This is a genomic window from Parabacteroides sp. AF14-59 (assembly GCF_003479515.1).
Taxonomy (GTDB): domain Bacteria; phylum Bacteroidota; class Bacteroidia; order Bacteroidales; family Tannerellaceae; genus Parabacteroides; species Parabacteroides faecis.
Genome location: NZ_QUHH01000029.1, coordinates 1 through 57,671, shown reverse-complemented (window position 1 = coordinate 57,671; position 57,671 = coordinate 1). Strand labels below are relative to the sequence as shown.

Here is a 57,671-nt window from a genome sequence, read left to right as displayed (position 1 = left end):
TATATGCTTAGTATCTTCTCTTCGTATTTGATTTATGAGTTATAATCACTAATTATTTAAGTTATGAATTACACTAAGAAAGTCATTTTTGTACCTATGGCTTTATTTTGTCTGGGGTTGCCGTTGGCTGCCGAGAGTAATGTCTCTGCAAAACAGGCAATGACAGAATTAAGTGCAAATGGTAGCCATTCCGCAATTGCGGTGCATGAAGCAACATCAACGGCTCAGAATACCCGTAGAGTAACAGGGGTAGTGAAAGACGAAAACGGTGAACCGGTGATCGGCGCCAGTGTTGTTGAGGTAGGTACTACCAACGGTATCATGACAGATCTCGACGGTAAGTTCGAGTTATCTATCCCGTCAGGCAGTTCGCTGCAAATCTCTTATGTGGGTTATGTTACCCAGACTATCCGGCCGGGAAACCGGAACAATATCCAGATCGTATTACAGGAAGACAGCCAGGCACTGGATGAAGTTGTAGTGGTTGCTTTCGGTAAAAGTACAAAAGAAGCCTTTACCGGTTCTGCCGGTATAATGAAGGCGGACGATCTTTTGAAAGCACAGGTAAGTAACCCAGCCCAGGCATTAGCCGGACGTGTTGCCGGTGTTCAGTTGAGCAACGCTTCTTCACAGCCGGGTAGTTCGCCCTCTATAACTATCCGTGGTTTCGGTTCTATTTCTTCGGATACGGAACCGCTGATCGTAGTGGACGGTATGCCTTTCGACGGTGACCTGAACCTGATCAACTCCAACGATATCGAATCGATGACCGTCTTGAAAGATGCTGCTTCCAACGCGCTGTATGGTGCCCGTGGTGCCAACGGTGTGATCATGATCACGACAAAGAAAGGAAAGAGCGGAGAAGCCAAAGTGTCTGTCGATGCTAAATGGGGATCGAACTCTAATGGTCTCCGGAACTATAAGACGACGAATTCCCAGCAGTTCTACGAAACATATTACAAGATGTTGTATAATTATTATATAACAGAAGGCGGTGGAGGTATGTCGGCTACCGATGCCCATGCTCTGGCAAACCAGCATCTGACCAGTTCTTCCAGTGGGGTAGGCCCGGGTTATATGGTCTATACCGTTCCCGACGGACAGGATTTCATTCAACAGGGTGGAACCATGAACCCGGGAGCGACTATGGGGTCTCTTTATAACTATAATGGACAGAAATTCTGGTTGCAGGCCGACGACTGGCAGGATATCGGTTTGCAGAACGGTTTCCGCCAGGAATATAACGTGTCGGTTTCCGGTGCTTCCGAACGTGTTAATTATTATACCTCTGTCGGTTATCTGGATCAGGATGGTATCCAGGAAGGTTCCACGCAGAAACGTTTGACGGCGCGTGCAAAACTGGATTACCAGGCAAAGACATGGCTGAAAGTCGGTGCGAATTTCAACTACTCCAAATATGATTACAGCAAGACATCCGAAGGTACGATCGGTACCGGTACCATCTGGAGCACGATAAAGACCCAGGCTCCTGTCTATCCTGTTTATTTCCGTGATGAAAACAAGAACATCATGGTCGATAAATGGGGAGAGAATATGTATGACTTCGCTCAGGCCTACGACTTGAACCGTGCAGGCGGTGTGGGTGGCAACTGTATCTTCAATAACAAGTATAATGTGAATGAAACAACCGGTAACTCGTTTATCGCCAGTGGTTATGTAGATGTAAACCTGACCAAGGACCTGACATTCACGTTCAATGCCAATGCGTATGATTACGACCGGCGTTATACGGAGGCAAAAAGTCCTTTTGTCGACTATTACACCAGTTCGTCCGATAACGGTACCCTCTATAAGGCTTCTTACCGTACTTTTACTTATAATACGCAACAGTTGCTGAATTACGGCAAACAGTTCGGCAAGCATGATGTGAGCGCGATGGTCGGTCATGAATATTACAATTACAAATATGAGTCACTGAGCGCTTCCGGACGTAATTTCGGGATCGATAACTCATGGGAGCTGGCGACACTTCTGAATCTGAATAATACTCCGAATTCTTATTCCAATACGTATAATAACGAAGGGTATTTCTTCCGTGCGATGTACAACTACGATGCAAAATATTTCGGTTCGGTCTCTTACCGTCGTGATGCTTCTTCCCGTTTCGCGAAAGACCACCGCTGGGGTAACTTCTGGTCGGTCGGCGGTGCCTGGCTTATCTCGAAGGAATCGTTCTTCAATGTGCCTTGGGTGAATTCTTTGAAACTGAAGGCTTCTGTCGGCTCACAGGGTAACGACAATATCGGCGATTATTTGTATGCCGACTCTTATACGGTAGTGAACAACGATGACCAGCCTGCTTTCCAATGGCGTCAGAAAGGCTCCGGCGATATCACCTGGGAAACCAATACAAACTGGAACGTGGGTACCGAATTCGACCTGTTCAACGGACGCCTGAGTGGTAGCCTCGATTATTTCTACCGGAAAACCAGTGATATGCTCTTCTCGCTGAATACACCTCCTTCTATCGGTTACACCAGTTATTTCATTAACATGGGGGATATGCGTAATGCTGGTCTTGAGTTGGTATTGCAAGGCACTCTGATCCGGAATAAGGACTTCAAGTGGGATGTTAATTTCAATATCTCCCATGTGAAGAACAAAGTACTGACTTTACCGGATGAAATCAAGACAACCAAGGTGGACGGTCATGACGGTTACGTCAACCTGGATAAGTCGTTCGTATCCAAGTACAAATATTTCGTGGCTGAAGGTCTTTCTCTCTACACATGGTACTTACCTAAGTTTGCCGGTCTGGATCCTGAAACAGGAGAATCCTTGTTCCATAAAGATATCCTCGACGATGCAGGAAATGTGACGGGACAAGAAATGACCAAGGATGTCAACCAGGCTACCGATTACCTGATCGGCGATGCGCTTCCGGCTTTCTATGGTGGTTTGGGTACATCTTTGAGCTATCGCGGTTTCGACTTCTCCATCAACCTCAACTATCAGTTGGGAGGTAAGGCATACGATTATACCTACTCGACATTGATGCACACCAGTACAGCCACTTCTTCAACCTGGCATACAGACATGCTGAATGCCTGGTCGCCGGAGAATAGAGGTTCAAGTGTTCCACGTTTGCAGTTTGCAGAAACATATTCGCAGAATTCGCGTTCAGACCGTTTCATCACCAATGCAAGCTACCTGAACATCCAGAACATCAATCTGGGCTATACATTGCCATCCAGTTTGACACAACAGTATAAAATACAGAACATACGTGTTTACTTCTCGGGTGAAAACCTGTTCTACTTCTCGGCACGCCAGGGATTCGACCCTCGCTATACGTTGAAAGGGTATAGTAACCCGGAACTTTATTCTCCGATACGTACTATCTCGGGCGGTATTTCATTGACATTCTAAACACTAAAAAGAAAACATCATGAAGAAATATAAGATTTTATTGGCTGCAGCGGCTCTTCTGGGGTTAAGTAGCTGTATTGAAGAAACATTACCGACGCAATATGTGCTGAATGACCAGATACAGGCGTCGGAATCGGCTTTGCAGGGGATGGTCAACTCCATCTATACCTCGATGGGAGGATATATAAATGAAGACGGCGGTATAGAAATGATCTCCTACGCCAGTATGCGTGCCATGCTGGAGCATAGTACGGGCCAGTTTGTTTGTTCCGGCGGTAATGGTTATAACACGATGGGCGCCTATTGTTATGGGGCGATAAGTGCTACCGGATCTAACCGCGGACTGTACCCTTCTTACCTGTATTATTCTTACATAAAGAATGTAAACGACATCATCGGCATGATCGATGTGAACGATATGGATGATACGAAGAAGTCTTATCTGGGAATCAGTTATGCCTACCGTGCCCTTTATTATCTCGACCTGGTACAGATCATGGAATATAAGAAACCCACGGATAGCCGCTACAACTATGTGGCGCCTGAAAACGACCTGACCAACCTGGGTGTGCCTATCGTAACGGAAAAGACCACATCGGAAGAGGCTTCCAACAACCCACGTGCGACGGTGGATGCAGCCTATGATTTGATATTGAGTGACTTGCAGCAGGCTGAAACCTATCTCGAAGGATATACCCGCACCGATAAAACCCAGCCTAACCTGGCGGCTGTCTATGGTTTGTATGCCCGTACATATGCTAACCTGGCTTCCCGTGTGAAAACATCAGCTTCCTATAAGGATGAAGCCTCTTACTGGCAGAAATCCGGCGAATATGCGGACAGGGCTATTTCTGTAGCCGGTTGTACTCCGTTGACGGAAAGTGAATGGACGGATCCGGTGAACGGCTTCAACAACCGTAACTCGCAGAACTCATGGATGTGGGCAACTTCCATTTCGGAAGGTAACACCACTGCTGCTACCGGCAATAATCAGTCATTCTCTTTCGCCATGATCTTCGGGACAGAGACGACCTTCAGTGTGTATGGCTGGCGTGTCGGCCGTTCGCTCGACCGTAAATGGTACGAACGTCTTTCGGACAACGACTTCCGCAAGAAATCGTGGCTGGCTCCTAACTTCTTCTACGAGTCGAAGAACCAGAAAGAAGGTGAACCTTATCTGGTGGAAAGAAGTGCAGACGGCAAGTTCGTCAACAATAAATGGTCGGTCAACGACATAAGCACAAGTACGACCCAGAGTGACTGGAATGACGACTATTCCGGATTCGGACCTGATAAGTATCAATATAAGTATAACAGTTCTGCGTCGTGGATTCGTTCACGAATCAATTCATCCAACGGTTACCAGTCATGGCCATGGTTGTACGTCAATATGAAGTTCCGTCCGCACAACGGTGATTACCGGACACACTCGATCGGTGGTGCCGTCGATTGCCCGATCATGCGTATTGAAGAAATGTATTTCCTGAAAGCCGAAGCGGCACTTCATACATCGGGTGTACCGGCAGCAGCGGCCATTTTGGAGGATATCGTGAAGACCCGTAATCCGTCTTATACCTGTACGGCAACGACTGCCGATGCGCTTCTGGATGAGTATGTTTTCCAGAAAGGTGTCGAGTTCTGGGGTGAAGGCGTCAACTACTTTGACGCTAAGCGTCTGGAAGTGGGTATCCACCGTGCTTATAAAGGAACGAACTGCGAACGTTACCAGCATTGTCTCGACATGGACGGTGTATTTGTCGGTTGGACTCCGGGTTGGAATCAGGCAGAGCTGAATGCCAATCCTGCCATTTTCCATTACAATAATCCGTATACGAATCCGACGACTTATTACGTATATAAGTCAAACGATGATTTCAGACCGTATTATGGAACTGAGATAACCGAATAAGAAAAATGAATCTTGAATAAGAAAGGTATGCCGGTGCGCGGCATGCCTTTTTTTGTTTTCACGTTTCAGCCTTCAGGTCTTTTGAGACCAATAGAATCAACGCTTCCGGCTGAAGGGTGTGGCTTTTTGATTTGAAAACACACCCTTCAGCCGGAACTTTTGTTTTTCAATAGTCGAATAGGACTGAAGGCTGAAACGTCATGTTTGAAAACTTATATGAGGGGGGACCGGCACTATAGTCTCGCTATAACTGACACTGCTGTCATACAACCTTCAGCGCTACTGTGTTATTGTTGTAGCATAATAGTGTTAATAAACCGCTGTCCTTTTTAAGAAAAGACTTAAGCTTTTTCGTAAAAAGCTAGGCATCTGATTGTAAACGGGTCGGTGTCCTATAACAAACGGGTCGGCAGCCATTTTAAATGAGTGCCGACCCGTTTGAAAGTGATCAGGGAGTTATCTCCGGTTTTGTACTGAATTATCCTTGTTCTTTTGTCCGGAAAGCCAACGCATACATACGCATCTGTTTGACCATAGCCACCAAACCGTTTGAGCGAGTAGGGGAAAGATGTTCTTTCAAACCGATCTTCTCTATGAAATAGAGGTCGGTGTCCAGTATCTCCTGCGGTGTATGGTCCGACATGATATTGATCAGCAGCGAAACGATACCTTTCACGATCACTGCATCACTTTCACCTTTGAATATAATTTTACCGTCTTTATAGTCCGCCTGCAGCCATACACGGCTCTGGCAACCTTCGATCAGGTTACTTTCTGTTTTATACTTTTCTTCCAGCGGGGGAAGGGAGTTGCCTAAGTCGATCAGCAACGCATACTTGTCCATCCAGTCGTCGAAGGCTGAGAACTCTTCAATAACATTGTCCTGAAGTTCGTTGATAGTCATCGTTCGTATTATTTCTTTTGTCGGTTATATATTACTTCCAGAACCGTTTGCCCTACAGCTTTGAGGGTTTCGCGGTCGATATTGTCCATATTGTCTTTCTGTGTGTGCCAGTACCATCCGAAGCCATCCTCGCTGTAATTGATAATGTCGAGGCATGGAATATTACGCCCTTCGATTACAAATTCGTGGTCATCGGTGACACCTCCGCCGTTCGCATTGATGAAATACTTTCCGTATCCAAGGTTACGCGCAGTATTCCATACTTCATCGACATAGCGTGCTGCATAACGCATGGAGGTCATTTCTTTATAGAATACGGCATTCTTCGATCCTACCATATCCAGCAGGATACCGAATTCTGCTTTGTAATTGGGTATGTGCGGGTTCTTTGCCCAGAACTGAGAACCCAGGCACCAGGTCGTACTGGTCGGTTCATTGTATTTGTTTCTGCTGAATTCGGGTACGCCGTAATCTTCCGCATCAAAGAAAATGATATCGACACCGATACCGGGATTGGTTATACTGAGCTGGCGGGCGATTTCCAATAAAACACCGACACCACTGCCTCCGTCGTCGGCACCGTCTATCGGCTTATGATGGTTGGCGGGATCGGGATCTTCATCTGAATAAGGACGGGAATCCCAATGGGCGAACAACAGGATGCGCTTGTCGCTATCCGGGTTATAGGAGCCGATAATATTTTTAGCTTCCAGTCCCGTATTGTCATAAGCAGTGAGGGTTGCTTCCTGCTCATATACCTTTGCTCCGAAACGTCTCAGTTCGGAAGCCAGGTAATTGCCACAATCTTTATGGGCCTGGGTGTTAGGTACACGCGGACCGAATTTAACCTGGTTCTCTACGTATGTGTAGGCACTGTCGGCATCGAATGCCGGCGTATTTGTTTGAGGTACTGCCTGGCTCACCGTTGTATTCTCTTTTTGTTGGTTTTTGGCCTGACTGCATGCTGCTAATGAACATGCCAGCAGGGCGATATACAGAATGTGCATCATATCTGTTTTTGTTTTTTGTTTATCCATTATAGGCTGACTGCACACGTGACATGACACGCAGCAGATTGCCTCCCCATATCTTTGCTATATCATTTTCACTGTATCCGTCTTTCAGAAGGCGTACGGTGATGTTAATCAGATCATTACTAGCCCGGCATCCGATCAGTTCGCCGTCGCCGTCGAAATCGGAACCGATGCCTACATGATCGATGCCAATCAGGTCCACGATGTGATTGATGTGGCGTACGGCATCGGTGAGCGATGCTTTTTCAGCATCTTCATTGATAAATCCCTTATAAAGGCAGACCTGTACGACACCCTGTTTGGCGGCCAATGCTTTCAACTGGTCGTCGGTCAGGTTACGCGGATGGTCGCATAAAGCACGTGCCGAAGAATGCGAAGCAATGATCGGCTGTGTGCTTATTTCCAGTGCGTCATAGAATGTGCTTTCTGCAGCATGCGATACGTCTACCAGAATACCCAGCCGGTTCATTTCGGCAATCACTTCTTTTCCGAACGGGCTAAGGCCGCCCCATTCGGCTTCTCCGCGTGCAGAGTCGCAGATATTGTTGCTACCATTGTGGCAGAGCGTGATATAGCTGACACCCAGTTCTTTGAAACGGGCTATATTCCTGATATCTTTACCGATGGCATAACCGTTTTCCACACCCAGCATGATTGCTTTCTTGCCGGCAGCTTTCGTTACCCATACTTCCTGAGGGGTATGGGCGATGTTCATTCTGCCGCGGTTTATTTCCATCTGGCGATGTATCTCGTTCAATCGGTTCATGGCAAACGCCGTTGCCTGTTGCAATGATGCGTCATCCCGTTTCCCCTGAGGAATATAAGCAACCATGATGGCTGCATCTACCATGCCTTCCTCCATAAGCGGAAGATTCACTTTACCGCCCTCTTTCTGGCCGATATTGAACTGGCCGGGGAAGATCATCGGTGTGTCGGTGTGGGAATCGAGTATAACATTCCGGCTGTGGATACGTTTGGCTTCTTTGAACAGACGTGCCGCTTCTACATGATGCCTGAATAATTCGAGCATCAACTTGTCGCCATTGGAAGCCATTGCTTCGGGATGCCATTGAATACTGAATATCTCTTTTTCGGGATGCTCCATCGCCTCGTTGATACCATCGGGAGCAACGGCTGTTTCCTTGAATTCGGGAGCAATCTCTTTGACTGCCTGGTGGTGTACCGAGTTGACCAGTACATCCGGTTCCTTTTTCAGTATTTCAAAAAGACGGGAAGAGGTATCGGAGATACGGACGGAATGTGAAGCCTGTTCACGGGGCATTGCCTGACTGTGTTTGAATACGCCGCCTGTGTGTTGCGAATAAATATCCTGATAGACGGAGCCGCCGAATGCCACATTGATAAGCTGGTGCCCGCGACAGATACCCATGACAGGCAACTGGCGATTGGTAGCCAACCGGAGCAGGATCAGGTCGAACTCATCGCGGAAGGTATCCACATCCTGTAACTGCGGTATCGGTTCTTCTCCGATATAGAGCGGATTGATATCTCCACCGCCACTCATCAGTAATCCGTCCAGGCTGGAAACAATCGCTGTGAGAGCTTCCAGGTCGGTTATAACCGGGATCAGCACCGGAGCACCCCCAGCCATCAGAACAGACTGTACATAAGTCTCGGCTATACAGGAAAGTCCGTCTTTCCGGTTTGAAGATATTCCTATGCGGGGGGGCTGAAGTTTTTCTTTTTTCGGATTGAAATTGTCAACTTCCCTGAATAAGGCTTCTAAACTCGGACGGCGGACTTGATTATTCATAACAAAACTATTTTAGTTGATAGTTGACAAGTGACAGTTGACAGTTCTTTTTCTTTGTTATCTGTCCACTGTCATCTGTCACCTGTCCACTTATTAAGCGTCAATATTTGCGTATGTAGCATTTTCTTCGATGAACTCGCGGCGCGGACCTACGTCTTCACCCATCAACATGGAGAAGATCTGGTCAGCTTCTGCTGCGCTGTCGATCGTGATCTGCTTTAATGTACGGTTATCAGGATTCATGGTCGTATCCCACAGCTGGTGGTCGTTCATTTCTCCCAAACCTTTGTATCGTTGCGTGTGAATCTGGTTTTCATTACCTCCACCGAATCTGTCGATGAATGCCTGACGTTGTTGTTCTGTCCAGCAATATTCTTCCACTTTACCTTTCTTACAGAGGTAGAGAGGAGGGGTTGCCAGATAAACATATCCGTTTTCGATCAGTGCACGCATTCTGCGGAAGAAGAAAGTAAGAATCAAAGTGGCAATGTGGCTTCCGTCCACGTCGGCATCGGTCATGATGATCACCTTATGGTAGCGGAGCTTGCTCAGGTTCAATTCCTTCGGATCTTCTTCTGTACCGATAGTAACACCCATAGCACGGAAGATGTTCTGGATTTCTTCACTTTCGAATACTTTATGGTCCATTGCTTTCTCAACGTTCAGGATCTTACCGCGGAGCGGCAGGATTGCCTGGAACACACGGTCGCGGCCCTGTTTAGCCGTACCGCCTGCAGAGTCCCCTTCGACCAGGAACAACTCGCAGATAGAAGCATCTTTCGATGAACAGTCGGCCAGCTTGCCGGGAAGTCCTCCACCGGTCATCGGCGATTTACGCTGAACCAGTTCGCGTGCTTTGCGGGCAGCCTGACGTGCCTGGGCAGCCAGGATAACTTTTTCAACGATAATCTTCGCCTCTTTCGGATGCTCTTCCAGATAATAGGAGAGGGCTTCACCGATTGCCTGGTCTACAGCACCCGTCACTTCGCTGTTACCCAGCTTCGTCTTGGTCTGTCCTTCAAACTGCGGCTCGGCAACCTTGATAGAGATAACGGCTGTCAGACCTTCACGGAAGTCATCGCCCTGGATCTCTACTTTGGCCTTTTCCAGTAGTTTGGAATCTTCTGCATATTTTTTCAGTGTACGTGTCAGACCACGGCGGAAACCAGCCAGGTGCGTACCACCTTCAATTGTGTTGATGTCATTTACATACGAGAACACGCTTTCGTTGAAAGATGTGTTGTATGTCATAGCAACTTCTACAGGAATACCCTGTTTTTCCGTTACGATATGGATCACATCGGGGATTAGGGATTCTTTGGAACGGTCTACGTAACGAACGAACTCCTTCAGACCTTCTTCCGAATGGAATAGATCCGATTTGTAAGTTCCGTCTTCTTTCTGAACGCGTTTGTCTGTTAATGTCAGATTGATACCTGCATTCAGAAATGCCAGTTCACGTAAACGTGTTGCCAGTATTTCGTATTTATATTCCGTTACAGTAAAAATGGTTGCATCCGGCTTGAAAGAGATGGTTGTTCCGGTAGTAGTGGCCTCGCCGATCACTTCCACGCCATGGAGCGGTTTACCACAGGAATAATCCTGCATGTACAGTTTCCCGCCTTTGCGAACTTCAGCTTTCAGGTAAGTGGAAAGGGCGTTCACACAAGATACGCCGACTCCGTGTAATCCTCCGGATACTTTGTAGGTCCCTTTGTCGAATTTTCCTCCGGCATGTAAGATTGTTAAAACTACTTCCAGAGCTGATTTACCTTCTTTCTCATGAAAATCTACAGGGATACCACGACCATCGTCCGATACTGTGATCGAATTGTCTTCGTTAATTACCACATCGATCTGGGAACAAAATCCGGCTAACGCTTCATCGATCGAGTTGTCAACAACTTCGTATACGAGATGATGGAGACCTTTTTCACTGGTGTCGCCAATGTACATGGACGGCCTTTTACGTACTGCTTCTAACCCTTCAAGTACCTGAATACTGTCCGCAGAGTATTCTCCGGAAGTATTCTTCATTTCTTCACTCATGAGTTTCTATCCTTTAAAATCACTAAATTTCTATATATCTAAAAATGCTAACAAATGTAGTGAAAATAATCGACTTAGAAGGTAAAAGTGATGTGAAAATAGCAAAAAATACGGCTGGTGGGAGTATAAACGAAAAGAGGTCGGATTATCACTAATCCGACCTCTTGTAAAGTAGCCCATAGGGGAATCGAACCCCTCTTTCAAGAATGAAAATCTTGCGTCCTAACCGATAGACGAATGGGCCATCTGGGTTAAAAAAGCCGGGCTGTTGAGTCCGGCTTATACTATATATAGTATAACCTATTCCTTAAGCAAGTTTGTTGACGTGCTTTGTCAGTTTGGATTTCAGGTTGCCAGCTTTATTCTTATGAATAACGTTTTTCTTAGCAAGCTTATCCAGCATAGAGCACACCTTAGGTAACAGAACCTGAGCTTCATTCTTGTCTTCAGTTGCACGCAGTACACGCATTGCATTTCTTGCAGTTTTTGCATGATATCTGTTGCGCAGACGTTTTGTGTTTGTCTGTCTGATTCTTTTGATTGATGACTTGTGATTTGCCATTTCTTAGCTATTCTTTATTGAATTTTTAATCTTGTTTATTGTAGCCCATAGGGGAATCGAACCCCTCTTTCAAGAATGAAAATCTTGCGTCCTAACCGATAGACGAATGGGCCATCATGTCAAAGTTCTCACTTTCAGCGCTCTGGGATTGTTGATTTCCCGATTGCGAGTGCAAAGATAGATGTTCTCTCTGAACTACCAAAACATTTCATGGGAAAATTTAATAGTATTTCTTGTTTTAACTTCTATTTAGAACTTATATCCTGCAAATGTATTTCTAAAGCCTTGACGGAAATGTTTATTTCCCAGATACATACGCATAGCGAAGCTGCCAGGAGCAACAGGGCGATACCGAATATCCAGGCGGCGATGATTTGCCATGAAATATAAATGAAGAACATGGAAATCACGCAAAGCAACAGGCTGAGTATACCGAGTATCTGCATCGAGCGGGTCAGGTAAAGCCGTTTGCGGAGGTTGGCGATCTGGGCAATATCTTTCGGATCGTGTGTCTGCTGGTGCTTTTCCTTTAACGCGCGGACTACGCTGGCGTATGAAAGAAAACGGTTGGTGTAGGCCAATAGTATCAATGATATGGCTGAAAACAAAAGCGACGGGGTAGTAAGATCTAACATAACTCAAATGTATTTATACTATTATAACCTGCAAATATCGTAAATAGTTTGTTGTTTTGTATCTTTGTCTGCCATAAAGCGGTGAAGATATGTTATGTAAAACACGCGGGATCGTCCTGCATGCTATTCCATATAACGATAAGTACTCTATTATATATATGTATACGGAGGCGTTCGGACGCGCTTCTTACCTGGTTGCACGCAGCCGGGGAAAGAAGTCGACCGTATCCAGGGCCTTGTTCATGCCTCTGTCGGTGTTGGAAATGGAAGTGGAGCATCTGAATAAGCGCGACCTGCACCGGATACGTGAAACGAAACTGTGTTATCCGCTCACCGAAGTGTTCTGCAATCCGGTGAAGAATGTACTGGCACTGTTTCTGGCGGAGGTGTTGTTGCGAGTGGTGAAGGATACTGAACCGGACCAGCGGCTTTTCGATTATCTGTATGAATCGATCCATTTGCTGGAATATGCCGACAAAGGGGTGGCAAATTTTCATCTGGTGTTCCTGCTGCGCCTGCTTCATTACCTGGGTATCTATCCGAATGCCGATTCTTATTCGGCCGGTTGCTATTTTGATATGCAGAACGGGGTCTTTGTGGACCGTGTCCCTATGCACCGACATTACCTGACCCGTGAAGAGAGCCTCTTTTTTGCCCGCTTACTGAAAATTAGCTTTGAAAATATGTCATTATATTCATTTTCCCGGCAGGACAGGGTAGGGGTTATCAATCGTATTGTTGAATATTATCGGTTGCATTTGCCGGAATTTCCCGAAATAAAATCACTTTCGGTGATGCAAAGTCTTTTTGATTGATCAGATTACCGGCTGAATACTTGCCAGTTTGCGGAAAAGATTATACTTTTGCCGCACCTTATACAAAAGTTGGTCTTGTAGTTCAATGGATAGAATAGAAGTTTCCTAAACTTTAGATCCGGGTTCGATTCCCGGCGAGACTACCAGGTTAAAGTGTTGAAGGACTGTATCTAAGCATCTGCTTCAGATACGGTCCTTCTTGTTAACCGGAAATACTCCTTTTATAATATTCCATTTCTTATTGTAGATTCAGACGTTGTCCGGATAGTAGCTCCCTGACGGTGAATGTACCTGTATAGGAACTTGTTGTCAGTGAAACTGTGTCGGATAATTTGCATCCGGATTTGACGGAAATATTGTAATTGCTGGCATTATTGGCCCTGAATGAATCGAGTATACTTCTGTCGGACGATGAGACCGTATAGTTCGGTATTGTATATGTCCTTCCGTTTATAATAACGCGTATCTCTCCCGATGTTGAAGTGTTTTTATTCACCAGATTTTCGACATTTATTGTCGCATTACTGAATCCCGGTGCACTGACCGTTACCTGCTCGCCGCTATCATCCTGCGTAGAAGTGAACGCTACGGTTTGTTCTCCGGTAGGAGCCTGGTTATAGGTGTAACTGTAACCGCCACTCACGGCTGTCCATCCGGCTTGCGACGTCGTTAGTTTTGTTGTGGCGACGAAGACGGTAAGCGGATATTCCGGTGGATAATCAGCATATCCGGGAATGGTAAACCTGAGTGTAGCAGTATTTCCTTTACCGTAAACGATCATGTTATTGTTATTGACAGATACATTTTCAAACTGGCGTGATACCAGATTGATCTCTGCCGTCTTAAAATAGTCGTTCTCTATGGTGACAGTCTCATTGCTGTTATCCAGGCTTGTTTTGAAATTAAGTGTTTTGGTACCCGGACTTTCTGCCCAGTATACATATTTATATACTCCGTTGGTGAAGTTGATCTGTAGATCTTTATTCGGATCGGTCGGATATAAATATTGAGTTGTGATCTCACACTTCAGCGGATAGAGGTAATTAGGTATTCCATCCGGTATCCGGAAAGATAATGTGATATCCTGGTCCTTGCCTGTGTATAACTCCGGAGTGAAAGCTGCCGGGCTGAAACTGTACAACGTGCTCGATGTGACTGTGATCGTACGGGAGAGCTTGCCTGCTTTCACCGAGATTGTAGCTTCATTCTGTCCGGCATATACCCGGGCAATACGTGCTGTTATATTTCCATTCCCGTCGTACGACAGGCCGCTGATGATGTTGCCTCTGTCTTCCTGGATAGATACGCTGATCTCTTTGTCGTTCGGAACTTCATTTTCCGTATAATGGGCGGTCACGTTCAAGGTTCCTCCCTGCGTGTACAGGAAGTTCAGGTTGCTGACGGTAAGCCGGTTGTTATCGCTGTCGGAGATGGAGGGTGAATCTTTGAATATATCGGCATAGATATTGTTGGATACCTCTGCCTTCTTGGCATCCTCAAAAGAATTACTACCCTTTGCTTCTTCGCTGAAAGATTTGATGATCACTTTGTACTGAAAGTTCCTGACGATTGTATAAGGTCTTTTATTGTTGTCAAGGAATTGTATCTTATAATATAATTCCGAGCCGTCTTTCAGGCGTCCCTTGATAATAAGGAAAGATTGATTTTCGTAATAGTTCGGATTTTCGAACATATACTTATCTTCCAGATTACAATCGGTATCGCTTTGGTCTGTTCTTGACAGGGTTCCCAGAGGTAAAGTAGTGATATCATCCTGGATAGCGAACGGGTTCGGTTCCATATTCGGAATGAAAGGAGCTACTGTTCCTGTTGAAACTATATTCGCCAGGGCGTAGCCGGTGACAGTGAAATTGTCAGTTTCATTCTGAACCGTCACCTTTGCCTGGTTACGGAACAGGGTTACGCTCAAAGGCGAGGCCAGGGAAGAAACTTCACTTCTTCCCCAGAAAACCATCTTGCTGCCGTATAAAGCAGGCATAAGTTCTTTTTCATCTTTTTCGGCGAAAGCCTTGTCGTCGAATGAAGACCAGTTGTCGTAATTGGCAACTACATGGACGATCCTGGTTTCTTCGGATACTTCCGCTTTGAAAGAGCCGTTGCCGACACCATTCGTCTCCTGGCTGTCGAGGTCGGTCGCATGGACACGTCCGATGAAGAGTCCGTTCATGTCGAAGGTCAGCAACCATACGTCCGAAAGATTATTTTCGAAAGAGGCAGCACGTGTGGCAATCCTGTATTCCGGGATATTCACGGAAATCTTCAAGGTCGCTTTACCGGGAACACCGGGCTTCTCCACTTCATATTCGTCCTGGCAGGCGAATAAGGCGAACGAAGCAATTAAATATATGATAACATTTTTCATAACTTTCATCTTTTACTATTTAACATCTCTCACGCAACGTACGGAGGAACGTAGCGGATTGAAACCGTTACCGCCTCCGACCCTGGGGTCCATAAATTGTACGGTACTACTGGCTCTGGCACTCCAGTACCAGCTTCCTTCCAGAATCTTTTTTACTTCGGCAGCCTTGATGTTCTGGAGTACGTCGATCAGATATACTTCTGCCAGTGTAGGCATACGCCAGTCCGAATAAGTCTCACCGGTCGTTTCATCTCTTTCAACATAGGTAGAGCATTTATTTCTGGAATTCAGATAACTGTCCGATGTCGTTACTCCGAACTGTGAAGCCAGCATCACGCGGGGAGAGATACGCCGGTTATTTTCCTCCGTATCGATCGTCTCGTTGTTTGCATCTCTCAGCGGGTAACCCAGAACTGCATTATTCCTGATGTATTCGGCATACGATCGTCCCAGTGCAGGATTGGCGGCATAATGTGTATATCCGCTACCGAAATCTTCATCGAATTCATCCGGATCGGGCAACGAGGAGAAGTCGGCAACAAAAGAACCGATCACGTACATCTTTTTATTATTCTGTCCCTGGCTACCGCCTGGTGTTTCCGCTGAGATATCGGAACTAAGGTATAAGGCTGGATACTGTGTAACCGTGACCTTCTGTGTAAAACCGATCCCGTTCTTTACTGTGAATTCGATCTCTTTCGCAACAAAGTTTCCGGGAAGCGTACTGTTTATTACAATGTCTCCTGACTTAACTCCTTGCGAACAGGTTATATCGACTCCGTTAGCCCCGTTTGTGACAGTTGTTCCGTTGACGGTGATATCCGTTATTTCGACGTCCGGGGTGGATGATTGGAATGTCGTTGTATAACTCGTACGGTTCGGTAACGTGATCGTTGTCTGTTCCACGTAGAGAAAGTTGAATCCTTCTACCGAAACCAATACCTCTTTCGTTGTCCAGTCTTTGATCGTATAGTTGGCACTGATCTCTTTGGCAGATTCCGGTGTTTCAGACCCTGGTTTGTCTACCAGGATCGTGATATCGTATAAATGGTTACGTTCCAGTTTATAGATAGCATCCCGTTCGGCTTCCTGCTCTTCGGACGGATTAGCCGTATCATCGGACGGCAACCGGAAATTGACAGGCACCTTATAATAATTCTGCGTATATTCTTTTCCGTCCGGGCCGGTTATCGGAATATTCATGATCAGATATGTTTCGTTCTGTTGATTCTGGCTCCAATCGTTCGGATATGAATAGACGACCGTCTTATCCGAACCTGCACCGGAGGCGATATCCGTAAAACCAGCCATGCTCTGTAGCTGCGGGGTAGCCGGTGTTGCTGTTTCGAGTACGGATGCATTGGTTGCATACCGGTACAGCTTTTTGCTGATATTTTCGCTTTTCAAAGCTGAAAAACTATTTGTATAAGCTGTCGATACCCTTATTTTCGCGGCTGCCCTTTTCAATGGTACAGTAATTTCTTTGTTCATTATCACACCATCGTTCAGGATCTGGGCAGACGTACCGTCCATCAAAAAGCTATCCTGTGTTTTATCGGGGTCCAGGGATGAAACGGCTTGTGCTTTCAGTTCGGAAAGAGTAAGGCCATTTGCCGGAACGGTTTGTGAATAGTTTGCTACAACATATGTATTGTATGTCTTATCACGGTTGAACTGTTCTTGCATAGCGTTCAGAGTTACTGTGTATTCTCCGCTTACCGCCTTTCCTGAGGCTAAGTTTATATGTTGATAGAAAAAGCAGGCATCTTCTCCTTCCTCGTAAATGAACACATCCAGTGTCTTCACCAGGTTTTCATTCAGGTTGTCTTCACCGGTTTCCGTATCTGCTTTTGTGATGCCGGGTTGTGCCAATGATAACCGGATCGCTATTTTACCGGAATCGGCAAAAGGCTTATTCTCCAGCTCTTCCTGGCTACAGGAAGAAAGCAATAAAGTAAGCACCGATAAGCATAATATGATATAATTATTATTTCGTTTCATAACCCTTTTCTCCTTTTATTTATATTCTGTTTGTGTGATCAGAATATCTGTGTCATTGTCACCCGGGAATTTTCGTGATCCGTTACTTTGGAGCGGATTGATCTTGAGTTTTTCGCCTTCGACGGTGATATACAACCGTACTTCGCGTTGAGAACCTCCCCACGGCTTCGTTGCCCCGACTTTTATTTCGTAGGTATTATCTCCTGCGATCCCTTTTGAAATAGCCAGTTTCCCGGTAGTCGATCCTTCTTTCCCGAAAGTAAATTCGAGGCCGTTCGTTAATGTCGCTGTCCAGATAGCTCCTGCCGGACCTGTCAGGCGGAAGTTATAGCTGACATAGGACGTTTTATTTTGTGGCTCCCCATTCTGTACATAAGGATATTGTATGATCCCGTCAGTGGCACTCGTATTGTTTGCACTGAATTCATAATCTCCATCCTTTACAACGTGACCGATCTCTGAAACAGATTTGGTCCAGGGGAGAGTGATAGTTTTAAGCTCCAGTATATTGTCCGGATGATCGATGATTCCCATGACCGTATATACCGTATTCCGTTTCAGACTGTATTTATTATCCGTCTGCCCGTTGTCGGTTATGTAACCTTTGTATTTGTAAAGTTCTCCGTTTACTGTTACAGAAATACGCAAATAAGGTGTGATCAGCGAATCGGGCGCTCCCGGACCGGCTATGTTCTGATAACTGTAGAAAGAAGCCATCGCCTTATCCGGTGTGATAACGGAGAGGTCTTCAGGTACACGTCCCAGCGTATTATCAGAACTGATCGTCCGGCTTTCCAGTCTTTTTTCGACTGGCGAAACCATGACCTCGTTTTGATATTTGCCGAGCGTATTGGTAACCTGATTGACCAGTTCGATTGAGTTCACGACTACTTCACTGTCCGTATACTTACTGTTTTTGAACATATAAATGTCCAGTCGTGAAACCAGTCGTTCCATCGGTACGGTTACCTCTGTCAGAAAATCTTCTATGGGCGTCTCTTTCCTGCCGACCATCAGAATATTGGTATCGCTGAAACCGTTCCGGTTCGAAATGGTCAGATTTTCCAGTTCCTGTAAAGTCAGGTCACCTAATTCTTGTAAAGCGATTTCTCCTTTTGACGGAATTGAAAAGACCTTGTCCGGATCGTTATAATTCCCTATGGTATAGATAATCTTTGTCTGTGGTGAAACCTGGACCGACCGGATTAACTCATCCGTATATTGCGGAGTTATGACCGGAACCAGTTCGGTGTATTCACGACTGCCGTCGGCTTTGTTGAATACATAGAGAGCCAGGCTTGAAAACTTACCGTCGCCCCCTTTGCTCAGGTTGTCTGCTGTTGCGCGAGTGGAGATAGTCATGTTCAGTCGTGCATCCATTTTCGTCGCACTCTGATCTGTATCCTGGTCTTCGGTACAGGATGTAGCCAGCAGGGCGACAATGAAAACACCTATTGTCGCTATATATTTATTCTTGATTCTCATATCTTTATGGGGCTTATCCGAGGCCCGGTATTATCACCTCTTCATCCCAGGGTTTGACTGTGACCGAGGTTCCATTGAAACGGAAGCGGATCCCTACCGTCACTTCATTGATCCCGTTGACCGTGATCCGGTTATCTTGCATGAAATCCTTTAGCTTCAATGTATATATTGTTTTATTAGTCTCTTTTCTTATCAGATTGATATAGATACCATTTTCGTCGTTGAATCGCAAAACATTGAACTTTGTGTCGAAAGCGGGTAAATATTCCTCTTTACGGGCAACCGGCCTGTACGAAACATTCTCCGAAGAGAATGTTTTCGCAAAGTCGACTGTTGGACTCAGGTTACCGATCTCAATGTCGATCGGAGATGTGCCATCTGCCAGAGCGGCTTCTTCCAGTCCGGTTAGTTCAATGTACATTTTTATGTGTGAGCTACTAAAATAAACGGTATCTTCACTTGAGTTATCCTGAAATATTTCAATGTCCCTGCTTCCAATGTACAGGCTGTCATTAGTGGTGATCAATTCTTTTGTAAAATAGTGAGGGGCTGCAACCAAAGCAGTGTTTAAAGTTGAAGCCTGGTCGATCCGGGTGTCGTTCCGGGAATTTCCCCAGCAAATGATCCGGTATTTGCCTGCCGGGAGATTGAGGGGAGTTCCCTGAACGCGTCTTAAATCGCCCTGATCCAGTCCGATCGTTTGTACTAGTGCTCCGTTTTCGCCATATACATACAGATCCACTTTTTCTATTTTTTCAGGGAATATATCCTTTGTCCCATCTCCGAAGTATCTGAAGACCAGGTTGGTGTCGCAACTAGCCAAATCTTCTTTGATACAACCGGTCATCAGGACAACCCATAATATGATGCTGAAATATATAATTCGTTTCATTTGTTCTGTATGTTGAAATTATTTTGAAATTGGAAATTACTGATCCAGGTCGAATCCCGGAGTGATCGTTTCTTCTGCCCAAGGAGCAATCGTTACATGAACCAATACGTTAAACTGGATATTTTCCAGGTCATTATCGAGCATCGGTATCAGTTCGACCTCCATATTATAGATTGTACCCGGTTTGAAGTCGGCAGCCGTCATTTCAACATCCGGTGCTTTGAAATACTTCACGATGTTGGCGAAGCGTGCCTTGTTGGCCAGCGATGGGTTGAATGCTGTCGTATTGGTAGACTGCATACCTTCTACATTGATATTTGTCAGGTCGAGATGTATTGTCGGTACCACTGATCCCGGGAAGAAGTTGAATGCATAGCTCTTTCCTGTCGCAGGAACCATATTTATTGTTTGATAAGCTCCTCCTGAATAGTTGTTGTAGCTGGCATATGCTGCGGCATCGTTGGGAGTAGGCTGATTGAACAGCCATTTGCCTTCCACGATATTGTTCACGGCTGAAGCATTGCTGTACAGGTCTTCTACATTTGTCGAATCATGATAGGTGTTGAAGAATTTATTCAGGTAGATACCTTTCAGGTCCGCTGTAAAGTCTGTCCAGGTGACTTTGGCTTCTTCTGTTTTTCCTCCGACAAGACGTGTGAATGTAAATTCTTTCTTGTCAGTGAAATAGATCCTGTTAATCTGTATACGGGCAAGGATCGGTTTAATGGTCACATTGGCCGTATAAGTCTGTCCGGAAGTCGGGTCCGGTTCGACCGGTTCGGCGAAGATCGGTGTCAGGTCTTCATCGACGCCGGAATACAATACGCCTGATCCCTGTTGCTGGTCGAGTGTCGTTGTTACCTGGTTGTCTACCACCGCACTACCCGGGTTGCCATAGATGTATACTTTGGATACGGTTTGAGGTACATTGATGAATTTTAAACCAGATCCTTCTCCTGTGCCGGTCAGTTTGCTCCAATCGGAATCGGCTGCAACATCTTTATTTACTGTCTTTGATACAACGACACTGTTGCTGGCATCTGTCAGATTGATAAGTACGCTGTTGACATTTATAGTATCTTTAGTCAGGAAATTTCCGGCTTCTGAGGCTCTTGTTTGGATTCCCGGCATTCCTGCCAATGATACGGAAATGGATTTAGGACCACCCGCATCAGGAACTGGGGATTCATCGTCATTACTACATGCAAATAAAGTGGCTACAGCAAATAAAGCTGTAAATAAATTTCTGAAATTCATAACTCTCTGTTATTAATGATTAATACTCTGTGTGGAAGTCTTTCCCTCCTGTCTGTCATTAGTGGTTTCTTATGCGTTTATGAGGCATAAGAGTGGCTGTACATATAAAAATATATGTAAAATGTTTCTTAATTTATAATACTCTTTTTTGTTTATTTGAGAATATAGATGAGGCTCAGACCAGCTTTGGTGGGACCGAAATAATTCCTGTGGCCGTCTTTTATTTTACTACCACATTGGCCGCAGGGATATTTATCGTAATCCAGATAAGCATAACCAACTCCGATCGTCGCCTCTATGCTAAGGCGCTTATTGAGTATCCAATGATAACCATAGGAAACACCGGCTCCGTAGAGGTTGCCCTGATAACGGTGGTCTTTGAGTCCTAGCATCTTGATGCCGCCAACGTTGTACTCGGCATAATGTGCATGGAGTCCGAAGAAATGTCCGTTGAATCGTTCGCAGGTCCAGTAGCGTAGTTCGGGTTGAACCAGCCAGTGTTTGAGTTTCTTGCTGTCGGAAAATGTCCATGGATTATAATTCCCCGACAGGTCGAGTGTGAATTTATCGGATAGCCCTATTTCAAACCCCAGGTTCGGGGTTGTCGTTGCCCAATATAATGCATTTGTTTTGATTGCATAAGCCGGTAAATGGTTTCTATTATCTTTTACTTGTGCTGCTATGCCACTGACAAATGCATAAATAATGCATATTATCAATATTCCTCTTTTCATCGTACTTTTACTCACAAATTGTTAAACATCCAAGAAGAACCTCCCTTATTGTTTCAGACGCCTTACGCCCTGATTTTTACCCTATGAGATTCTTGCTCTCTTTATGAATGAAACAACTATAATTCAGATAAGTTTTAGAAAGTATGTAGAATAAGAAATTTTGGCATAATATTTACTTTTGATGATACTATTTAAGGTTAAAAGGGTTCGAAGACTACTTCTTCGCCATCCAGCAAACCGGATAATTCGTACGGACTTATAAATAACTGGTCGAAAAAAAGATAATCACCGTTCGGATATTCCATATAAATGGATCCGTAATAATCATCATCCCATTCCCAATAAAACGAGTTGCGAAGTTCTTCAAAGTCTCCCGGAAAATCGCTGAAAGAGCGTACGATCGTTTCTTTGCCGCTACCATCGGAATAGAAGATGAGGCGTTGCGTGCAGGGGTAACCGTTGGAGTCTATATATTCATCATACCATCCGGAACCATTACACAACAGATATTCAGGATTTTCATCAACAGGATCGAACGGTTTATCCTGGCAACTGTTGAATCCGCAAAGGATGGTAAGTAATAAAATAAGACTAAATATGCTTTTCTTTTTCATAACGATTCTCTTTTGTGAAGATACAAAGATAGTTTATGTTTTAATAAAATTAAAATGTAGGCAGATCAGTATAATATATGATAGGATAAATATGTCAAATTTAGAAAGATTTGAACCTACTTTTGGCTTGATCCAAAAGTAGGCAAAAGATCAAGGCTACACCTGCCTCGCTACTTCGCATCCTGCGTTCGCTGTCGCCTCCGAAACTCGCTTCGCTCAAACAGCGGATGCTCCGGGCGCTCTCTCCGGCTGCTGCGTTTAACGCTCGCCAGCTGAGGCCTTTCAAAGGAAGCGGAGCTTCCTCTTAGGATTGCCGATACCGTCTGTTAAAATCGAAAACACCTGTTGTGTTATAAAGGTGTCGGTATCGGCAATCTCCAAAGAACGCTTTGCGTTCTCTGACAGGCCTCAGCGGGTGAGCGTCCGCTCCGTCTTTCCCCGTAGCAGCGAAGCCGGTGCAGCCTTGAACTTTTGGTTACTTTTCTTTCAAGAGAAAAGTAACATTCAATTCTGATAAGTTTTGAACCTTACAACCTTTATTCCGGCAACTCATTTTCCACCGGTTCGCTCCATTCCCCATTGTTTCCAATGATCAGATTGAAGGTGTTTTCCGAGTCATCGGGTTTGGGTGGTGTATATAGAATGCCGGTATAACGGATTACTTTATTAGCGATGGGTAGAATATCAGTCACTGTCCTACAACGCATAACCTGTCCGTCTATGTCGGTTGAGGTAAGTGTGGCAGATATTCTTTTGCTGCCGGATGCTACGAATGTGTAGAAGGAATGAGTCTTTCCGGTTTGTCCTTTATCTTCTGATTTAAATAAATAAGTGAAACTTTGTTCTTCGGAGGAAGCGAGTCCTTCTTTGGTCAGTATATTCAGCTTGGCCGGATAATTTTTTACCGAAATATCGAATTGTTTTATTACATCCGGTACAGGATCAATAGCCTTAAACTCTATCCTGCTTACAATCCGCTCCAGGTCGATATCCATATTCGTTTCTTCTGTCTTTTCTACATTGAAGACTTTTGTGCCATAGAAAGTATCGGATAGCTTGTCGAACGAAAACGTATTTTTCACAAATGAAGACTTCTCCGATTGATGAGCTAAAAAGTAGACCTGATAGTTACCGGCAGGCAATGTGTCATATACAATACTGAAATCATTATCGGTCTCTACATTATATATATGGTGTTTTACCGGTTCCTCCAGGTCGTTTTTATCATAAACCAGATATTCGATTGTCGAGCAGAAGTCCTTTAGTTCTTTATCCGGGTTTTCTTTATCCGGGACTATCGGTTCAGGGAACGCGTTGGACGGCATACTGCGGGTAGAAGGGAACGGAAGTACCTCTTTTTGAAGTTGAACACTGAATTGTACGGGAAATAAATTCTTTACAATTTCAACCTCGTCCGAAGCCGGATCATTACAACCTGCGAGCCAAAACAGGCAGGCAACTGCACATAATTCTTTCTTTTTCATAGCAAAGGAGTTATTAATGATAAAATCTACACAAAGGAAATACTAATTTCGGAATTTAAAAAATATTAAGGAGAGAACTTGCCGGTTATGAGCAGAACTTTTTCTAGATTTGTAGAAAACAGACTCAATGTAATAACCTTAAAATTAAAAAGAAAATGGCACGTCCAGTAACTTTATGTACCCTTCAATGGGGAGATTTACCCCTTGAAACAGTTTGCGAAAAAGCGAAAGCGTTCGGATATGACGGATTGGAACTGGGATTACCCAACCATCTGGATGTTCGTCGTACGGATCAGGCCTATTATGACGGCATAAAAGAACTGCTGGGTAAATATGACCTGAAACTTTATTGTATATCGATCCATCTGATCAGCCAGGCTGTCTGCGATAATATCGACCAGCGGCATAAAGCAGTTCTGCCCGATTGTATCTGGGGAGATGGAGAACCTGAAGGCGTACGCCAGCGTGCAGCCGAATATATGGTACAAACGGCTCATGCCGCTAAAGCATTAGGCATTGATGTGGTTGCCGGATTTACAGGTAGTCCTATCTGGCACTGGCTTTACTCTTTTCCTCCTGTTACGGATCAGATGATTGAAGATGGCTATGCCGATTTTGCCCGCCGTTTCATACCAATTATGGACGAGTATCAGAAGTTGGGTATCCGTTATGGTCTGGAAGTTCATCCGACGGAAATTGCTTTCGATACGTATTCTGCCCGTAAAGCGCTCGAAGCATTGAACAATCATCCGGCCTTCGGTTTCAATTACGACCCGAGCCATATGGGTTATCAGGGCGTCGATTATGTCGATTTTATTTATCACTTCTCCGACCGTATCTTCCATGTACATATGAAAGATGTTTATTGGAGTGATACCCCGAAGCAGATCGGTGTGTTCGGAGGTCATTCCACTTTTGGCGATTCCCGCCGTTATTGGAATTTCCGCAGTATGGGACGCGGTCGGATCGGTTTCGAAGAGATTATCCGTGCTCTGAACGATATCGGTTATCAGGGACCGCTGTCGGTTGAATGGGAAGACAGTGCGATGGACCGCGAACATGGTGCGCGTGAATCCTGCGCCTTTGTTAAACAAGTGGATTTCCAGCCTTCGGGACATGCCTTTGATGCATTCTTCGATAAGAAATAAAAAGGTAACTGACTATTAAACTATGCCGTAGCTGGAGTAGTGACACTACTATGGCAGACCATTGCCATTACGATGACAAGGTAATGCCAATAGCATGGCACAACTGTGCCACTAGGGTGGCACTACCTCTTGTCTGCGGTAAAGCTTTCGTTCGTTACAGGTCATTTATCACCTCATAACTTTTCTTTATAAGCTTCGGATGGATTTTCGCCATAAATAATTAACTTTGCGGTTGGTTGAAAAGTAAAAACTAAAGTATGAAGAAAATTAGAGCCGCCATCGTTGGATATGGCAACATTGGAAAGTATGTGTTAGAGGCCCTGGAAGCTGCTCCCGATTTTGAAGTAGCAGGTGTTGTACGTCGTAATCCGAATGACGTACCAGACGAACTGAAAGCTTATACTGTGACTGACAGTATCACTAAGTTAGATAAAGTAGACGTTGCCGTTTTGGCAACTCCTACCCGTAGCGTAGAATCATTCGCTAAAGAAATTCTTTCATTAGGCATCAATACGGTAGATAGCTTCGATATCCACGGAGGTATCGTAGACCTGCGCCGTTCGCTGGATGCTGTAGCCAAAGCACATAATACGGTTGCCGTTATTTCTGCCGGATGGGATCCGGGAAGCGACTCTGTTGTTCGCGCCTTACTGGAGGCAATGGTTCCGAAAGGAATTACTTATACAAACTTCGGACCGGGTATGAGTATGGGACATACGGTTGCTGTAAAAGCGATCGAAGGTGTGAAAGCCGCTTTGTCAATGACGATCCCGATGGGTACAGGTGTTCACCGCCGCATGGTATATATCGAAGTGAAAGACGGTTATGATTTCAAGCAGGTAGCTGCTGCTATCAAAGCCGATGATTATTTTGCACACGATGAAACGCATGTGATGCAGGTGGAATGCGTAGATAACCTGCTGGATATGGGACACGGTGTGAATCTGGTGCGCAAAGGTGTATCAGGCAAGACACAGAACCAGTTGGTTGAATTTGACATGAAGATCAACAATCCGGCTCTTACTGCACAAATCCTGGTTGCCGTTGCCCGCGCAAGCTTCAAACAAAAGCCGGGTGCTTACACTATGATCGAATTACCGGTGATCGATATGATCTGCGGTGAAAGAGAAGACTTGATCAGACGACTAGTTTAATATAAAAAATATGCTTGATTTTATTACCTGGACGGCTGACCCCGCCATCTTTTCCATTGGTTCACGCGAAATTCGCTGGTATGGACTTGCTTTTGCCATCGGCTTCTGGATTGGTTACACCATCGTGAGCCGGATGTGGAAAAATGAAAAACTTCCTCCTGCATGGATCGATTCCTTGCTTATTTATACTATGGTAGGAACTGTGGTCGGCGCCCGGCTAGGACACTGCCTGTTTTATGATCCCGGATATTATCTGGCTAATCCGATAGAGATATTCAAGGTTTGGGAAGGCGGACTGGCAAGTCATGGCGGTACGTTAGGTATTGTGATCGCCATTTATTTCTATTCCAAACGTGTCTCACATAAAAGTATGCTGTGGACATTCGACAAGCTGGTGGTTCCGACCGGGCTGGTTGCGGCTATGATCCGTCTGGGTAACCTCATGAATCATGAAATATACGGACATCCAACCGATATGCCGTGGGGATTCCGTTTTATCGAGAACTTACATGCTTGGAAAATGGGAGCGGAGCCGATCTTTACGGTACCCAGCCATCCGACACAGTTGTATGAGGCACTGTGTTATCTGGTCACTTTCGGGATATGTATGTGGCTTTATTTTAAAAAGCAAGCCTGGAAACGCGAAGGACTTATTTTCGGGGTCTTTATGATCATCGTATTCGGATCGCGTATCTTCATCGAATTTTTGAAGAACAATCAGGAAGCTTTTGAAGATAATATGATGCTGAATATGGGCCAGTGGCTCAGTATTCCGTTTGTTTTGGCCGGTTGCTGGTTCGTTTGGAGAGCACTGACGAGAAAGCCGAACAATTACGAAGAATTAAAAAGACGAAATTAAAGAGATGTATAAGTTAAAAGAAATAGCAGATAAGGTATATTACGTAGGAGTTAACGACCGTCAGAAGGCCCTCTTCGAAAATATGTGGCCGCTTCCGTATGGTGTTTCCTATAATTCATATTTGATTGTAGACGAAAAGACTGTATTGGTGGATACGGTGGATGTTTGCTACTCTGATATCTTTTTGAAAAAAATAGCAGATGCACTGGACGGACGGACGCTCGACTATCTGGTTGTGAACCATATGGAACCCGATCATGCCGGAAGTATCCGCCTGTTGCGCCAGCAATATCCCGACGTGCAGATCATTGGTAATAAGCAGACATTCGGTATGCTGGACGGCTATCACAATATAACGACCGGACTTTACGAAGTGAAAGAAGGGGATACGCTGAATATCGGCCGTCATCAGCTTTCTTTCTATATGGCTCCGATGGTGCACTGGCCGGAGGTGATGGTGACATACGATTCGACGGACAAGTTGCTGTTCTCAGCTGATGCTTTCGGTACATACGGTACATTGGACGGCGGAGTGATCGATGAGGAAATGAATGTGGATCATTACTGGGAAGAAATGATCCGTTATTATTCCAATATTGTCGGTAAATACGGTAATCCGGTACAGCGTGCTTTACAGAAGCTTTCTGTATTGGGTATCGAAACGATCTGTTCGACTCATGGTCCTGTATGGCGTAAATATGCTAAGAAAGCGGTTGAGATATACGATCGTCTGAGCCGTTATGAAGGAGAAGACGGTGTTGTCGTTATCTATGGAAGCATGTATGGTAATACGGAACAGATGGCGGAAGCGATCGCTTCATCGCTGTCGGCACATGGCGTGAAGAACATTGTGTTGCATAATGTCAGCAAGAGTCCTGCATCCTATATATTGAAAGATGTATTCAAATATAAAGGTATCATCATCGGCAGTCCGACTTACTCGAACAGTTTGTTCCCGGAAGTGGAAGCTATTCTGAGCAAGATCGAAATGCGTGAGGTGAAGAACCGTTTGTATGGTTACTTCGGTTCATTTACCTGGGCCGGTGCTGCGGTAAAACGCCTGACGGCTTTCGGAGAAAAGATGAAATGGGAAACTGTTGGTACTCCTGTTGAACAAAAACAGGGCTTGAAAGCCGATAAGTATGAAGAATGCTGGGCTTTGGGCGAAGCGATGGCGAAACAGCTGACGGCTGACAAGTGATAGTTGACAGTTAAAAAAGGATCTAAAAAAACTATTAATAACCTATCAGTTCCGGTGCGCGGAGGAGGGTGACTATATCTGTCACTTGTCAACTGTCAACTGTCAACTGAAAAAAACGCAAACGTTATGAGACTGATTATTGAACCTGATTACGAGCAACTCTCAAAATGGGCTGCTAATTATGTTGCTGCAAAGATTAAGAAAGCGAATCCGACAGCAGAAAAACCGTTTGTACTGGGATTGCCTACCGGATCATCTCCGCTGGGAATGTACAAGAACCTGATCGAGCTGAATAAACAAGGTGTTATTTCCTTCCAGAATATCATCACTTTCAATATGGATGAATATGTAGGTCTGCCGAAAGATCATCCTGAAAGTTATCATTCTTTCATGTGGAATAACTTCTTCAGCCATGTGGATATCAAACCGGAAAACGTAAATATTCTGAATGGTAACGCTCCTGATCTGGAAGCTGAATGTGCTGCTTATGAAGCAAAAATGAAGGCTGTGGGTGGTGTAGACCTGTTCCTGGGCGGTATCGGTCCTGACGGTCATATCGCATTCAACGAACCGGGTTCTTCTTTGTCTTCACGTACTCGTGTAAAATCATTGACTACAGACACGATCATTGCTAACTCACGTTTCTTCGATAACGACGTGAACAAGGTACCGAAAACTTCTGTAACGGTTGGCGTAGGTACCGTACTGGATGCTAAAGAAGTATTGATCATGGTAAACGGTCATAACAAGGCTCGTGCTTTGCAGCAGGCTGTTGAAGGTTCCATCAACCAGATGTGGACAATCACTGCTTTACAGATGCACCCGAAAGGTATCATCGTGGCTGATGAAGCTGCTTGTGCTGATATCAAAGTAGGTACATACAACTACTTCAAAGATATCGAAAAAGATAATCTTTGTCCTTGTAGCTTGCTGAAGTAAGACCGGATTCTTGCTTTACTATAATAACAAAAAACCGGAAGGTCTTCCCTTCCGGTTTTTTGTTATGTATGTGTTAATTCTCTTTCGACCGGCAATAGTTTTTCCGGAAAAACGTTTATACATTTGTTCCATTCAGGGAACCCGCTAGTATTTATTCATTTAACTCAGAATTGTCTTATGAAGAGATTGTTGTATTTAATCGTTTGTTTGTTAATCTCCGTCCCTTTTATTTATGCCCAGAATCCGGTTGTGATCGGGGTAACGACGGAAGGAAAAGAGTTGACGGCTCGTGGTTTTGAATTTAACGGAAGGGTGCGCGATTATAAGATGGATACTACCGGCACTATTTTTATGGTGAAAATAGGGTATCTGACTAAAAACGAACAATCCTATAAGAACAAAGGTGAATTGGTTGTCTTTGATTTTCAGAAAGGGAGAGAGTTGTGGAGACGAAAAGTGAATTACATGAACGATCAGTTTGCATTGCTTCCCGAAGGTATTTTATTCAATTCGAAAGGAATCAAAAGTTCCTTACTGGATTTGCAGACAGGGACACCGAAATGGAATAAAAAAATTCTTCCTTATATATTGGATCGGGAGGATAATAAATTATGGGCTTATAAAAATGGGGTTTCGAAAAAACTGGAATGTTATGATACGAATACCGGCGAACTTTTGTGGACCCGGGAGGTTCCGCACACCTATGGCTGGAATTATCACGGACTGGTTGATGATTCGACAAGGCTGATTGTTTCTGACGGGTTGCACCTGGTCAATGTGAATAATGGGACAGGTGAAAGTTATCCGATGAAAACCGGAACAACGAACTATACGGGAGCTGTAGCTCTGGGGGCTTTAGGCATACTGACCGGCGCTTTGACCGGCTATGCAGGGATTCCGACCGGAGGTAATACTGTAGTGGAACTGACTTCAAATGTGTTGAGAGATGATTCTCTGTTTTATTTTGCTAACAGGACGCAATTGCTCTGCCTGGATGACGGATTGAAAATGAAATGGGGGTATCCCTTTTCGGAAGATCTGACCTCCCACTCACGGCTGTTTGATTATGGCGACAGGTTGTATATGATTAATTATGGTTCCGGCTACCGTGCGAACTTGCGGGACTTATCCTCTGTTTATGAAAAAAAAATGATGGAGGTCAATATCGGAAGACCTTTCATTGCCTGTTTCGATAAGAATACCGGGAAAAATATATATTTGAATCAACTGACAAAGAAAAAAGACAGGATTGAAGATGCCTGCTTGAAAGAGGAACGTAATACATTGTATTTATTGTTTGATGATGGAATCTCTTTTTGTCAGTTAACCGACAGTTCGGAGATTGAAGTTGCTCCCTGGGATGAGAAGGCCAACGGGAAGTTACAGGGATTTATGGCCAATTCTTTTTATATCGAAAATGCAGATAGTGCTTCTTTTGACCGGATTACGCCATCCGACTCGACGTCTTGTTTCGTTTATAATAACCGGTATGAGATATTTGAAATCAATGAGCGGATGGAGGTTATTCGTACTTATCTGCCCGGAAACCTCTTTTTTTCTGATTTGGAGTGGGATGGTTATTCGATCATTAGTCGGGGAAAAACTCAATATCTAATTGATTTCAACAAAAAGAAAATGGCGGAATTACATATTCCGTTCGATTTGTTTGTGGTAAAGGATAAAGTGTTTACACTGGATGAAGAGAGAACGAAAGTGCTGGAAATAAGCCTGAAAGAGTTATTCCCGGAAAGAAATATAGATTATCCGGTGATATAATAAATAAAAATAGTAGTATTTTAATTTTAGTGTTTATCTTTGGTCTGTCTGGTTTATAGTAATCGACAGGCTGGAAGGTCTGAATCGTTTTTATTCATTGAGATAGTATTTTGTGTTTAATATCTAAAACAATTTAGTAGTATGAAAAAGATCGCTTTATTATTGTTGCTTTTCGTCGCATTTCAGGCAAGTGCACAAGAATTTCATTTTATTCCGAAGATCGGTTTGAACTTTGCCAATATGACAAACTCCGAAGGGGCGAGTATGAAAGCTGGTTTAAATATAGGGGTTGCTGGTGAAGTGATGATGACTAATAATTTTGCTATTGAACCAGGTATTTATTATTCAATGCAGGGATTCAAGGTGAGTGGTACTACAGCAAAATTGAAAAATGATTATCTTAATATTCCTATTCTGCTAAAGGGGTACGTATATGAGGGATTTAATTTGTTTGCCGGACCACAACTGGGCTTTAAAGTATCTTCTAAAGTAAAAGCATCTGATTCAGGTACATCTGTGTCGACAGATGTTTTGAGTGATTGGTTTAGAACTTTTGATTTTTCGTTAGTAGTCGGAGCTGGATATCAAACTTCAATGGGTTTACTGTTTTCTTTGAGTTATAATGTCGGGTTGACAAATACTTTGAATAAAGATAATATTGCTTCTACAATACCGGGAGTATCCTCTTCTGATATTGATGGAAAAAGTCGTAACGGTGTCCTTCAGTTCAATGTAGGTTGGCGTTTCTAAGAGATGTAATATCGGATTCTGCAAACTATATAACGAAATCTGAATATATCCGAATAGAAAAGAATGATATTTTTGTGGTATAAAATTCTATTACCATGAAAAAGATAATAATTAATTTCTTGTTTCTGTTCTTGTCCATACCTTTCGTTTGTGGGCAGGAACAGATCTTACCAGTCCCTTCCCATCGACCCAGTCCGGCACAGCAAAAACAGATTGCCCGTAAATATGGAATGTTCATCCATTTCGGACTGAATACATTCCAGGATCAGGAATGGACGGATGGTTCCAAGCCGGCTTCTTCTTATCGGCCAACGACTGTCGATACCGATCAATGGATCAGGGCGGCAAAGGAGGCCGGCATGAAATATGTCATTCTTACGGCAAAACACCATGAAGGATTCTGTCTGTGGGATAGTAAATATACGGAATATGATGTAGCGAGTTCGGGTAATACCACAAATGTAATTGAATCGATAGCAAAATCCTGTAAGAAATATGATATCGGTCTGGGACTGTACTATTCTTTATGGGACCGTAAGGTGAATGCAGATGTGAAAGATCCTGGTAAAGACGCCGCCTATAATGAATACATGCTTCGCCAATTAGATGAATTGATCGATATTGTGCAGCCGCATACCAATATTGTAGAGTTCTGGTTTGACGGAGGTTGGGAAAAAGAGAATTACCGTTGGCCGGTGAAAGAGATTTATCAGACGATAAAATCGAGACAGCCGGATTGCCAGATCGGTATAAACTGGACGATCGGCTTGCCGGATAATCCCGATGCTCATCCTGTATTGCCGGAAAACCAGCAGGAAGGTTATCCGATCCGTTACTTCCCGAGTGATTTCCGTCTGGGAGATCCCTATCTGCCTGCTGATAATGATCCGAAAGTCTTTACTCATGAAGGAAAAGAGTATTATATGCCGTGGGAATCGACCATTTGTATCAGCGAACGTTGGTTCTATAATACGACCGACAAAAAGTATAAACCTGTTGACGAGTTGGCAAAACTGTACCATCAGTGTACAAAGAATGATAATATCCTTATCCTGAATTGTCCACCTGATCGTAGCGGTAAAATACGGACAAAAGATATCCAGCTATTGAAAGAGTTGCAGGAAAAGATTCAATAAAACACTCTTATATATGGGTAGAGCTGTTAATGATTATACATATCTTTGTTATAAAAATCTAATATTTTGATCTGGGCATTGTAGGCCGTTTGTGCCGGACTATCGGGATTCAGTTCTATGGCTGTCAGGTAATTATTCAGTGCCTGCCGGATATCGCCCATTTTACGATATACATTTCCACGCAGGTAAAATGCTTCATCGTCTGAAGCATTTTTTTTTATGTATTCATCCAACAAACGCAAGGCTTCTTCTGTTTTATTATCGTTGATAAGTTGTCTGATTGTTTCCATATTGAAATAATGTGATATTTTGTGGACAAAGATAATTCTGAAGTGCTTACATACATAATAATCACGGTTTAAAAAACTGTTTTTTTGTTACTGATGTACGGTTACGTTAATTATTTATGTAAGTTTGCACTCGATTTCTAAAAAGTGAAAAGTGATTATGCAAAAGAATCTGGTAATAGTGGAGTCACCTGCCAAGGCAAAAACCATAGAAAAATTCCTCGGGAAAGATTTTAAGGTTATGTCGAGTTACGGTCATATCCGCGATTTGAAAACAAAAGAATTTAGTATCGATATCGAGCACAATTATGCTCCGCAGTACGTGATTCCGGCTGATAAGAAGAAGTTGGTTTCCGAATTGAAATCCGAAGCGAAGGCTGCCGAACAGGTATGGCTGGCATCCGATGAGGACCGCGAAGGAGAAGCTATATCCTGGCATCTGTACGAAGTTCTGGGATTAAAACCGGAAAATACTAAACGTATTGTTTTCCACGAAATTACCAAGAATGCCATTTTGCATGCTATCGAAACACCGCGTGATATCAATATCGACCTGGTGAATGCACAGCAGGCACGTCGTGTATTGGACCGTATCGTGGGTTTTGAACTTTCTCCTATTCTATGGAGGAAAGTGAAACCAGCACTGTCTGCCGGTCGTGTACAGTCGGTTGCTGTCCGCTTGATCGTAGAACGTGAACGTGAGATCAATGAGTTTGTCTCGGAAGCAGCCTATCGTATCATCGCTAATTTTACGCTTCCTGACGGGACAACGATCCTGAAAGCGGAGTTGAGCAAGCGCCTGAAAGATAAAAAAGAGGTAATGGAATTTTTGGAATCCTGCAAATCTGCCTCTTTTAGCATCGACGAGATCACAAAGAAACCAGTAAAGAAATCACCTGCACCTCCTTTCACTACTTCAACATTACAGCAGGAAGCTGCCCGTAAGTTGGGATACTCTGTGTCACAGACCATGATGATCGCACAACGTCTGTATGAATCCGGGTTGATCACTTATATGCGTACCGACTCGGTGAATTTAAGTGACCTGGCGTTAGGAACGTCCAAAGAGGCTATCCTGGAAACTTATGGAGAGAAATATTATAAATTCCGCCAGTATCATACGAAGAGCAAAGGGGCTCAGGAAGCGCACGAAGCTATCCGTCCTACCTATATAAGTAATACGGAGATCAGCGGATCGGCGCAGGAAAAGAAATTATATGAATTGATCCGCAAACGGACGATTGCGTCACAGATGGCGGATGCCGAACTGGAACGTACGACGATTTCCGTTTGTATCAATAATAAGAAAGAAAAGTTTGTAGCTGTAGGTGAGGTGATCACATTCGACGGTTTCCTTCAGGTATACCGTGAAAGCTACGATGATGAAAACGAAAAGGAACAGGAGAATGGTCTGTTGCCGCCGGTAGAATTGCATGAGGTATTGTCGTTGAACGATATCGTAGCAACGGAACGTTTTACTCAGCGTCCGCCGCGTTATACGGAAGCCAGTCTGGTGCGCCGTCTGGAAGAACTGGGTATCGGTCGTCCTTCTACGTATGCTCCTACCATTCAGACGATACAGAATCGCGAATATGTGATCAAAGGCGATAAAGATGGTGTGGAACGTGTTTATAGCGTGATCACCCTTGCAAAAGATAAGATCAAGGAAGTCGATAAGAAAGAAATTGTCGGTGCAGACCGTAACAAGCTGATGCCTACTGATATCGGTACGGTTGTGAACGATTTTCTGATGTCTTATTTCCCGGATGTACTGGATTATAACTTTACAGCCAGTGTGGAAAAGGAATTTGATGCTGTTGCTGAAGGAGATATGGTCTGGACAGAAGCGATCGATAAGTTTTATAAGTTATTCCATCCGATCGTAGAAGAAACAGCCGCCGTGAAAACAGAGCATAAGGTCGGTGAACGTCAGCTGGGCGTAGATCCTAAGAGCGGTAATCCGGTGTTTGTAAAAATCGGCCGGTATGGTCCGGTTGTACAGATTGGTCAGGCTCATCCGGATGACAAAGAGGCTCCTAAACCTCAGTTCGCAACATTAATGAAAGGCCAGTCTATCGAAACGATCACGCTGGAAGAAGCATTGAAATTGTTCGATTTGCCTCGCACGATCGGCGAATATGAAGGTAAAGATATGGTAGCCGCTATCGGTCGTTTCGGACCGTTTATTCGCCATGACGGGAAATTTGTTTCTATACCGAAGGATATGAATCCGCTTTCCATTACGGCCGAGGAAGCGATCGAGTTGATTGATGAAAAGCGTAAGAAGGATGAACAACGTTTTCTGAAGAAGTTTGAGGAAGATCCTGAACTGGAAATATTAAATGGCCGTTATGGTCCTTACATTACTTATAAGAAAGCCAATTACCGGATACCGAAGACGGTTACGAATCCGGAAAAACTGACTTATGAAGAATGTATGAAAATCGTTACCGAAGCTGCAGAAAAGCCTTCGACAACAAAGAAACGAACGACAAAGAAAAAGGCATAATCCGATAGATCATAAAAAACTCCTGTTGATTTCTCAGCAGGAGTTTTTTATATTATATATGTATTGATCAAATTACATTCTTTCCGGAACTTCGATCCCCAGCAACGACATACCAGATTTTACGATCTTGGCTACATTGGCTGACAATACAAGACGGAATTGTTTGATCTCCTGATTTTCTTCACGCAGGATAGAAAAATCATGATAGAACTGGTTGTATTCTTTTACCAGGTCGTAAATGTAGTTGGCGATATAAGCCGGGCTGTATTCTTTGCCTGCTTCTTTCACTGTCACTGCATAGTCGGCGATCATCTGGATCAGACCTTCCTCTTTCTCCGAAATAGGGGTGTTAACCGGTAATTGTTCGGGAAGAACAATTCCTTGTTCGGCAGCTTTGCGCAAAACGGAACGGATACGGGCATATGTGTACTGAATGAACGGACCGGTATTCCCGTTAAAGTCGATAGATTCTTTCGGGTTGAAGGTCATATTCTTACGAGGGTCGACTTTCAGTATAAAATATTTCAGTGAACCTAATCCTACGATGCGGGAAATATTATTCGCTTCATCCGGAGTCATTTCATCCAGTTTTCCTAGTTCCTGAGATATTTCATGAGCCGTGCCGATCATTTCTTCCATCAGGTCGTCTGCATCGACAACAGTACCTTCACGGCTCTTCATTTTTCCTTCCGGGAGTTCTACCATTCCGTAGGAGAAGTGCACCAAGCCTTTACCGAATTCGAAACCTAACTTATCGAGCAGGATGGATAATACCTGGAAATGATAATTTTGTTCGTTTCCTACAACATAGATCATTTTGTTGATCGGGTAATCGTCGAAACGCAGTTTGGCTGTACCGATATCCTGTGTCATATATACGGAAGTACCGTCGGCACGGAGTAGCAGCTTTTCATCCAACCCGTCTTTTGTCAGGTCTGCCCATACCGAACCATCTTCACGGCGGTAGAAAATTCCCTTTTCAAGACCTTCCATTACTTTGCCTTTTCCTTCCAGGTAAGTTTGTGATTCGTAGTATATTTTGTCGAAGTTTACCCCCATCATTTTATAGGTTTCATCAAAACCGGCGTAAACCCAATTATTCATCTTTTCCCATAATGCACGGACTTCGGCATCGCCGGCTTCCCATTTACGAAGCATTTCACGTGCTTCAGCCATAAGCGTAGATTGAGCTTCAGCTTCTTCTTTAGTCAGGCCCTTTGCTTCCAGGTCTTTCAGTTCCTGTTTATAATGCTTGTCGAATAATACATAAAAATCACCGATCAGGTGGTCACCTTTTTTACCGGATGATTCAGGAGTAACACCCTCACCCCATTTCTGCCAGGCGAGCATCGATTTGCAGATATGAATACCACGGTCGTTTACAATATTCGTTTTAACGACTTTGTTCCCGTTTGCCTTCATGATCTCTGCCAAACTGTAACCAAGCAGATTGTTACGTACGTGACCGAGATGCAGGGGTTTGTTTGTGTTAGGAGAAGAATATTCGATCATCACCAACGGAGATTGTTCCGTAACAGGTATGATCCCGTAAGATGGTTGTGCATTGACCGTATTTAACAGGTCGATCCAGCAAGGCCCGGCAACGGTCAGGTTCAGAAAACCTTTGATTACGTTGAACTCAGATACAGCCGGTTCATTTTTCAGCAAATACTCGCCGATTTCCTGGGCTGTCTGTTCCGGTGATTTCTTGGATGTACGAAGAAAAGGGAATACAACCAGGGTAAGATGTCCTTTAAACTCTTTTTTTGTCTTCTGTAACTGAATCTGGGCCTCTGAAACTTCGGCACCGTACAGTTCTTTAATTCCGGCAATGATCGCACCGGTGATCTGCTGTTCAATAACCATATTCTTACTTCTATATATTCTGATTTTATTTTGGATGCAAAGGTACATGATTATTTTTTAAAAACCTGCGTATAGGTATTTTGAATTGACAGGTAGCTTGACCTTTACTATATTCTTTTTTCTGGATAAGCATTTACTTTTTTCATGCGAAAGTCGTTGATTTGTGTACGGTTAGTATGTGTGTTTGGTTAAAATGTCGAGAAAGTTTCGGAAAATGTAAAATACCCGCAACCCTGTTGTGAAATAGGATATATGCTGTATGGGGTGTGTATGATATCAGAAACGGTTATCGCGCAATGATTTATTTGACATTTACGATCTTTGTAATGATATAGAAAAAGTGTTTTTGGGATAATTTATATGCTTAAAGTTACGCCAAAATAAATAGTGGTCGTTAATGATGGGATATAACTTTAGAGTCGGTAGTTTTTATAGAGTAAGAGCCAATAGCACTAGAATTTTACAAAATCTCATGGGAGATCAAAAAGGCTTATTAGATGATGTTGGATAAATGCGGCACATACATAAATTTGGTTTGTCTCTTATTTTTGATTGCTTTTTCATCTTGTGTAGATGAAACAGTCATTAATAAAAGTACAAAAAGTTCTTACCTGTCAATCAGTGGACTCGGACTAAGTGGTACTCACCCGGGTACTGCGGAGGATTATTATGTAAGTTCTTTTCGTGTCCTGGCTTTTGACCATGTGACAAATTTATGTATATCCAATGTTCTGTACTCAGCAGGACAGTTAGTGAATAATACGGTAGAACATCCTATTGATCCGGGAACTTATCGTTTTGTATTTTTGGCAAATGAGCCGACGGAGTCTTTGATTTCATCTGCTTTGGATGCGATTTCTTCATATAGCAACTTAAACAATATAGCTTATCCGGCAAATGCTTTTGCCTCGAATAAGAATATTCCTATGATGCAGGAAATCGAATATGTTAAGGTTTTGACCAAAGGGGCAGGAGCGGAATTGAGTGGTGGTACGATAGTCTCCGAATTGAAACTGAAGTTGAACAGAATGGGAGTTCGTGTTGACGTATTACTGAAGGCTGCAGATGATTTTGAAACAGAATTTAAAGGCGTTACATTCAGTAATATACCCGACAAGGTCGCTCTGACAGATAATTATACAGGTACTATCGAACGCAGTGTGATCCGCCAATTGTTAAGGACTTCCGATGCAAGTTATTTTTCAGATACGACGATTGCCGGCGTTACATGGGCTAAGAAAATTTCCCGTATCATTCTACCTGCTAATGAGCCAGCTTCTTCAACAGATGAGTCGAAAGCTGTTATTTTCACATTGAATATGGAAACGAGGTATAACCCGTCATGTAGGTTGGCTATTAGTTCGGAACCGGATGCAAATTATAGTTTGCCGAAAAATACGAAATTGGATTTTACTGGAACTATAAAGGATTTTTTACTGGTGAATATCATTGCGTCCGACTGGAATTATGATTGGATCGGTTGGGAGATACCAGGGAATAGAATATTGAATGTTTCGGATACAAAGGTGAATATCACAGATTTTAACGGGGCACGAATTTCGTTTAAATCGAATATGCCGTATGTATTTGTGGATGAAAAAGTCGTGGATCGGAGTACCGGTGCTGAATTACAAACCAGTCAGATTTTTAATGTCTTGTCTTATAGGTCTGATGATAGTAATTTGAACAAAAATGAAAGATTCAATTATAATCCTGCGACGGGAGATGGTTATATGGATATTTTACTGGACCAACCCAATGTGGCGGGAACAAAGACCTATACACTCACATTGGTAGGTACGGATAATTATTGGAGTAAAACAAATCTTATAAAAAAGACGATTGATGTCACTGTAAATCAAAATGGAGTACGCTTTGACTTCGGGTCAAAGGCTGAAGGCTATGACTCTTATATCGGTGCTTTTTTCAGAAATAGTGAAAAAGGTGAAAGAGTGATCAGTGGAAACAGGTGGGGTGTAGAGGATGCCTGGACGGCAGAAGTGGATGAAGCAAACGGAGGCCGGGATTTTATAGTATTAAGTACAACTCCCAGTTTTGATCCCTATATAGGAACAGACAATCCGGGTGATCCGGAAAAATATCCGGTTACACCTAATCAATATCAGGGGGAAAGTGGTACTTCCGTGAAAGGGAGAGGACGTATTTATTTCCGGATTGGCATGGCAGAAACAAGGGCCGAAGGAAGTACTCCGAGATATGGGGTCGTGAATGTCACTTATGCTCATGGTAATGCTACTTATACAGCCCAATTATATATTCGTCAGGGTGAAGAGCCTGATTATCTGATGAGAAGAGGAACACAGTCCGGAACTTCCAGTTACGGAGCTAAATTCTCTCCGTATAATTTGACGGTGAGTACTTTTAAAAATACCCCGAATACGACTTTGAAGTATTATGAGATGACTTATAGCAATCTAGCTACTGAAGTCGCCTTTGTAAAATATCCGACTCAGGCCGGAGCTCATTTTCAATGGGGATTACCGATAGCTAATGCAGCTATGGGGCGTCGTGCATATCATCCGACTAATAAGAATCTGGGTAGTGTTTCCCCTTGGAGTGTCACAGGTTGGCCAGGGAATCAATATTTTATCCAGTTATCGGCTTTCTCTTACTGGAGAGCAACGTCGGGTGTGAAATATGAGGAGTATTATGAAGTATGTCCTCCCGGGTATTACCGCCCGACAGACGGTCCGTTGGATCGAAGGGCAGTAAATAGTACGGATGCTCAGGTTTATATGTCGGATTGGAGAATGTCTTTATTCACGTCCCCTATGAAAGGTGATGCGTCATGGAATACAGTAAATCAACCATTTGAATCGGCTAATAAGCCGGTACTGTATACTCCCGGTGTTCTTGCAGAACTCTTATACGGATGTTATGCAGATGGCTTTTTTGACAGGCGTCCCGTTATGGAGAGGAATATGGTTGTGGGAAATAGCAGGGATCCATCCACAGGTAGTGCACCTGCAGGCTCGTCTAAAAAATATAAAGGGGTTAGTTTGGATAATACGGAAGCTGCTTATCTCGGTACATTGTTTTTCAATGCAAGTACCAAAGCTTCTTTATTCTTGCCGTCGGCAGGGAGAAGATGGTATCTGGATGGCAGCTTGGAATATGCTGGTGAAACCGGATATTATTGGGCCTCTTCTGTTGCTCCGGGGTGGACGGATACATCCACTGGAGTACAGAATGGTAATCCTTATGGTAATATGTGGAATTTTGAATTCAATTATGATGCGACAAAACCCATATCTACCAGTCATTTGTTTGGGAATACAATTCGGTGTGTAAAAAAATGAAGAGAAAGTTGATATATAATATAATAAGGTTAAGCTGTTTTTTCATACTCATGTTTATGTCGGCTTGTAACCATGAGGTGCTTATCTCGGATCTGCCAGGTCCTGATGAGCCCTCTGATGGCAAGGTGAGAATTGAAATTTTTAATCGTGCTGACTCTCATAATCTTCCTACGACTAGAGCGGCGGATGAATGGAGTGTCGGAATGCAGCCCTGGGTACTGGTTTTCAGAGGAAATGACAACAATGCCACTTTTGTAGAGGCTGTGCAGGCTTTTGAAATGATCGGGACAGGGAAGAGGTATGTCTTGTTGACAGAACAAACCGATGGTGCCAGTTATCAGATATTGATATTGGCTAATTCAAAGCAGAAATATTATTACGGTTCACAAGTGTATAATTTTGTGGATTTTCCCGCTGGTATGGCTGTCGGGGATAAATTATCGGTTGTCTGTAATAATCTGAAGACTGACCTCTTTACTCCTTCGGATGGAAAATATATGCCGTATGACAATGGGGAAACGATTCCAATGAGTTATTTGCTGCAAGGCTTGACGAATATAGATAATACAACCAAAATAGCGAATTCGGATGATACCCCGTTGCGAATGACGCGTGTGGTAGGGCATGTTCTTATTTTTAACGAGGCTGGTAATTTTAAATTCAAAGGAATAACATCGGTCGGTAATGTCCCTCGGCAGGGGCAGTTGCACAATTTGAGTACAAACATAATGAGTAGTGTAACCAATCTGACGGAGTATAGAAAGGATGCTTCTTATTCGTCCAATCTGATCGATGCGGTAGGAGAGAATACAAATGGGAAGCCGGTTTATTTTTATGAAACGAATTCAAGAGAGAATGATACATATATGATTATTCAGGGAGAATACGAAGGAAAAGATTATTACTATAAGATGTCGATGATTAATATGTATGACCAATTTAATCCGAAGAATCTGTTACGTAATTATGCCTATATATTTCAGATTAAGCAAGTATCAGGGGCGGGTTATGAAACGATTGCCGATGCTAAGCTATCTGGTGCGTCTAATGTGAACCTGAAAACCGAGTTGCTGGTGGATGACAGTGATACACATGAAATAGTGGCTAACGATTCTTACTACCTTGGAGTGAGTAATTCTGTTTTTATAGCTTATACCAGTAGTGCAGTTGAATATAATATATTCGATTTTATAACTAACTGTACAATAAATTTCTCCAACTCCAAAACAATAAGTGGCAATATCTCGTCGGCTCTGTTTAGGTTAACCTCGCCAAGCGATGGAATAATACCTATTGTAGAATCTACCAATCCACGGAAAACGACAGCGAAGGCTTCTATTTCAAATGGGCTGGCAGATCAGGCTCGTGTTACGCTTAATTTAGGTAATCTGGAGAAAGTCGTAGAAATAAAACAAAGAAGTGCGGTCCCTTCAGGTGGGGAAGTTCTTGGATATATACCTTCGGGAGAGATTTATTCGGGTAGAACAATAAACTATTATTGTCTTTCAGCTTCTCTCGATGATGCAACGTCCACTAAAAATTGGATCAAATTGCGTCCTTCATCTATGGTGTCGCGTAATGATACTACCAATATAACGGTGGACGATGGAAAGATATTTGTAGAGGTGGAACCTAATTCTTCCGGTACGGCAAGAAGGGGAGTGGTAAATCTTACGACAATAAGTAGTTCTTCCTCTACAGGTAGTTTTACACAACGTATAAAAATAGATATTGCTCAATTGAGTAATTAGTAAATAAAAAGTCATATAGATGAAAAAAGTATTTATACTTATATTATTGATGCTCGGTTATTTTGTTCCCGGGAGTAAAGCGCAGAAGGTTGCGGTCAAGAGTAATCTGTTGTACGATCTGACAACAACCATGAATCTTGGCCTGGAAATAGGGCTGGCTCCTAAATGGACGTTGGATGTTCCGGTCAATTATAATCCCTGGAAACCGGATAACGGCAGACGTTTACGTCATTGGGGAATACAACCTGAAGTGCGTTATTGGTTCTGCGAGCGTTTCAACCGGACATTTGTTGGATTACATGCACATTATGCAGACTTTAATGTTGGAAATCTTCCGGGACTATTTAGTGATAACATGCAGAAAAACAGGTATCAAGGCCATCTATATGGTGGGGGATTGTCGATCGGTCATTCCTGGATATTGAAAAAGCGCTGGAGCATCGAGGCTTCTGTCGGATTGGGATATGCACGTATCGAATATGAGAAATATCCTTGTGCGGAGTGCGGTTCCAAACTGAAAGATACGGGACGAAATTATTTTGGACCGACAAAAGCGAGTATATCATTTATTTATCTGATTAAATAATAAAATGAGAATGAGAAGAAATATACAATTCATCATATGCGTAATGGCGATTTTATACCTGGGCTGTTTTCCGGTAATGGGACAATCGCGTTCTCATGAAGGGGTTATAACAGTGAATCCGGTACAACTGGAACAGGCCGGTGATTCTCTTTATGTTCATATGGAGATCGTGTTGGACGGTGTGAAAGTGAAATCTACCCGCGGAGTAGATTTTATCCCGCAACTAACTTCTGCAGAAAAGACGTATAGTTTACCGAAAGTCACAATGAAAGGAAAGGATGAATATCGTGTGTATGAACGTACCCTCTCCCTGATGAACGCCAGAGAGAAAACTGAGTATGAAAAACCTTATCTGGTTGAACGTCTAAATAAGCGGACCGACAAAACGATTCAGTACCGGTATGCTTTGCTTTATGAGCCGTGGATGGCAGATGCTCATCTGGACGTGAAACGGGATGAATGCGGTTGCGGAGAAACATTATTAATGAATGTGGAGCCGGTTGTCGATAAGGTTGCATTGGAGCATATACCGGAACCTTATGTCGTTGTGCCTCACATGGCTTTTATCAAACCTGTGGTGGAAGATATCAAACGTCGTGATATACAAGTGGAAAGTTTTCTGGATTTCGAGGTGAATAAAACGAATATTCGTCCCGAATATATGAACAATCCGCAGGAACTGGCAAAGATCCGTTCAATGATCGATGAACTGAAATCCGATCCGAGTATCGAAGTAAAAGGCTTGGATATTATCGGCTATGCTTCTCCGGAAGGTTCTTTGGCGAACAATAAACGTTTATCGGAAGGGCGTGCTATGGCTTTACGCGATTATCTGCTATCCCGGTATGATTTTTCACAAGATCAGTATCGTTCTGTTTTTGGTGGTGAAAACTGGGAGGGCCTTGTGAAAGTACTCGATGCCGGAGATATGGAATATAAGAATGAGATATTGGCTATTATCGATACTTATTCGATAGATACCGAGCGAAAGGCGAAGTTAAAACAGTTTCGCGGAGGTGTACCTTATCAGTATTTACTGAAAAATATTTATCCGGGTTTGCGTGTTGCCGTTTGTAAAGTTAATTATAACGTGAAGAACTTCGATGTGAATGAAGCGAAAGAGGTGATCAAAAGACGTCCGCAGAATCTGAGCCTGAATGAAATGTTCATGGTGGCGAATAGTTATCCGGTCGGTTCCCGAGAATTTGTAGAAGTTTTTGAAATTGCAGTAAGGATGTATCCGGAGAATGATGTAGCAAATATAAATGCGGCAGCAGCGGCTCTTTCTCAGGGAAATCTGGTAGCGGCAGAGCGTTATCTGAATCGGTTGACGGTAAAAAATGTTCAGCCGGAATACGATAATGCGATGGGTGTATTGGCACTGTTGAAAGAAGAGTATGATACGGCAGAGAATTATTTGAACACTGCTGCCCGTTCTGGATTGGAAGCGGCTAAAAATAATTTGAAAGAATTGGAAAAGAAAAGAATCAATATAGTTGAGATTGAGAATAAAATGAGATAAATAAATGAGTAAAAATTACTAATTAAATTTGAGTAAAATGAAGAAGAAAAATCTATTTATGATGGCATGCGCAGCATTACTGTTTGCAGCATGTAGTGAAAGTTTGCCGGATGGCGGCGGAGATGGCGGTGGTGTCGACAATACAGATGGAGAAGCTTGGGTGTCCCTTAGTGTCCGAACAGGAGGAACGACCAAATCCTTGAATACTCCCAATACTGAAAATGGTACTGAAAATGAGACAAAGGTGAATGAAATGATGGTTGTATTCTTTGATAACCATGTGGATACTCCTACTCCTGATCCGAGCGTGGTCGATGTAAAGCTATGGGGGTCTAGTGATCCGGAAATAAATACACCTGGACAAGGCGGTGGAACTGCGACAAGTGCATTCAAGGTGAAAAAGACAGCGAAAGCTTTTATGGTTGTATTAAATCCGTCCACAGAATTTAAAACTGCGGCAACTTTAACAAATGCTAAGTTATCTACCGTAAACGCAGCGATTATTAATACAGATGTGACTTCTGTGATTGGTGCTGACAAAAAGAACTTTATGATGACAAATGCCAAAGGAAAGCTGGAACCAACAAAGATTACAGACACTGGTGGCACTGTTGATGTAGAAGATATAGACTTGGTAACCTATCCAACTGCGGGAGAAGCGGAAAAACAACCGCAACAGCTGACTGTCGATCGCGTCGCTGCGAAAGTACGTTTGTTCGCAGATGAAAATTATACAGGAAACAGTATTGATGTTGCTACTGTTGGATGGGCTTTGAATGTAACGAATAAAAAATATTTCCCGATGTCTGAAAGATCCAAGACGTGGATGGAAACACCAGCAGCTGGTGGTCGTGGTACTTGTATATCTCCATATGATATATGGAAGTTTGGTTCTTACAGGAAAGATCCGAATTTTGAGGGTCAGAAGACGAGTATGCCTAATATCGGTGCATCTCCTTATACGGATAATTATGAATTCTATACTCAGGCTGATGCAACTATTACTGGTAAGTGGTCAGATGCAACGGCTGGTCCTTCCAGTGGTCCTAATGCCTCTAAGATACCGGCATTGTATTGTTTGGAAAATACTCAGGAAGAAGCTGATAATTATCAAGCCTATACAACACATGTATTGCTGAAAGCTACAATCGCACCTACCGGATTAAAACTTCCGAACGATGGGGGTGTCTATAATGGAACAACTAACAGTGATGCCGATGTCGATGATTCAGGAAAGATTATATCCGGAAATGATTGGATTAAGGTCGGTTCCGGTTATTATTCCTATGGCTTGCTTATAAAATATATTGAGGCTGAATTGGTTTCAAAATATAAAAGTGATGATTCTGATAACTTTCCTACTTCGTTGACTACTACATTCAATACTTACCTTACTTATTTGAAAGGAAAATCAGTTGTAGATGTGGATGCGGTTGCTCTTCTAACAAAAGAAGCTTTTACAACTAAATATGGTTCTACCGATAGTGGAATAGAAGCCGGAGCTAAGGAACTTGCTGATTTATTCAAGCAAGCTGGAGTTAGTACTCACGGTGCTGATAGTTATGGTTCTGTTTCTTATTATAAGGGAGGAGATTCCTATTATACTATCATGATCAAACATGATAATGATGAGGATAATACAAACAACAAGCTTGGAGAATTTGGGGTAGTACGTAATTCGGTATATGATATTACTATTAATTCGATTAAGAACCCAGGATATCCGACTATTCCTCCTCCAGATACAGACAAGAAGGATGAGGAAGAAGAAGCCTTCCTCTCTATAGAGATCAATATTAATCCTTGGACCTGGTATACGCAGGGAGTGGATTTATAATTTTGAATGGATGATCTGATTTTTTATAAGAAGTTGTGGGAGAAACCCTCCCACAACTTCACTTTTAACAAATAAGTTTCCGGAGACTTGAAAACTTTGGGATTTTTATTTTGACGGAACGAAGCGTTCTGTCCACCGAATTGGAAATAACGAGAAAAGAGAAATATCTTTTCCTCTATATATAGAATAACTAGAAAAGAAAGAATATGAAGCTAAAAAGCCTATTACGTCACATTACCATATGGGTTATCCTTATCGGCTCTTTGATGACCTCGTGTGACAGCTTTAATGAGGATCTGCCGGAATGCCGTCTGCTTGTAAAGTTCAAGTATGACTATAATATGGAATTTGCGGATGCTTTTCATGCACAGGTCGATAAAGTAGAGCTTTATGTCTTTGATAAAGATGGAAAATTCCTGTTCAAACAAGTAGAAGAAGGAACAGCCTTGTCGACAGGCGATTATCTGATGCCGGTGGTACTTCCGGTCGGGCAATATCAGTTTATGGCATGGGGTGGGGCGCATGAATCCTATGATATCTCTTCATTGGAGAAAGGTGTCTCTTCTATTTCTGATTTGAAGTTGCTCCTGAAGCGCGAAGAATCCCTTATCATCGATAAAGAAGTGGAACCTTTGTGGTATGGAGAAATTATAAACGTTGATTTTACCGGGACAACCCATCAGACAGAGGTGATTAATCTGATAAAAGATACCAACAAAGTCCGGTTTGTCTTTCAGGGTAGTAATGAAGACTCCTGGGGGGTGAATGTAAATGCTTATGATTATGAGATCATAGAATCTAACGGATATTTGGGATACAATAATTCCTTGTTGGATGATGATGTTCTCAGTTACCGGCCATATCATATAGAGCAAAAGAATTTTGCAGCGGCAACAGTCGAGCTGAATACGATGCGTTTTTTAGAAGATCGTAATGCTCGCTTTGTGGTAACAGAAAAAGCGACTGGGAAAAAAGTATTTAATATCAATCTGACCGATTTTCTGATAATGACAAAGATTGAAGGTCATAATATGACTCCACAAGAGTATCTGGACCGTGAGAGTGAATACAAGATCATCTTTTTCTTTTCAGATAATGATCCGTGGCTTGCATTGCGAATTAGTATAAACGGTTGGACTTGGTATTTTCAGAATGAAGGCGGACTGTAAACAGGTACAATATTTGGAATGTGTATCATTTTTTTTTCAGTAGTGCAGTTTGTGAGGAATAGATAATGGTATTGCATTGATTGTTTCGGAAAATGAAACTCGAATCTCGTTAGTTGTTTACATAGTGGCCGGGGAAGAGGCTCGGATGCGTTATAAGAACCGTAAATGCGAGGATAATTTATTGAAAAGCAGCATCTTTGTATAAAATAAATGACGGGAAAATACATTCCCCGTCATCATAAATTCGACATAAAATACTGACCTGTAAATCAGGTAAGTTTAATATTAATACTAGTGTGGGTTCCAGGGGGCAGTGATGTTCTCTGGAATTATTTTTTATGCTATAAACCTGATTACTTTACTGCACCTTCTCGTTCAACTCAGCTCCGGCCTTAAATTTAATAGCTTTGCGAGCTGGAATTGTAATGGTCTGTTTGGTAGCTGGGTTAACACCTTTGCGTTCACCTCTTTCGCTGATAGAGAAAGAACCGAAACCTAAAAGAGAAACTTTGCCTCCGGCTTTCATTTCATCGGATACTGTTTCAATAAAAGCATCAACTGCCTTCTTTGCATCTGTCTTGCTCAATCCTGATTTTTCAGCAACAGATGTAATAAATTCTGTTTTGTTCATGATGGTTTGATAATTAATATGTTAAACAATTCTGTGATAGCCTAAAAGTCGGTCCAAATGTAGTTTTTATTTAATATTCTGCAAAGAAAAACATTGTTTTTTTTATTGATTTACTATGTTTTAGTACTATTTGAAGAAAAAACAATCAAAATATATTTACCTTTGCCGCAAATTGATATGTATATGATGAATCAAAATGGCTCCGGGTTCTTGAATAGTATACCGCCCGTTACAAAAAACCTTATCATTATCAACCTGCTTTTCTGGGTAGCCAGTCTGGTTTTACCGAAAGTAGGGATAGATTTGGTGCAACTATTGGGATTGCACTTCCCGGGTGTGAAAGATTTTTACCCGTTTCAGTTTGTTACTTATATGTTCATGCACGATACACATTCCTTTGCTCATGTCTTTTTCAACATGTTCGGGGTGTATATGTTTGGACGTGTACTTGAGAATGTATGGGGACCGAAACGTTTCCTTACCTTTTATCTGGTGACAGGTATCGGTGCCGGTATCATACAGGAACTGGTATGGGCATATTCCCTTCAGTCTTTTGCGAGTGCCAACGGGTTGTCGCTTTTCCAATTAGTCCGGATGGATCCGTCGCTGAATATGATGATCACGATAGGTGCTTCGGGTTCCGTGTTCGGTATCTTGCTGGCGTTTGCTATGCTGTTTCCGAATGTTCCTTTGTTCCTGATGTTTATCCCGATCCCAATTAAAGCTAAATATTTTGTTGTGTTTTACGGTTTGGCAGAACTATTTATGGGTGTTTCCAGTTTTGGTGGAGATACAGTCGCACACTTTGCCCATCTAGGAGGTATGTTGTTCGGCTACTTTATGGTTCGCTACTGGAAAAAGAAAGATGCAGGCAATGGAAAGTATTTTTACTAATCTGAAGAATACGTTCCGGACAGGGAATATACTGGCTAAGCTTATATATATTAATGTAGGGCTTTTTATCCTGATCCGGTTGCTGGGAGTGATATTTCTGCTTTTTAATGTTCCCGGCATACCTTTTTTACAATATTTACAGATGCCTTCATCGCCGGAACTTCTGATGTATCGGCCCTGGACGGTTATCACTTATATGTTTACCCATTTCGACTTCCTGCATATTCTTTTTAATATGCTTTGGTTGTATTGGTTCGGTGGACTGTTCCTTACATTCTTCAGCGAACGTCAGTTGGGGGGATTGTATCTGTTAGGCGGTATTGCAGGTGCAGTTCTGTTTATGCTTGCTTATAATATTTTCCCGTATTTTCAGACGGTAGCCTCTTCCAGCTATCTGATGGGAGCATCGGCTTCGGTGATGGCAATTGTTTTTGCTGTATCGTTCTATAGGAAAGATCTGGAGATAAATTTGTTCCTGATCGGACGAATCAAATTGATTTATCTGGCGTTGTTCACTTTTGTGATCGATCTGCTGGCTATTACCTCTGATAATGCCGGCGGACATATTGCACATATAGGAGGCGCTTTGTTCGGTATCTGGTTTGCCATGCAGATCAAAAAAGGGAAAGATCTGACTGCTCCGATGAACCGCGTGCTCGACTGGGTTGCGAATCTGGGGAAAAGAAAGCCTAAAATGAAGGTGACCTATAAACGTGCGGAAACCGATTATGAGTATAATGCCCGTAAACAACGGGAGTCGGCTGATATAGATGCTATTCTGGATAAACTGAAACGTTCCGGATACGAAAGCCTTTCGGCTGATGAAAAAAGACAATTATTTGACGCGAGTAAAAAATGAGTGAAGGAATGAAGACACTGAAGTTGTTGTTCAAATCATTGTTTGTTCTTGCCAATGTTTTGATCGTAGTGCTGTTAATAGCTTCAGCCTATTCAGACCGTGTTTCTCCTGATACTATCCTGGGATTTTCCTATTTGGGATTGGCTTTTCCTGTTTTATGCGTCCTGAATCTTTGTTTTGCTCTCTATTGGCTGTTTTTGTGGGAATGGCGATTCCTGTTGATCGGCTTATGTTCTTTTCTGATCTGCTGGGGACCTGTGAAGAAGTATTTTCCTTATCATAGCCGGGTAAAGGATATCCCGAAGGAAAATGTATTGAAGGTGCTTACTTATAATGTAATGGGGTTTGCATATAAAGACCACACGAAGGAATCTCCCAATAAGATCATAGAATATATCGCTAACTCAGGAGCAGATATCGTTTGTCTGCAGGAATATGCAGTGGGTAAATCAGAGAAATTCCTGACTCCGAAAAAGGTTTATCAGGCATTGGATATGTATCCTTACCGTTCTGTTATTCCTATTAATTCATCGGGGTATTTGAATTTTGGTATTGCTGTTTTTTCTAAATATCCCATCTCAAACTCCCGGAGAATAAAATATGAAAGTGATTTTAATGGTTCTTCTGTCCATGAACTGAACGTGAATGGAAAGACATTGACCCTGATTAATAATCATCTGGAGTCGTTTAAGCTGACAATGGAAGACCGGAGCCGTTACACCGCTTTCATTAAAAATATCAGTACGGATACTTTTGACGGCATTAAGGGCGCATTGGAGCAGAAGCTGGGACCGGCTTTTAAAATGCGGGCCAGGCAAGCTGAAGTGGTTGCTGCTGAAATAGCTAAGGCAAAGGGTGATTATGTGGTAGTTTGTGGTGACTTTAACGACACGCCTATCTCATATGCCCATCGCACCGTTCAGGGACCTTTGGTCGATTCGTTTGCCGAATCGGGACAGGGGATGGGAGTTACTTACAATCAGAATATGTTTTGGTTCCGTATCGATAATATATTGCATTCAAAGAATATGAAGTCGATGAACTGTACCATTGATAAAATACGATATTCGGACCATTATCCATTGTGGTGTTATCTGAGTATGTAACTCTGTTGTTCAATTGTTATCTTCTGCAGCATCGAATACATCGCCGAACAGATTCTCTGCAAAGAAAAATGTCGCATTACAGAAAAGTAACGGATCTTTGATTAATGCGATCGTATTACTTTTTCCATTATTGGCAATGACGTTTTCTGCTGGATAAGTCTTGTATTTCTTTTCGTTATTCGGGTCGTACTGATAAGTGATATCGGTCAGTTCGATTGTGTATTTTTCATCGAAGCAATAAATCCTCATTTTATATTTGACGATTGTCTTGTCCGTTTCGTTCAGCAGTAATTCGACTTTGGAGTTGATAAATATCGTTCCTTTCGACTTACTGGAAGTGACGCTTGACAGGAAAACATCTTTCCCATAATTCTTTTTGGCCCACTTATCGATTGCGTTGAACAGTTCGCCCTTTTTCATGCCTTCGACATCTACTTCATCGCTGTAACAGACCTTACCCTCTTTCATGGGTGCGCATGCTTCTACACTGCCTTTATGCCCCTGTGCCATGGTAAGCATAGGGCATATCGACAATAGCAGGATTACTAATCTCTTCATTATTTTACCGTTTATCTGATCCATACGTTAAGTATTTCTCCGATCACTATTTTTTGTGCTCCTTCGCTGGATTCACCTTGCTTGATACACTGGATCATAAACCAGGTTTCCGGATCATCTTTTTTCTTGAAAGAGATCGTATAGATGTCGTTATCTCTGATCGCTTTATAAACTTCACTTTCCGGACTGATGGAGATGGAAGCAATGTTCTTTCCAAACATCTTACCCATTTCTTTCCAGGTAGCATAATGCTCCACCAGATTTTCCTTTTCGGCCGGAGTTACCTCCATTTTGCTGTCAGGTAACATATTCAGTAAGGTTGATGGAACCTTGCCCGGCTCGAATGCACTTAAACCCTGGCAAACTTCCGTATTGTTGCTTGCAGGAGCCTGAGCTATGTTTTGTGCGGGTACTGTTACAACCTGGGTCGTTTGCTCCTGGGCTGGAGTAACAGCATAAGCCGGAACTGTTACGGCTGCCGGTTTTACACCGAATGCTTCACTGGCGCTCCGGAACATCTCGTCTGCAAAATCGATTGTCTTGCGGCGGAATTTACCGTTGCCGCGATTTAGTTTGTCTTTTTTCTTATTCAAAGCGTATTTGTCGGTAATCCATTCTTCTGCTGTATATTTTTCCGGTTCACGTTGATAAGAAACATTGTATTCGTAGCGGATGCCGGCCAGTTTGATGTTGGCAGAGTTGTCTTCACATTCAATCGTTACGCGATAGTCCATCAAGGTACGGTCCAGTGACAATGCTGTGCTTTGGAACACCAGATATTCTTCGCCTACTGCTGCGATATCTCCTTTGTCCTTGTCTGAATAAACCAACCGGCGGCCTTCTTCGCTGAAAAACTTCTCAGCCCATGTGTACATGACGTTATAAATCTGATCCTTGGAAAGTGAAGGCATACTTATCTCTTTGGTAAAGATAACTTTGCCGCCATCTTCAGGAACGGCTCCGGCTAAATACTTCTGATCTTCCTGTGCTATCAGCAGGGAAGGAATAAATAATAATAAGAATAATAGCTGTCTCATGGTGAATTCTGTGTTTTTTTACAGGCAAAGATATATATTTGTGTTTGAAATTAACTATGAGAGTGACAAATAATTAATCTAATTACTACTTGACAAAGAAAAAAAGCCTATATTTGCACCCTGTGAAAAAACGAAAATAAATAATGTAATAACATAAACTCAAGATTCAAATGCAAAACAAAGGATTTGTAAAGGTCTTCGCGGTGTTACTTACGCTTGTATGTTTGTTCTATCTATCGTTCTCATTTGTAACAAGATATTACAACAATAAAGCCGCTGAGTATGCAGGCGGGGATCCGTCGAAAGAGAGTCTTTATTTGGACTCATTATCTACTCAGAAGGTGTGGCTGGGCTATACGCTTAAGCAGTGCCGTGAAATGGAAATTAGTTTAGGACTTGACCTGAAGGGCGGTATGAACGTCGTTCTGGAGTTGAATGTGGCAGATGTTATCCGCTCGCTTTCAAATAACAACCAGGATGAAAACTTCAACAAAGCATTGGATTTAGCCTATGCACGCCAGGCAACCAGTCAGAGAGACTTCATTGACTTGTTTGCAGAAGAGTACAAGAACCTGGACAATGGTGCACGCCTGTCTGCTGTTTTCAGTACTTTCGAATTGAAAGATAAAATTACTCCTCAGAGCACAGATGCTCAGGTTGTTGCAGTATTGAAAGATGAGTTGAAAAGTGCTATCGATAATTCATTCAACGTATTGCGTACCCGTATTGACCGTTTCGGTGTGGTTTCTCCTAACATCCAGCGTTTGGAAACAGCAGGACGTATCCTGGTGGAACTTCCGGGTGTAAAAGAACCTGAACGTGTACGTAAATTGTTACAGGGTAGTGCAAACCTGGAATTCTGGGAAACTTATCAGTTACCGGAAGTTTACCAGCAGTTGGTTGCTGCCGACAATGTACTGGCAACAGTTCTGAAAGAACATAATGACGAAGCTGCTGTTACTGAAACAGAAAGTGTTTCTACTGACGGTACGGATACGACTGCCACTGCTACAGAAACTGTAACAGATAATGCAGCTGCTACAAGCGAAGCTGATTCTTTGCTGCAGCAGATCGCTCAGGATAAACCTGAAGCTCAGGCTAACCAGTCGATGGAAGAATTTGCAAAACAGCATCCGTTGTTTGCTTTGTTGCAGATCAACCAGTATAATGGTCAGTTGGGACGTGGTGCTGCTGTTGGTGTGGCTAACGTAAGAGACATTCCTAAGATCAACGAATATCTGGCAATGAAACAGGTGAAAGACGTATTGCCTCGTAACCTGTCTTTGAAATGGGGTGTAAAAGCAATCGATGAAAAAGAACAGTTCTTCGAATTATATGCTATCAAAGTTACTAACCGTGACGGAACACCTGCTTTAGGTGGTGACGTAGTAACGGATGCTAACGCTGACTTCGTTCAGCAGGCAGGTCGTTCAGAACAGCAGGTTAGTATGGCTATGAACGCAGAAGGAGCTAAAGCATGGGCTCGTCTGACAAAAGAAAATATCGGTAAAGCGATCGCTATCGTTCTGGATGACATGGTTTATTCTGCTCCGAACGTAAACGATGAAATTACCGGCGGACGTTCTCAAATTACTGGTCATTTCACTCCGGAAGAAGCGAAGGACTTAGCGAACGTATTGAAATCAGGTAAGATGGCAGCTTCTGTGCATATCGTACAGGAAGATGTTGTCGGTCCGTCACTGGGTCAGGAAGCTATCAGTTCAGGTGTTATCTCATTTGCACTGGCTTTATTCCTGTTGATGATCTATATGTGTGCATTCTACGGTATTATCCCGGGTCTGATCGCAGACGGAGCCTTGGTGTTGAATATCTTCTTCACAATGGGTATTCTGGCTTCCTTCCAGGCTGTACTTACTTTGCCGGGTATCGCCGGTATGGTATTGACACTGGGTATGGCGGTCGATGCTAACGTGTTGATCTACGAACGTACAAAAGAAGAGCTTCGAGCCGGTAAATCGTTGGGTAAAGCTATTGCCGACGGTTACAGCAATGCCTTCTCTGCTATCTTCGACTCCAACTTGACATCTATCATTACCGGTGTCGTATTGTTCTACTTCGGTACAGGTCCTATCCGTGGTTTCGCAACCACCATGATCATCGGTCTGTTCGCATCCTTCCTTACAGCTGTGTTCCTGACTCGTATTGTTTACGAAGCATTACTGGCTAAAGATAAACTGAAGAATGTAACATTCGTAACTTCTATCACAAAAGACCTGTTGACTAATCCGAAGATCAACTTCCTGGGTGCCCGTAAGGTCGGTTATCTGATCCCTACAGGTATCATCATTCTGGGAGCTATCTCCATGATGACAATTGGTTTGAATAACGGTATCGACTTCACTGGTGGACGTAACTATATCGTTCGTTTCGATCAGGATGTAAAGACGGATGAAGTTCGTAATATGCTGGATGAAAAACTGGATGGTGCTGTAAGTGTTATCACAATCGGTACTCCGGACCAGGTTCGTGTATCTACCAACTTCAAGATCGATGATGCCGATCCAGCAGTAGACCAGGAAATCGAATCTTTATTGTTCGAAGGTGTTAAACCGCTGCTTCCGGAAGGAACAACATTGGATCAGTTTACAACTACTTATATTCAGAGTTCTCAAAAAGTGGGACCGAGTATGGCTGACGACATCAAGAACAGTGCTATCATGGCAGTTATCTTCGCGATGTTCTGTATGGCAGCTTATATCCTGCTTCGTTTCCGTGATATATCATTCTCTGTCGGTGCATTTGCATCAGTTGCAGTGACAACATTGTGTATCATTTCTTTCTATACATTATTATGGAAAGTATTACCGTTCTCTATGGAGGTCGACCAGACATTTATCGCGGCTATCCTGACGATTATCGGTTACTCTATCAATGATACCGTGGTTGTATTCGACCGTATCCGTGAAACGATCGGTCTGTATCCGAAACGTGACCGTTATCAAGTAATTAATGACGCATTGAACTCTACATTATCCCGTACATTCAATACATCATTGACTACATTGGTTGTAGTACTGTGTATCTTTATCCTGGGTGGTAGCACAATCCGTAGCTTTACGTTTGCTATCCTGTTAGGTATTATCATCGGTACTTATGCTACACTGTTCATTGCAACTCCGATTGCATACGAATTGCAGAAGAGGAAAATAAACAAAAAAGCTGCTGCAGAACTTGCTAAGTAAGAAGCAGAAGTCATAGAATTATAGAAAAGGCCACCTCATTTCGGGGTGGCCTTTTTCTTTTTTGTGATATGCTTCTAAACATATAAACCGGAATTGTTCGGATTCATCTAAATAATTACCTTGTAGCCCACTTTAATGAATCGTGGATAAGAGTTAAAACGTCATCAATTTAGACTACATTTGGGTGAACAATTGTCGGAAAAAAGAGATTTGACATGTGTTTAGACCTGAATAATGAAAAGAAAAAATGGAAGGAGATAAATTATTAATAAGAAACGCCTCACAAGTTATTACCTGTTCTGGTTTTGCTGCTAAAAGAGGAGCGGAAATGTCTAACCTTCATATTATTGACGACGGTGCTGTCGTCATCTCAGGCGGTATAATCACACACGTAGGACCGACTAATGATATTTTGCGTACAGTCGATGCAGACGATTATCTGGAAATCGATGCGACCGGACGGGCTTTGCTTCCTGGTTTTGTAGATAGTCATACACATTTTCTTTTCGGAGGTTATCGGGAGAAAGTATTTTCCGAACGTTTGAAAAAGAATTATTCTTTGTCGCCTGTAGAATATAGCGAAGATGTTCTCGGAACTGTCAGTGCTACCCGTTCTTGTGATTTTGAGCAGTTGTGGGAAGCAGGTTATGAGCGTCTGGATGAAATGTTTAATATGGGGGTAACGACTGTAGAGGGGAAGAGCGGCTATGGTCTGGATTTTGATACGGAGTTGAAACAGCTTCGAGTTATGGCAGATTTGAATGACGAGCATCCGATAGATGTTGTTTCTACCTATTTCGGAGGGCATGTTACTCCAGCCGAATATACTCATCAGACAGATGATTACATTACTTATATGATAGAGAAAGTTTTGCCGGAGCTTCGTTTGGAGAGATCGGTAACTTTCTGTGATGTTTATTGTGACCAGGGCTTATTTTCTTTACGTCAGACAGAACGTTTGCTTCGTGCAGCCCGCGGTCTGCGTTTTAAATTGAAAATGCATACAGATTCGATCGCTTCCTTTGATGGGGCGGAACTGGCTGCAAAGTTAAAGACAGTAAGTGCCGATCATTTACTGTATGCTTCAGACGTAGGTATCAAACGTTTGGCATGTAGCGGGATTGTTGCTACTTTACTCCCTTTTAGTTCCTTTTCACAGAATAAGCCATATGCCCGCGGACGTGAAATGATCGATGCCGGTTGTGCGGTAGCTTTGGCTTCTGACTATAATCCGGGGAATTGTTTCTCATGTTCTATTCCAATGTTATTTGCCCTGGCATGTATCCAGATGAAACTGACTCCCGAAGAAGCTTTAACGGCGCTGACCATAAATGGTGCAGCCGCTTTAGGATTGGCGAAAAAGACCGGTAGTATCGATGTAGGGAAGAAGGCTGATTTGATATTATTGAAATATCCGTCATATAAGTTCTTACCTTATAATATCGGAATGAATATCGTAGATACAGTGATCAAGGATGGTATTCTCTATATGATCTGATTGCCGGATATTATCTTGCTTTTTTGTGAAATAGGTCGATATTTTGTATTTAAGATGCTTAAGTATAATGCTTTAGTATGGTTTTTTGTGTGGATTACAGTGACTAGAAAAAACGATCGTTTTTTCTAGTCACTAATTAGGCCATAGAGTAGA

Annotated in this window: 42 protein-coding genes and 3 tRNA genes; 24 read left to right on the top strand and 21 right to left on the bottom strand. The window is 43.0% G+C overall.

The genetic code is table 11. The annotated features are described in order from the left end of the window. Window positions 1-63 precede the first annotated feature (63 nt). Together DWW23_RS22690 and DWW23_RS22685 are read left to right on the top strand one after the other, a co-directional pair. Window positions 64-3,390: a TonB-dependent receptor gene (locus tag DWW23_RS22690; protein WP_122356471.1), complete on the top strand. Its 3,327-nt coding sequence runs from the start codon at window positions 64-66 to the stop codon at window positions 3,388-3,390. 19 nt (window positions 3,391-3,409) lie between these two features. Further along, a complete protein-coding gene (locus DWW23_RS22685; protein WP_122356469.1) occupies window positions 3,410-5,299 on the top strand; it encodes a RagB/SusD family nutrient uptake outer membrane protein in 1,890 nt (629 codons plus the stop codon). A 478-nt stretch (window positions 5,300-5,777) separates the two neighbouring features. On the opposite strand, the gene DWW23_RS22680 is transcribed toward DWW23_RS22685, so the two are convergent. From DWW23_RS22680 to DWW23_RS22645, 8 genes are all read right to left on the bottom strand, one after another. After that, a complete protein-coding gene (locus DWW23_RS22680; protein ID WP_122356467.1) occupies window positions 5,778-6,203 on the bottom strand; it encodes a SufE family protein in 426 nt (141 codons plus the stop codon). A gap of 8 nt (window positions 6,204-6,211) precedes the next feature. After that, the gene (locus DWW23_RS22675) at window positions 6,212-7,213 is read right to left on the bottom strand and encodes a M28 family peptidase (RefSeq protein WP_370449325.1); all 1,002 of its coding nucleotides are present in this window, start codon (window positions 7,211-7,213) and stop codon (window positions 6,212-6,214) included. Window positions 7,214-7,232: 19 nt separating this feature from the next. Continuing rightward, the gene (locus tag DWW23_RS22670) at window positions 7,233-9,011 is read right to left on the bottom strand and encodes a gamma-glutamyl-gamma-aminobutyrate hydrolase family protein (RefSeq protein WP_122356465.1); all 1,779 of its coding nucleotides are present in this window, start codon (window positions 9,009-9,011) and stop codon (window positions 7,233-7,235) included. Between the two features lie 93 nt (window positions 9,012-9,104). Beyond that, complete coding sequence (gene gyrB, locus DWW23_RS22665; protein ID WP_122356463.1) at window positions 9,105-11,060, bottom strand: DNA topoisomerase (ATP-hydrolyzing) subunit B; 1,956 nt, start codon at window positions 11,058-11,060, stop codon at window positions 9,105-9,107. Window positions 11,061-11,232: 172 nt separating this feature from the next. Further along, window positions 11,233-11,304: transfer RNA gene (locus DWW23_RS22660), tRNA-Glu, on the bottom strand. Window positions 11,305-11,367: 63 nt separating this feature from the next. Then, window positions 11,368-11,622, bottom strand: coding sequence for a 30S ribosomal protein S20 (gene rpsT / locus DWW23_RS22655; RefSeq protein WP_122356461.1), 255 nt, complete (start codon window positions 11,620-11,622; stop codon window positions 11,368-11,370). A gap of 41 nt (window positions 11,623-11,663) precedes the next feature. Further along, window positions 11,664-11,735 (bottom strand) — tRNA-Glu (locus tag DWW23_RS22650). A gap of 132 nt (window positions 11,736-11,867) precedes the next feature. Beyond that, window positions 11,868-12,257 carry a DUF2721 domain-containing protein gene (locus tag DWW23_RS22645; RefSeq protein WP_122356459.1) on the bottom strand — a complete coding sequence of 130 codons (390 nt, stop codon included), beginning with the start codon at window positions 12,255-12,257 and terminating at the stop codon, window positions 11,868-11,870. Between the two features lie 89 nt (window positions 12,258-12,346). Between DWW23_RS22645 and recO the strand changes: the two genes are divergently transcribed. Beyond that, window positions 12,347-13,072 (top strand): DNA repair protein RecO, encoded by a 726-nt coding sequence (gene recO / locus DWW23_RS22640; RefSeq protein WP_122356457.1) that lies wholly within the window; start codon window positions 12,347-12,349, stop codon window positions 13,070-13,072. 71 nt (window positions 13,073-13,143) lie between these two features. Further along, a tRNA-Arg gene (locus tag DWW23_RS22635) sits at window positions 13,144-13,218 on the top strand. Window positions 13,219-13,310: 92 nt separating this feature from the next. Here the strand turns inward: DWW23_RS22635 and DWW23_RS22630 are convergent. The 8 genes from DWW23_RS22630 to DWW23_RS22590 all read right to left on the bottom strand — a co-directional run bounded on the left by DWW23_RS22630 (window position 13,311) and on the right by DWW23_RS22590 (window position 23,922). Next, on the bottom strand, window positions 13,311-15,455 hold the full coding sequence (locus tag DWW23_RS22630) for a hypothetical protein (protein ID WP_122356525.1): 2,145 nt from the start codon (window positions 15,453-15,455) through the stop codon (window positions 13,311-13,313). 15 nt (window positions 15,456-15,470) lie between these two features. After that, window positions 15,471-17,456, bottom strand: a complete 1,986-nt coding sequence (locus DWW23_RS22625; protein WP_122356455.1) for a fimbrial protein — start codon at window positions 17,454-17,456, stop codon at window positions 15,471-15,473. Window positions 17,457-17,471: 15 nt separating this feature from the next. Continuing rightward, a complete protein-coding gene (locus DWW23_RS22620) occupies window positions 17,472-18,941 on the bottom strand; it encodes a DUF4906 domain-containing protein (protein ID WP_122356453.1) in 1,470 nt (489 codons plus the stop codon). Between the two features lie 13 nt (window positions 18,942-18,954). Next, entirely contained in the window at window positions 18,955-19,833 is an 879-nt protein-coding gene (locus DWW23_RS22615) for a FimB/Mfa2 family fimbrial subunit (RefSeq protein WP_187576527.1), read from the bottom strand. A 36-nt stretch (window positions 19,834-19,869) separates the two neighbouring features. Continuing rightward, a complete protein-coding gene (locus DWW23_RS22610) occupies window positions 19,870-21,090 on the bottom strand; it encodes a hypothetical protein (protein WP_122356451.1) in 1,221 nt (406 codons plus the stop codon). A gap of 152 nt (window positions 21,091-21,242) precedes the next feature. Next, on the bottom strand, window positions 21,243-21,824 hold the full coding sequence (locus DWW23_RS22605; protein ID WP_122356449.1) for a DUF3575 domain-containing protein: 582 nt from the start codon (window positions 21,822-21,824) through the stop codon (window positions 21,243-21,245). 197 nt (window positions 21,825-22,021) lie between these two features. Then, entirely contained in the window at window positions 22,022-22,438 is a 417-nt protein-coding gene (locus DWW23_RS22600) for a hypothetical protein (protein ID WP_122356447.1), read from the bottom strand. Between the two features lie 536 nt (window positions 22,439-22,974). Then, window positions 22,975-23,922, bottom strand: coding sequence for a FimB/Mfa2 family fimbrial subunit (locus DWW23_RS22590; RefSeq protein WP_122356445.1), 948 nt, complete (start codon window positions 23,920-23,922; stop codon window positions 22,975-22,977). A 155-nt stretch (window positions 23,923-24,077) separates the two neighbouring features. On the opposite strand from DWW23_RS22590, the gene DWW23_RS22585 reads away from it, so the two are divergent. The 8 genes from DWW23_RS22585 (at window position 24,078) to DWW23_RS22550 (ending at window position 32,885) form a co-directional block, all read left to right on the top strand. After that, on the top strand, window positions 24,078-25,070 hold the full coding sequence (locus DWW23_RS22585) for a sugar phosphate isomerase/epimerase (protein ID WP_122356443.1): 993 nt from the start codon (window positions 24,078-24,080) through the stop codon (window positions 25,068-25,070). 257 nt (window positions 25,071-25,327) lie between these two features. Continuing rightward, entirely contained in the window at window positions 25,328-26,224 is an 897-nt protein-coding gene (locus DWW23_RS22580) for a diaminopimelate dehydrogenase (protein WP_122356441.1), read from the top strand. A gap of 10 nt (window positions 26,225-26,234) precedes the next feature. Continuing rightward, window positions 26,235-27,083: a prolipoprotein diacylglyceryl transferase gene (gene lgt / locus DWW23_RS22575; RefSeq protein ID WP_122356439.1), complete on the top strand. Its 849-nt coding sequence runs from the start codon at window positions 26,235-26,237 to the stop codon at window positions 27,081-27,083. A 4-nt stretch (window positions 27,084-27,087) separates the two neighbouring features. Beyond that, window positions 27,088-28,284 (top strand): FprA family A-type flavoprotein, encoded by a 1,197-nt coding sequence (locus DWW23_RS22570; RefSeq protein WP_122356437.1) that lies wholly within the window; start codon window positions 27,088-27,090, stop codon window positions 28,282-28,284. Between the two features lie 126 nt (window positions 28,285-28,410). Beyond that, the gene (gene nagB, locus DWW23_RS22565) at window positions 28,411-29,223 is read left to right on the top strand and encodes a glucosamine-6-phosphate deaminase (RefSeq protein ID WP_122356435.1); all 813 of its coding nucleotides are present in this window, start codon (window positions 28,411-28,413) and stop codon (window positions 29,221-29,223) included. 177 nt (window positions 29,224-29,400) lie between these two features. After that, window positions 29,401-30,999 (top strand): PQQ-binding-like beta-propeller repeat protein, encoded by a 1,599-nt coding sequence (locus DWW23_RS22560; RefSeq protein ID WP_122356433.1) that lies wholly within the window; start codon window positions 29,401-29,403, stop codon window positions 30,997-30,999. 141 nt (window positions 31,000-31,140) lie between these two features. Further along, complete coding sequence (locus DWW23_RS22555) at window positions 31,141-31,749, top strand: porin family protein (protein ID WP_122356431.1); 609 nt, start codon at window positions 31,141-31,143, stop codon at window positions 31,747-31,749. A gap of 95 nt (window positions 31,750-31,844) precedes the next feature. Beyond that, window positions 31,845-32,885, top strand: a complete 1,041-nt coding sequence (locus DWW23_RS22550; protein ID WP_122356429.1) for an alpha-L-fucosidase — start codon at window positions 31,845-31,847, stop codon at window positions 32,883-32,885. 26 nt (window positions 32,886-32,911) lie between these two features. On the opposite strand, the gene DWW23_RS22545 is transcribed toward DWW23_RS22550, so the two are convergent. Then, window positions 32,912-33,175: a tetratricopeptide repeat protein gene (locus tag DWW23_RS22545; protein WP_122356427.1), complete on the bottom strand. Its 264-nt coding sequence runs from the start codon at window positions 33,173-33,175 to the stop codon at window positions 32,912-32,914. Between the two features lie 157 nt (window positions 33,176-33,332). Here DWW23_RS22545 and topA point away from each other — a divergent pair, with 157 nt between their 5' ends. Beyond that, window positions 33,333-35,681, top strand: coding sequence for a type I DNA topoisomerase (topA, locus tag DWW23_RS22540; RefSeq protein WP_122356425.1), 2,349 nt, complete (start codon window positions 33,333-33,335; stop codon window positions 35,679-35,681). A gap of 72 nt (window positions 35,682-35,753) precedes the next feature. On the opposite strand, the gene argS is transcribed toward topA, so the two are convergent. After that, complete coding sequence (gene argS / locus DWW23_RS22535) at window positions 35,754-37,547, bottom strand: arginine--tRNA ligase (protein WP_122356520.1); 1,794 nt, start codon at window positions 37,545-37,547, stop codon at window positions 35,754-35,756. 497 nt (window positions 37,548-38,044) lie between these two features. Here argS and DWW23_RS22530 point away from each other — a divergent pair, with 497 nt between their 5' ends. From DWW23_RS22530 to DWW23_RS22505, 6 genes are all read left to right on the top strand, one after another. Next, window positions 38,045-40,867: a FimB/Mfa2 family fimbrial subunit gene (locus DWW23_RS22530; RefSeq protein WP_122356423.1), complete on the top strand. Its 2,823-nt coding sequence runs from the start codon at window positions 38,045-38,047 to the stop codon at window positions 40,865-40,867. Window positions 40,868-40,923: 56 nt separating this feature from the next. Beyond that, on the top strand, window positions 40,924-42,618 hold the full coding sequence (locus DWW23_RS22525; RefSeq protein WP_233564422.1) for a DUF4906 domain-containing protein: 1,695 nt from the start codon (window positions 40,924-40,926) through the stop codon (window positions 42,616-42,618). Window positions 42,619-42,637: 19 nt separating this feature from the next. Beyond that, window positions 42,638-43,204, top strand: a complete 567-nt coding sequence (locus DWW23_RS22520; protein ID WP_122356419.1) for a DUF3575 domain-containing protein — start codon at window positions 42,638-42,640, stop codon at window positions 43,202-43,204. Window positions 43,205-43,214: 10 nt separating this feature from the next. Then, window positions 43,215-44,726: a DUF3868 domain-containing protein gene (locus DWW23_RS22515; RefSeq protein WP_122356417.1), complete on the top strand. Its 1,512-nt coding sequence runs from the start codon at window positions 43,215-43,217 to the stop codon at window positions 44,724-44,726. 37 nt (window positions 44,727-44,763) lie between these two features. Next, window positions 44,764-46,563, top strand: a complete 1,800-nt coding sequence (locus DWW23_RS22510) for an Mfa1 family fimbria major subunit (protein WP_122356415.1) — start codon at window positions 44,764-44,766, stop codon at window positions 46,561-46,563. 206 nt (window positions 46,564-46,769) lie between these two features. Then, the gene (locus DWW23_RS22505) at window positions 46,770-47,732 is read left to right on the top strand and encodes a FimB/Mfa2 family fimbrial subunit (RefSeq protein WP_122356413.1); all 963 of its coding nucleotides are present in this window, start codon (window positions 46,770-46,772) and stop codon (window positions 47,730-47,732) included. Window positions 47,733-48,090: 358 nt separating this feature from the next. Here DWW23_RS22505 and DWW23_RS22500 read toward each other — a convergent pair whose 3' ends face one another. Next, window positions 48,091-48,363, bottom strand: coding sequence for an HU family DNA-binding protein (locus DWW23_RS22500; protein ID WP_122356411.1), 273 nt, complete (start codon window positions 48,361-48,363; stop codon window positions 48,091-48,093). Between the two features lie 183 nt (window positions 48,364-48,546). Between DWW23_RS22500 and DWW23_RS22495 the strand changes: the two genes are divergently transcribed. The 3 genes from DWW23_RS22495 to DWW23_RS22485 are packed head-to-tail and all read left to right on the top strand — an operon-like array spanning window position 48,547 to window position 51,222. After that, window positions 48,547-49,257, top strand: a complete 711-nt coding sequence (locus tag DWW23_RS22495; protein ID WP_122356518.1) for a rhomboid family intramembrane serine protease — start codon at window positions 48,547-48,549, stop codon at window positions 49,255-49,257. Continuing rightward, window positions 49,238-50,116 carry a rhomboid family intramembrane serine protease gene (locus DWW23_RS22490; RefSeq protein WP_122356409.1) on the top strand — a complete coding sequence of 293 codons (879 nt, stop codon included), beginning with the start codon at window positions 49,238-49,240 and terminating at the stop codon, window positions 50,114-50,116. The genes DWW23_RS22495 and DWW23_RS22490 overlap by 20 nt, the downstream gene beginning before the upstream one ends. An 8-nt stretch (window positions 50,117-50,124) precedes the next feature. Next, complete coding sequence (locus tag DWW23_RS22485) at window positions 50,125-51,222, top strand: endonuclease/exonuclease/phosphatase family protein (RefSeq protein WP_183668668.1); 1,098 nt, start codon at window positions 50,125-50,127, stop codon at window positions 51,220-51,222. Between the two features lie 9 nt (window positions 51,223-51,231). On the opposite strand, the gene DWW23_RS22480 is transcribed toward DWW23_RS22485, so the two are convergent. Both DWW23_RS22480 and DWW23_RS22475 read right to left on the bottom strand, forming a co-directional pair. Next, window positions 51,232-51,804 (bottom strand): DUF4468 domain-containing protein, encoded by a 573-nt coding sequence (locus tag DWW23_RS22480; RefSeq protein WP_122356405.1) that lies wholly within the window; start codon window positions 51,802-51,804, stop codon window positions 51,232-51,234. Beyond that, on the bottom strand, window positions 51,792-52,817 hold the full coding sequence (locus DWW23_RS22475; RefSeq protein WP_122356403.1) for a DUF4468 domain-containing protein: 1,026 nt from the start codon (window positions 52,815-52,817) through the stop codon (window positions 51,792-51,794). The genes DWW23_RS22480 and DWW23_RS22475 overlap by 13 nt, the downstream gene beginning before the upstream one ends. Window positions 52,818-52,987: 170 nt before the next feature. Here DWW23_RS22475 and secDF point away from each other — a divergent pair, with 170 nt between their 5' ends. Next, window positions 52,988-56,020: a protein translocase subunit SecDF gene (secDF, locus tag DWW23_RS22470; RefSeq protein ID WP_122356401.1), complete on the top strand. Its 3,033-nt coding sequence runs from the start codon at window positions 52,988-52,990 to the stop codon at window positions 56,018-56,020. A gap of 247 nt (window positions 56,021-56,267) precedes the next feature. Continuing rightward, window positions 56,268-57,518 carry an imidazolonepropionase gene (hutI, locus tag DWW23_RS22465; protein WP_122356399.1) on the top strand — a complete coding sequence of 417 codons (1,251 nt, stop codon included), beginning with the start codon at window positions 56,268-56,270 and terminating at the stop codon, window positions 57,516-57,518. Window positions 57,519-57,671 lie beyond the last annotated feature (153 nt).

What these genes read in the sequence shown, in the direction of transcription:
- DWW23_RS22520 (WP_122356419.1), top strand. Translation starts at nt 42,638, where the DNA reads ATGAAAAAAGTATTTATACTTATATTATTGATGCTCGGTTATTTTGTT.
- DWW23_RS22555 (WP_122356431.1), top strand. Translation starts at nt 31,141, where the DNA reads ATGAAAAAGATCGCTTTATTATTGTTGCTTTTCGTCGCATTTCAGGCA.
- DWW23_RS22560 (WP_122356433.1), top strand. Translation starts at nt 29,401, where the DNA reads ATGAAGAGATTGTTGTATTTAATCGTTTGTTTGTTAATCTCCGTCCCT.
- gyrB (WP_122356463.1), bottom strand. Translation starts at nt 11,060, where the DNA reads ATGAGTGAAGAAATGAAGAATACTTCCGGAGAATACTCTGCGGACAGT.
- DWW23_RS22600 (WP_122356447.1), bottom strand. Translation starts at nt 22,438, where the DNA reads ATGAAAAAGAAAAGCATATTTAGTCTTATTTTATTACTTACCATCCTT.
- DWW23_RS22490 (WP_122356409.1), top strand. Translation starts at nt 49,238, where the DNA reads ATGGAAAGTATTTTTACTAATCTGAAGAATACGTTCCGGACAGGGAAT.
- DWW23_RS22530 (WP_122356423.1), top strand. Translation starts at nt 38,045, where the DNA reads ATGATGTTGGATAAATGCGGCACATACATAAATTTGGTTTGTCTCTTA.
- DWW23_RS22580 (WP_122356441.1), top strand. Translation starts at nt 25,328, where the DNA reads ATGAAGAAAATTAGAGCCGCCATCGTTGGATATGGCAACATTGGAAAG.
- DWW23_RS22590 (WP_122356445.1), bottom strand. Translation starts at nt 23,922, where the DNA reads ATGAAAAAGAAAGAATTATGTGCAGTTGCCTGCCTGTTTTGGCTCGCA.
- DWW23_RS22495 (WP_122356518.1), top strand. Translation starts at nt 48,547, where the DNA reads ATGATGAATCAAAATGGCTCCGGGTTCTTGAATAGTATACCGCCCGTT.
- rpsT (WP_122356461.1), bottom strand. Translation starts at nt 11,622, where the DNA reads ATGGCAAATCACAAGTCATCAATCAAAAGAATCAGACAGACAAACACA.
- DWW23_RS22515 (WP_122356417.1), top strand. Translation starts at nt 43,215, where the DNA reads ATGAGAAGAAATATACAATTCATCATATGCGTAATGGCGATTTTATAC.
- DWW23_RS22525 (WP_233564422.1), top strand. Translation starts at nt 40,924, where the DNA reads ATGTCGGCTTGTAACCATGAGGTGCTTATCTCGGATCTGCCAGGTCCT.
- DWW23_RS22605 (WP_122356449.1), bottom strand. Translation starts at nt 21,824, where the DNA reads ATGAAAAGAGGAATATTGATAATATGCATTATTTATGCATTTGTCAGT.
- DWW23_RS22620 (WP_122356453.1), bottom strand. Translation starts at nt 18,941, where the DNA reads ATGAGAATCAAGAATAAATATATAGCGACAATAGGTGTTTTCATTGTC.
- DWW23_RS22570 (WP_122356437.1), top strand. Translation starts at nt 27,088, where the DNA reads ATGTATAAGTTAAAAGAAATAGCAGATAAGGTATATTACGTAGGAGTT.
- DWW23_RS22550 (WP_122356429.1), top strand. Translation starts at nt 31,845, where the DNA reads ATGAAAAAGATAATAATTAATTTCTTGTTTCTGTTCTTGTCCATACCT.
- DWW23_RS22485 (WP_183668668.1), top strand. Translation starts at nt 50,125, where the DNA reads ATGAAGACACTGAAGTTGTTGTTCAAATCATTGTTTGTTCTTGCCAAT.
- DWW23_RS22505 (WP_122356413.1), top strand. Translation starts at nt 46,770, where the DNA reads ATGAAGCTAAAAAGCCTATTACGTCACATTACCATATGGGTTATCCTT.
- nagB (WP_122356435.1), top strand. Translation starts at nt 28,411, where the DNA reads ATGAGACTGATTATTGAACCTGATTACGAGCAACTCTCAAAATGGGCT.
- recO (WP_122356457.1), top strand. Translation starts at nt 12,347, where the DNA reads ATGTTATGTAAAACACGCGGGATCGTCCTGCATGCTATTCCATATAAC.
- DWW23_RS22670 (WP_122356465.1), bottom strand. Translation starts at nt 9,011, where the DNA reads ATGAATAATCAAGTCCGCCGTCCGAGTTTAGAAGCCTTATTCAGGGAA.
- DWW23_RS22685 (WP_122356469.1), top strand. Translation starts at nt 3,410, where the DNA reads ATGAAGAAATATAAGATTTTATTGGCTGCAGCGGCTCTTCTGGGGTTA.
- secDF (WP_122356401.1), top strand. Translation starts at nt 52,988, where the DNA reads ATGCAAAACAAAGGATTTGTAAAGGTCTTCGCGGTGTTACTTACGCTT.
- DWW23_RS22675 (WP_370449325.1), bottom strand. Translation starts at nt 7,213, where the DNA reads ATGATGCACATTCTGTATATCGCCCTGCTGGCATGTTCATTAGCAGCA.
- DWW23_RS22545 (WP_122356427.1), bottom strand. Translation starts at nt 33,175, where the DNA reads ATGGAAACAATCAGACAACTTATCAACGATAATAAAACAGAAGAAGCC.
- argS (WP_122356520.1), bottom strand. Translation starts at nt 37,547, where the DNA reads ATGGTTATTGAACAGCAGATCACCGGTGCGATCATTGCCGGAATTAAA.
- DWW23_RS22480 (WP_122356405.1), bottom strand. Translation starts at nt 51,804, where the DNA reads ATGGATCAGATAAACGGTAAAATAATGAAGAGATTAGTAATCCTGCTA.
- DWW23_RS22680 (WP_122356467.1), bottom strand. Translation starts at nt 6,203, where the DNA reads ATGACTATCAACGAACTTCAGGACAATGTTATTGAAGAGTTCTCAGCC.
- DWW23_RS22475 (WP_122356403.1), bottom strand. Translation starts at nt 52,817, where the DNA reads ATGAGACAGCTATTATTCTTATTATTATTTATTCCTTCCCTGCTGATA.
- DWW23_RS22585 (WP_122356443.1), top strand. Translation starts at nt 24,078, where the DNA reads ATGGCACGTCCAGTAACTTTATGTACCCTTCAATGGGGAGATTTACCC.
- DWW23_RS22690 (WP_122356471.1), top strand. Translation starts at nt 64, where the DNA reads ATGAATTACACTAAGAAAGTCATTTTTGTACCTATGGCTTTATTTTGT.
- DWW23_RS22610 (WP_122356451.1), bottom strand. Translation starts at nt 21,090, where the DNA reads ATGAATTTCAGAAATTTATTTACAGCTTTATTTGCTGTAGCCACTTTA.
- lgt (WP_122356439.1), top strand. Translation starts at nt 26,235, where the DNA reads ATGCTTGATTTTATTACCTGGACGGCTGACCCCGCCATCTTTTCCATT.
- DWW23_RS22645 (WP_122356459.1), bottom strand. Translation starts at nt 12,257, where the DNA reads ATGTTAGATCTTACTACCCCGTCGCTTTTGTTTTCAGCCATATCATTG.
- hutI (WP_122356399.1), top strand. Translation starts at nt 56,268, where the DNA reads ATGGAAGGAGATAAATTATTAATAAGAAACGCCTCACAAGTTATTACC.
- DWW23_RS22500 (WP_122356411.1), bottom strand. Translation starts at nt 48,363, where the DNA reads ATGAACAAAACAGAATTTATTACATCTGTTGCTGAAAAATCAGGATTG.
- DWW23_RS22615 (WP_187576527.1), bottom strand. Translation starts at nt 19,833, where the DNA reads ATGAAACGAATTATATATTTCAGCATCATATTATGGGTTGTCCTGATG.
- DWW23_RS22630 (WP_122356525.1), bottom strand. Translation starts at nt 15,455, where the DNA reads ATGAAAAATGTTATCATATATTTAATTGCTTCGTTCGCCTTATTCGCC.
- DWW23_RS22510 (WP_122356415.1), top strand. Translation starts at nt 44,764, where the DNA reads ATGAAGAAGAAAAATCTATTTATGATGGCATGCGCAGCATTACTGTTT.
- DWW23_RS22625 (WP_122356455.1), bottom strand. Translation starts at nt 17,456, where the DNA reads ATGAAACGAAATAATAATTATATCATATTATGCTTATCGGTGCTTACT.
- topA (WP_122356425.1), top strand. Translation starts at nt 33,333, where the DNA reads ATGCAAAAGAATCTGGTAATAGTGGAGTCACCTGCCAAGGCAAAAACC.